Here is a 57,671-nt window from a genome sequence, read left to right on the forward strand (position 1 = left end):
AAGACGAGAAAAAACCAGCCGTTGGCGACAAGAAGGCAATCAAATCTGCCAATGTGTCTTCCACTTGGCAAGACGACGCAGCCAAGAAACGTGGCGGCGGTCTGAAAACGCGTGGTGATACTTCTGGTGGCCGTGATGGCTGGAAGGGTGGGCCTAAAGGTCGTCGCAACAGTCATCATGATGACCGCGAAAGCAATTTCCAGGCACCGGTTGAAGCCATCGTCAAAGATGTATTCGTGCCAGAAACCCTGACTGTTGCTGAGCTGGCGCATAAAATGTCCGTCAAGGCATCTGAAGTCATCAAGCATTTGATGAAGTTGGGGCAGATGTGCACGATTAACCAGGTACTTGATCAGGAAACAGCAATGATCCTGGTTGAAGAGATGGGGCATAAAGCCTTTGCAGCAAAACTGGATGATCCCGAGGCGATGCTGACGGATACCACAGAACACGGTGAATACGAGTCCTTCCCACGCGCACCTGTGGTCACTGTCATGGGTCACGTTGATCATGGTAAAACATCCTTGCTGGATTACATCCGCCGTGCCAAAGTCGCGTCTGGTGAAGCCGGTGGCATTACGCAGCATATCGGTGCTTATCACGTAGAAACACCACGTGGCATGATCACCTTCCTTGATACACCAGGCCATGAAGCGTTTACCGCTATGCGTGCCCGTGGCGCCAAGGCGACGGATATTGTTATTCTGGTTGTGGCAGCCGATGACGGCGTCATGCCGCAAACCAAAGAAGCGATTGCCCATGCGAAAGCAGCTGGAGTGCCTCTGGTCGTTGCTATCAATAAAATTGATAAGCCAGGTGCCAATGCAGACCGCGTGACACAAGAGTTGATCGCTGAAAGCGTCGTGCCTGAAGAATACGGTGGTGATTCACCATTCGTACAAGTATCCGCAAAAACTGGTCTGGGTATTGATTCCCTGCTGGAAAACGTTTTGCTGCAAGCTGAAGTGCTGGAATTGAAAGCACCGAAAGATGCACCTGCTAAAGGTCTGGTTGTTGAGGCGCGTCTGGATAAAGGTCGCGGTACTGTCGCCACTATTCTGGTGCAGTCCGGTACTTTGAAACGTGGCGATGTGGTCCTGGCTGGCTCAGCCTATGGCCGTGTCCGTGCGATGCTCGATGAAAATGGCGCGAATATCTCCGAGGCTGGCCCATCCATCCCGGTAGAGATTCAAGGTCTGACAGAAGTGCCGTCTGCTGGTGAAGAAGTCATGGTCATGGCTGATGAACGCAAGGCGCGTGAAATCGCCTTGTTCCGTCAAGGTAAATTCCGTGACGTCAAACTGGCGAAACAGCAAGCAGCCAAGCTCGAAAACATGTTCGAAAACATGGGCGAAGGCGAAGTCAAGAACTTGCCTATCATCGTCAAGACCGACGTACAAGGTTCGCAAGAAGCGCTGGTGCAATCCCTGGTCAAATTATCGACCAGCGAAGTGCGTGTACAAGTTGTGCATGCTGCAGTTGGTGGTATTTCCGAATCTGACGTCAATCTGGCTGTCGCTTCCAAAGCGGTCATCATCGGCTTTAACACCCGTGCTGACGCATCTGCCCGTAAATTGGCAGAGTCTAACGGTGTCGATATTCGCTACTACAACATCATTTACGATGCAGTAGATGAAGTTAAAGCAGCTTTGTCCGGCATGTTGGCTCCAGAGAAGCGCGAACAGATCATTGGTATGGTCGAGATTCGCCAGGTCTTCGTGGTCAGCAAAGTTGGCGCGATTGCCGGCTGTCTGGTTACCGACGGTGTGGTCAAGCGTACATCCTCTGTCCGTTTGCTGCGTAACAACGTGGTTACCTGGACAGGCGAGCTGGATTCGCTCAAGCGTTACAAAGACGATGCCAAAGAAGTCAAAGCCGGTCTGGAATGCGGTCTTTCACTGAAAGGCTACAACGAGATTCAGGTTGGCGATCAGCTTGAAATATTTGAAGTACAAGAGATAGCACGTACTCTGTAACTCAAGATAACCCCGGACTAGTTCCGGGGTTGTGGTTTATGGAGATGTAAGAAAATTATGGCAAAACATAGCAAAAATATTCCTGGTCGTGGCCTGCGTGTCGCAGACCAGATTCAAAAAGACCTGGCAGAAATTATCTGGTCCGAATTAAAAGACCCGCGTGTAGGCATGATCACGCTGACTGAGGTGCAGTTGACTCCCGATTACGCACATGCAAAAGTGTATTTCACTACTCTGGTAGATGATCCTGCTGCCGTCAAGAATACTGTTGAGGCCTTGGTCAAGGCATCTGGCTTCCTGCGCAATCAACTGGGTTTGCGTCTGCGTATCCATACGTTGCCGCAACTGCATTTTGTGCATGACACATCCACCATTCGCGGCATGGCCATGTCGAAACTGATCGATGAAGCCAATGCCACCCGCGCCAAAGACGACGGCGAAGAGTAAATTCTGAACGATACATTGCGCAGCCTGGCAACAGGCTGCTGACAACATGACGACTCCGCAGATGAAAAGAAAACGCGTGCCTGTGCACGGCGTATTACTATTGGATAAACCAGTTGGTTTTTCCAGTAATGACGCCCTGATCAAAGCCAAGCGCTTTCTGAATGCCGCCAAAGCTGGGCATACCGGTACGCTTGATCCATTCGCCACTGGCTTGCTGCCTCTGTGCTTTGGTGAAGCTACCAAGTTTTCCCAGGATTTGCTGGAGGCTGATAAAACCTATACTACAGTGGTACATCTGGGCGTCACGACGACAACCGGAGATACCGAAGGTGAAGTGCTGGAAGAAAAACCAGTAGCGGTCAGCATTGAGCAAATCCAGCATGCTTTACAGCAATTCACCGGTCCCATACAGCAAGTGCCTCCCATGTATTCTGCACTTAAGCGCGACGGCAAACCCTTGTATGAATATGCACGTGCCGGTATCACGCTGGAGCGCGAAGCGCGCAGTGTCATCATTCATGAGCTGGAATTGCTGGCTTATGAAGCACCTTTCCTGAGCCTCAAGGTCAAATGCAGTAAGGGCACCTATGTACGTGTGCTGGGTGAAGATATAGGAGCATTGCTGGGTTGTGGTGCCCATTTGAAAGAATTGCGCCGTATTGGTGTGGGTCATCTGGTACTGGAGAAATCCATTACCCTGGAGTATCTCGAAAGTTTGCCAGAGCCAGAACGTCTGGCATTGCTGGACCCGGTTGATGCCTTATTGTCCAGCTTTGCCCCGGTTTATCTCACAGATGAGCTTTCTCGCCGCTTTCTGCATGGACAGCGTCTGCCATTAAATAAAGAAGAAGTCGTTTTACCCATTGAAACTGGCCGCGTTCGCGTCTATCGTGAATCGGACGGACAGTTGCTGGGTTCTGCCCAGTTACAGGAATACGGCATACTCGCGCCCGAGCGCCTGATTGCCACTGAACATTAATTGTGTCATCGCGCGGTAGCAACTCCTTGAAATAATAGGAGTTTTTCTACTTTTGCGCTGCAACATGTTATAATCGCAGGTTATCCGATTTACCTCATAGAATTACCCAATAAGAACGCTATCATGTCTACTTCAAAACGCGCTATTCGTAACATCGCCATTATCGCTCACGTCGATCACGGCAAAACCACTCTGGTTGACCAGTTATTGCGTCAGTCCGGTACTTTCCGCGACAACCAGCAGGTTGATGCCCGTGTTATGGATTCGAATGATATCGAAAAAGAGCGCGGTATCACTATTTTGTCCAAGAACTGTGCTGTTGAATACAAAGGCACACACATCAACATCGTTGATACACCAGGCCATGCTGACTTTGGCGGTGAAGTAGAACGTGTTCTGTCCATGGTAGATAGCGTTTTGTTGCTGGTAGATGCACAAGAAGGCCCAATGCCACAAACGCGTTTCGTTACGCGTAAAGCGCTGGCTCTGGGTTTGAAACCTATCGTTGTCGTCAACAAGATCGACCGCGAAAACGCTGATCCACAAAAAGCCGTCAACGCGACTTTTGAATTGTTCGACAAACTCGGCGCAACTGACGAGCAACTTGATTTCCCTATCGTTTATGCATCCGGTTTCAAAGGCTATGCAGGTCTGGAAGACTCCGTGCGCGAAGGCAATATGGAGCCATTGTTCGACGCTATCCTGGAACACGTTCCTGCGCGTGAAGATGATCCAGATGGTCCTCTGCAATTGCAAATCACTTCCCTGGAATACTCTTCCTACGTTGGTAAAATCGGCGTTGGCCGTATCCTGCGTGGCCGCGTCAAGGCATTGCAAGACGTCGTCTGGATGAATGGTCCTGACGACAAGCCAACCAAGGCACGTATCAACCAGGTATTGACATTCAAAGGCCTGGACCGCGTTCTGGTTGATGAAGCATTGGCAGGTGACATCGTCCTGATCAATGGTATCGAAGAAATCGGTATCGGCTCCACCATCTGCGCACCTGATACGCCTGAAGGCTTGCCGATGTTGAAGATTGATGAACCTACACTGACCATGAACTTCATGGTTAACAGCTCTCCACTGGCTGGCCGCGAAGGCAAATTCGTGACGACACGTCAAATCCGTGACCGTCTGGAACGTGAATTGAAATCCAACATGGCTTTGCGCGTTGTGCAGGCTGAAGGTGATGATTCTACGTATGAAGTTTCTGGCCGTGGTGAGTTGCATCTGACTATCCTGATCGAAAACATGCGTCGTGAAGGCTTTGAGCTGGCTGTATCCCGTCCACGCGTAGTCTTCAAAATGGTCGGTGATGTACGTCATGAGCCATATGAAAACCTGACAGTCGATGTCGAAGAAGCCAACCAGGGTGGTGTCATGGAAGAGTTGGGTCGTCGTCGCGGTGACCTGCAAAACATGGAACCGGACGGCAAAGGTCGTGTACGTCTGGAATACCGTATTCCTGCACGTGGCCTGATCGGCTTCCAGGGCGAATTCATGACATTGACACGCGGTACAGGTTTGATGAGCCACGTGTTTGATGAATATGCACCAGTTGATAATTCCAAAGGCGAACTCGGTGGCCGTCGTAATGGCGTACTGATCTCGCAAGATGATGGCGCAGCAGTTGCCTACGCTATCTGGAAATTGCAAGACCGTGGCCGCATGTTCGTCAGCCACAATGACCCAGTGTATGAAGGCATGATCATCGGTATCCATTCCCGCGACAATGACCTGGTTGTGAACCCGATCAAGGGCAAGCAATTGACCAACGTTCGTTCTTCCGGTACGGATGAAGCGGTACGTCTGGTGCCACCTATCCAGTTGAACTTGGAATACGCGGTCGAATTTATTGACGATGATGAACTGGTCGAAGTTACACCTAAGAGCATCCGTCTGCGCAAGCGCTATCTGAAAGAGCACGAACGTAAAAAAGCATCACGCGACTAAGCGGATCTGTTCTTAATCTGGTCTTACGAATGTGGCTGTTAATTCAGTCGCATAAAAATTAACCCGTTTTGCTCTAGCCAGATTGGCCAGGGTCAAACGGGTTTTTTGTTTGGAGCTTTATGCAAAATAAAATGTCTCACCGCAAAGCGGTGATGCTGATGATTTGCGCTGCGACCTTGTGGAGTATTGCCGGTGTATTTACCCGTCACCTCGAAGTTGCGCGTAATTTTGAAGTTACTTTCTGGCGCAGTTTTTTTGCCGCAGTCTTTATTGCTGGTGTCATGCTCAGACAATACAAGTGGGCCTTCATACCGCGCCTTAAATTATTGGGCAAGATAGGCTTTTTGTCTGGTTGCATGTGGGCCACCATGTATAGCTGCTTCATGATCGCACTGACCATGACCACTGTCGCCAATACCTCCATTATGGAAAGCCTGACGCCCTTGTTCACGGCCTTCCTGGCATGGATGATATTACGCCAGCATATACCTGCACGTACCTGGTGGGCAATTGCTGCCGCTGGCGTGGGCATGTGCTGGATGTTTGCCGGCAGTTTGACCGGGGTCGATAGCCGTGGCCTGACAGGCATGCTGATTGCGCTGGGTATCCCGTTTGCATCTTCAATCAACGTCATCATCCTGAAAAAAGGGGGGCATGCAGTGGATCTGGTGCCTGCGGTGTTTGTTGGTGGCAGTTTGTCGGCATTGATCATGCTGCCATTGGCCTGGCCATTTCAGACTTCATTGCACGACATTGCCATTCTGGCGATTTTGGGATTTTTTCAATTGGGCCTGCCTTGTATGTTGATGGTCAAGGCATCCAATAGCCTGTCTGCACCGGAGATATCCTTACTGTCTTTGCTGGAAGTCTTGCTTGCACCGATCTGGGCATGGTTGGGAGCCGGTGAGGTGCCTGCGCAATCCAGCATAATAGGTGGAGCTATCGTGCTGACAGCACTGGTCTTCAATGAATTGACCGACATGCGGCGTGATTGATCCACATCAAATTTTGTAAGGGTAAATTTTGAAATGGCAGGGCAGGGATTTATGATCGCGAACATTTTTCTTTTCGGATTATCCTGCCATGACTGTTGCCTCGGTAAAAAACGCAATAAAATCCCCAGAACTCCTCCTGCCCGCCGGTTCACTGGAAAAAATGCATGCCGCTTTCGACTTCGGTGCCGATGCGGTATATGCAGGCCAGCCACGCTATAGCCTGCGTGCCCGCAATAATGAATTCTCTACTCTCGATGTATTGCAGCAAGGCATAGACGGCGCCCATGCGCGCGGCAAATTGTTTTTCGTCGCCAGCAATATCTTTCCACACAATAGCAAACTCAAAACTTATCTGCGCGACATGGAGCCGGTCGTCAATATGAGGCCGGATGCCCTCATCATGGCTGACCCTGGCCTCATCATGATGGTGCGTGAAAAATGGCCAGAAGTGCCCGTACATCTGTCTGTGCAAGCCAATGCCGTGAATTGGGCGGACGTCAAATTCTGGAAAAAAATGGGCCTGACCCGCGTGATCCTGTCACGCGAATTATCACTCGATGAAATAGAGGAAATCCGCCAGCAATGCCCTGATATGGAGCTGGAAGTGTTCGTGCATGGTGCCTTGTGTATCGCCTATTCTGGTCGTTGCCTGTTGTCTGGGTATTTCAACCATCGTGACCCGAACCAAGGGACATGCACCAATTCCTGCCGCTGGGATTACAAGGTCGAAAATGCGACAGAAAATGAAACCGGTGACCTCGCGCGCGTCCCGGTTGAAAGTATCAAATTCAATTACCAGCAGGCGCTGGAAGAAGCCAATCAATCTTTTTCTGCCATGGGTGATATGCCGCGTCATCCCCTCGCTGACCGCCCGTACCTGATAGAAGAGGGTGGTAAGCCTGGTCAGTTCATGCCCATACTCGAAGATGAGCATGGTACCTACATCATGAATTCCAAAGACTTGCGCGCTGTTGAACACGTAGAGCGATTGGCACAAATCGGTATTGATTCGCTAAAGGTCGAAGGCCGTACCAAGTCCTTGTACTATGTCGCTCGCACGGCCCAAACCTACAGGCGCGCGATAGATGATGCAGTTGCTGGCCGCCCGTTTAACACTGACTTGCTGGGCCAGTTGAATGGTCTCGCCAATCGCGGTTATACCGATGGTTTTTATCAGCGTCACCATACGCAAGAACACCAAAATTACATGGAAGGTGTATCGAAGGCGCACCGCAGCCAGTATGTGGGGCAAGTCTTGCAAGTGACAAATGGCTGGGCAGAAGTCGAAGTCAAAAACCGCTTTGCTGTTGGCGATGAGATAGAAATCATTTCACCGAATGGCAATGAAATAATACGACTGGCCGAGATGCGTAATGCTGATAATCAGCCTCTGAGCATCATAGGTGGAGCAGGGCATAAGGTGCATATTCCGCTGGATGTCAGACATGAAAAAGCCCTGATTGCCAGGATGTTGTAATCAGGGAGTTGACGCTTCCTTCATAGCGTGTATTCTTGATTCAAAAGAGGTATCAAATTTGGCAAAGGGGGTATGGCTATGAAAAGACAACTACAGAGTTTCTTATTGACTTGCTCCCTGGTCATAATGTCGGCTATTGCATCAGCAGCTGAGCCTTTGCCCATATTCGATGCTCACATGCATTACAACATCGAAGCGCGCAGCACCTGGTCGCCACAGCGTATCATCACCTTATGGCGTCAGCTTGGCATACGCGCCGTGTTGGCGACCAGTCGTCCCAATGATGGCACGCTGGATTTGATTGCGCAAAATGCGCCTGATATCAAGATCGTCCCTTTCCTGCGTCCCTACAAAGTGCAGCCTGACAGGCATGACTGGTTTGTCAATCCGGAGATAGAGCGCTTTGTAGAAAAAGAACTGCAGCGCGGCATCTATCGCGGCATAGGTGAATTCCATATCTTTGGCAAGGATGCTGATGCACCTTATATGGCGAAAATTGCCAGGCTGGCCAAGGCGCGTGATTTGTGGCTGCATGCCCATTCTGATGAAGATGCGATAGAACGTATTTTGCATCACGCACCCGGTGTCAAGCTGATCTGGGCGCATACTGGCATGGGCACCTCGCTGGATAAAGTTGAGGCCATGTTTGCGCAATATCCCAACCTGGTTGGTGAGCTGTCTTTCCGCTCTGATCTTGAGCAAAACGGCAGCCTGAATCCGCAATGGAAGCGCCTGTTTTTGCGTTTCCCCGACAGGTTCGTGCTTGGCACCGATACCTGGGTCACATCACGCTGGGATGAAGTGCCGCAGTTGATGGCTTTTTATCGCCGCATGCTGAGCGAGTTGCCAGCAGATATTGCAGAGCGCATTGCGTATAAGAATGGACTGGCAATGTTTGGTCTGCAATAATCCGGGCTCTTTGACACCCACCGAGTTGGCATGGATTTATTTGATCAAATTGCAGAAGTCTTATCCTCAGTGCGCGCCGAGCTGAAACTGCAATTGCTAGGCTTTGCCGTTATCTATGTCACCATGAGCATCATCACCCTGATGATGTATGGTCTGGATAAGGCTGCAGCAAAAAGGCGTGATTCAAGAATTTCTGAACGCGCTTTATTACTGTGTGGCCTGGCCTGCGGCTGGCCAGGTGCCATGCTCGCGCAAAGGTGGTTCCGTCACAAAACCATCAAAACTTCTTTCCGGCTGGCATTTGCTGCCACAGTCATCGTCAATTGTCTGGCACTTGGCGTGCTTATCTGTTGGTCATTGAACTTATTGAATTAGCATTGTCCAATTGGTAATATGGGGTTTCCATTCATACAGGCAGTCTTTTGCAGATGATCCGTATTCCCAGGGAGATCAGGCATGAAAATAGAAGCTCAAAAAACCTATGTGGCGCTGGCGGCTGACGGCATGGCGACTGTGCTGGAGCAATGCCCCGCATTCTGGAGTTTGCCCGAAGCAGAAATCGAGGCTTACGGCAAACACTGGCTGATCAGTGAATTCACATGCGAATCAGACTGGCCCAGCTGGGAAATGCATCCAGGGGCAGATGAATTCGTGTATTTGCTATCTGGCCGCGCTGATTTCCTCATCGAGCTGGAAGGTGCCGTTGAGCATATTTACATGAAAGCAGGTGAGGCAGTATTGGTGCCCAAGGGGCGCTGGCATACGGCTAAAGTGTTTGCAGAAAGTCGTATGTTGTTCATGACACGAGGCGAAGGCACGCAGCATAAGCCTGTGATCAAGGGTTAATTGTGAGTTGTGAAGGGCATTTGTAGAGTCCAGGATTGTGTTTCCTGTTGTCGTTGCTTTGCCAGTAAATGCGCCTTTCAAAGGCGATTTCCCAATGACAAGGTACAATACTGTATCGTAAATTGCCGTCTTGTTTTATTGTGAATACAAAAGTACTACCCCCGCGCCGCGTCTCTGTAGCCCCGATGCTCGATTGGACTGACAGACATTGCCGCCAGTTTCACCGCCATATCACCCGCAACTCCTGGCTTTACACCGAGATGGTGACCACAGGCTCACTCTTGCATGGTGACGTGCAACGTCATCTTGAGTTTAATCCTGGTGAACATCCGGTTGCACTGCAACTGGGTGGTAGTGAACTGGCTGATCTGGCGCATGCTGCCAAGCTCGGTGAGCAGTGGGGCTATGATGAAATCAACCTTAATTGCGGTTGCCCGTCTGAGCGTGTACAAAAAGGCGCATTTGGTGCCTGCCTGATGGCAGAGCCGCAACTGGTCGCTGACAGTGTCAAGGCAATGAAAGACGTGGTCTCGATTGATGTCACGGTCAAGCATCGTATAGGCATCAATGAAGTCGATTCGTATGAGTTCATGCGTGACTTTGTGGGCACAGTTGCTGATGCCGGTTGCAAGACCTTTATCGTGCATGCGCGCAATGCGATACTCAAAGGTCTCTCGCCAAGAGAAAACCGTGAAATCCCGCCGCTTAAATATGACTATGCGTATCGCCTGAAAAAAGAATTTCCTGATCTGGAAATCATTCTCAACGGTGGCATCAAAACCCTGCAAGACATGGATTTGCATCTGCAGCATGTCGATGGCGTCATGATAGGGCGCGAGGCTTATCATAACCCTTACTTCATGGCGAGTTTTGATGAGCGTTATTATGGCGATGCTACGCCGGTGAAAAGCAGGGAAGAAATTCTGCAGCACATGATTCCCTACATCTATCGACAACTGGAATTGTATGGCAATGGCGGCAAAGGCCTGCGCCTGAATACGGTGATCCGGCACATGCTGGGGTTGATGATGGGTCTGGTCGGTGCGCGTGTTTTTCGCCAGATACTGTCAGACAGTAAAAGACTCGCATCTGGTCAGCCAGAGTTGCTGCTGGAGGCTGCATTGGCCATGAAAAATGTGACTACCTTCGACCGCGGGCAAGAAGTACAAGCCTCTGCTGCATGATCATGATTGAATATGTTTGAGAGTCAAAATTCAAGGCTGATACATGAGCTAATTTGTAAATGAAACCCGAGTATTCGTAAGAATTTGTAATACATGGTGGAGTTGGGTTCTTGTCGGAATATATTGATTATGTTTCATTGCACGCTCCTTCAACTCACTACCTCAGTGAGATTTCGCCTACGCATTTATTTGCGTGGGCTTTTTTATGCCCGCTACTTTTATTGGCAGGAATGATATGCATACTATCAACTTACGCAAAATAGCTTTATTCGCTTGTTTCACCCTGTTTGCCTCCTTCGCAAATGCAACGCCAGTCATGGAAGTGCGTCTGGATAGTTTACTCGCCAAAGCGGGGGAAATGAAGAAGGAACTGAACTTGAATGCCAATCAGCAATTGCTATGGCAGCAGACGGAAAGCAAGCTGACGTCCATGCAGCATCAGCGCGATGTCCGTCGTAATCGCCTGCAATCCGAGATGGAGTTGCGGCTGGAGCAAAGCAATATCGAATTGCGTGAGCTGAACCCGCAGATAGAGCAGGAAGAGCAAACTACATTGCAAGAAAACAAGCAAATGCGCGAGTTGGTACTGACCCTGAACGATGCGCTGGATGACAAGCAGCGTCAGACCCTGCAATTGTTTATCAATGCTTCCATGCGCGCCACCGCAGACGCGCCCAAGGCCAAGCGCCCGGATAGCGGCGAGGCCCCGCAGCGCAAAGGCGGTATGGGGCGCCAGCGCGAGGGTAGTGGCGGCGGAGGTAAATTCTGACAAATTTTCTACGCACCCAGCCTGGCAGAGCGGAAGTAGCAGGCATGTAAGTCTGTTTGCCGAGAATGCTATTGCCAGCAAGCCAAATTCCTCGTATAATGCGTAGCTCTCTTGCACTGCAATATTAGTGCGCGATACAGTGGTGGCCGTAGCTCAGTTGGTAGAGTCCAGGATTGTGATTCCTGTTGTCGTGGGTTCGAACCCCATCGGTCACCCCAGAATTTCGCTAAGTCAATCACACTTAGCTTCAAAAAGCCCGGTTAAATGCCGGGCTTTTTGTTTTGGCGCTGCGTATTGAATATTTGTGCTTTCTTATATCTTCATTATCGCCCCGCCGTTAATTCTTCAGTTAATACGGGCAGATTTCTGCTTGCCATAAGATGCAATGTCTCCGGATCTACGTCCGGTTTTCCTTGTCGCCAACATCTACAATCTTCCAGGCATATTTTGATGCATTGGCGCTTGTGGCGATGATTTAGCTAATATTTCGCTAAATCACTTATTCCAGACGGCATGTGTGCGCAAGCGCGCACAGAATTTTTACATGACGTGATAGGCTTGCGCTCCGCTATCCTGCTTTGTCTATGTGACAAAAGCTCTGATGGAATTTTAAGGCCAAAAACATTAATGCACACATCTCCCAGTCCTATGCAAAACCATCTGCTCGCGGCCTTGCCTGCTGCGGAGTTTGCGTCACTGTCTGCCGGACTTGAACTCATTTCTATGGCGGTTGGTGATGTCTTATATGAGTCTGGTGTGCGTCAACAGTTTGTGTATTTTCCTACCTCTGCCATTGTTTCATTGCTGTATGTATTAGAGGACGGCGTCTCAGCCGAGATTGCTGCTGTTGGCCATGAGGGTGTGGTCGGCATATCTCTCTTTATGGGGGGAGATACCACGCCAAACCGGGCGGTAGTGCAAAGCGCTGGTTTTGCTTATCGCCTCAAGGGGCAATTGCTAAAACAAGAGTTTGACCGCGCCGGCCCTTTGTTGAGAGTGCTGTTGCGCTATACGCAGGCTTTGATTACTCAAATGACGCAGACGGCCATTTGCAATCTGCATCACACGGTAGAGCAGCAATTATGCCGCTGGCTGTTGTTGAGTCTGGACAGGCTATCTTCAGAGTCGGTGAATATCACCCAGCAAAGAATTGCCAATGTACTGGGTGTGCGTCGTGAACGAGTGACAGAGGCCGCAGGCAATTTGCAGCGCGCAGGTTTGATTTGCTATAGCCGCGGTGAGATTATCGTACTGAACAGGCCAGGCTTGGAAAAAGTGGTTTGCGAATGTTATTTCGTCGTGCAAAAAGAATTTACACGACTCCTCACTTCCATTCCCTTTCAATAAACTTGATTTAGTCTACGTGTGATGTAATCTACTTGTTGAGGGCAGCCATATAGTCTGCAAAAGGGAGACTATTCTCTTGTTTGAACAATAAGTTGCTATTAATCGAACTTATATGCGCGATGGCGCACATACACCAGCCTCATACCTGCTACTCTGTGTATAGATAATCCAGTCTATACAATCCAAGCCGCTCCATCGAGTTGGCAGTTCAGAGCCCCACCCATGACCATTCCGCATAACCCTCTGCAAAATCACTTGCTCGCCTCTTTGCCGCAAGCAGAGTTTGATCGCATTGCCCAGCACCTCGAATTGGTGGAAATGCCACTCGGGCAGGCCTTGTATGAGGCTGGTGGTACCTTGAATTACGTCTATTTCCCAACTACCTCCATTGTTTCCTTGTTGTATGTGCTGGAAGGCGGTGCCTCCGCTGAAATAGCCATCGTCGGCCATGAGGGCATACTTGGTATTTCACTGTTCATGGGAGGTGAAACCACGCCCAGCCGCGCTGTGGTGCAATGTGCAGGTCATGGTTATCGCCTGCGAGCACAATTTTTGAAGGAGGAGTTTAATCGCGCTGGCCCCTTTTTGCGCCTCTTGCTGCGTTATACCCAGGCGCTGATTACGCAAATGACGCAGACCGCTGTCTGCAATCGCCATCACACCATAGAGCAGCAATTGTGCCGCTGGCTATTATTGAGTTTGGACCGCTTGCCTTCGGATTCTGTTTCCATGACCCAGGAGTTGATTGCCAATATGCTGGGCGTACGGCGCGAGGGCGTCACTGCAGCCGCTGGCAATATACAAAGACTAGGTCTGATACGGTACAGCCGTGGACGCATTGATGTAGTAGATCGCCCTGGGTTGGAAAAAGTAGTGTGCGAATGCTATGCGGTCGTGAAACTTGAATTTGATCGCCTGCTGGCAGACATACCACACGGCGATCCCTTGCATATTTTGGGGCAATCAGACCGACGCTCAATGCCGGCCCGTCCTGTTTCGTGGCAAGTTGGTCAGGAAAAAAAAGAAAATTAAATCCTTGATTGGATATGGATGCGCCAAATTGCGTTCTTATTCCAACAATTAGATATTTGAACAAAATGATCTCTGCATGACGTAATTTATATTGATTATTTTATGTACGCTAGCGCACGTAATTGCCGTCTAATACATGTCATACTCCGGCCTGATTTTCAAAAGTTGGAGTTGAATTCTTGCGCAAGTTAAATAAGCTGAGCATGCAGAAAGCTGCTGAGTTTTTTTTCGTCCTTTTTTCTATATGTGCGAAATCGAACAGACAGATTGGTGAGCAATTCTATAGGGTGAAAGTGGGAGCGCGCTGCGCAGATTTTTCTGGGGAGGCTTTGCGCTTAGCTTTTTATTCTACATTATCCGGGAATTTGATATGAACAGTCCGATAGACCCGAACCAGAATCATTTGCTTGGGGCATTGCTGGATACAGAATTTGATCGGCTTGCTCCTCATTTGGAGCTGGTGTCAATGTTGCTTGGTGACGTACTGTACGAGTCGGGTGGTAAGTTGCAGTATGTCTATTTCCCTGTTACGGCGATCGTTTCTCTCCATTATTTGTTAGAAAACGGTGGATCTTCAGAAATTGCCGGTGTTGGTAATGAGGGATTGGTAGGCGTTTCATTGTTCATGGGTGGCGATACTACGCCTAGTCGTGCGATAGTGCAGACTGGCGGGCTCGGCTATCGCTTGAAAGCCCATATTTTGATGGAAGAGTTTAATCGTGCCGGTCCTTTGCTGCGCTTATTGCTGCGCTATACCCAGGCACTGCTTACACAAATGTCGCAGACTGCAGTATGTAATCGTCACCACTCTGTCGAACAGCAATTATGCCGCTGGCTGTTGTTAACGCTGGATCGTATGTCAGGTAACGACCTTACCATCACGCAAGAGCTTATTGCCAATATGCTGGGTGTGCGGCGTGAGGGCGTTACTGAAGCAGCAGGTAAATTACAAAACTATGGTTTTATCAGTTATCGCCGCGGACATATAACCGTCATTGACAGACTCGGACTGGAAGATCATGTCTGTGAGTGTTATGGCGTAGTAAAAAAAGAATTTGCCCGACTCTTGTCTGATGCTCCGCAGAGACAGGGTAAAGACCTATCTGTTGCGCCAGTCGCCGTTGTGAGGAAAACCGGTTATATCCATGGAAGCATTCAGGGCAGCTTGTAAAGCAGTGTAAGTTGGCAAATGTTGGCTTGAATTTCAAAATTTATTGAAGGGTTGCTGTGAATAAGAAAAAATACATGAAGGCAATCTCAGTAGAGCGTCTCACCTTGATAGGCTTTGGTATTGCCTTGCTCGCGTTGTTGATGATAGGCGGCATAGCATGGAATATTGCAGTGCCGTTTGACGCATTAAAGTCTATAGACCATACCCGCAAAGTAATTGACGACCTTAGTGAATTGGGTGTCAAACTGTCAGAAGCGGAAAATGGACAAAAAGCCTATTTTTTGACCAGGGAAGAAAGTTTCCTCAGTCAGCGGAATCAAAGGCTCAATGACATGCAGGTTGCCATCCAGCATTTACGTGCATTGACACTGGATAACGCCCAGCAACTGACGCGTATTCAGCAATTGCAAAAGGCAGTTGATGAGAGAGCGTCCCACATGCAAGAAAGCCAGAAACAATTTGAGGCACTCGGCTTTCCGGGGACTCGGGTTTTGTTTAATACTGGCTTGCTCGCTTCAGCAAAAATACAAAATATTCTCGCTGATGCGATTTTGGATGAGCAGGTTTTGCTTGAAGACCGCAAATTGAATGCAGCATTTCGCATCAAATTGGTCGTTGGCACAGTCGGCTTCTTACTGGTGTTCTTATTATTGTGGGCGTTGCAGATACGACGTGCCAATTTAGGACGGTTGGCTGGAGAGCAAACCTCGGTCAAAGTACGTGAAGTACTGCTTAAGATGGGGGCATTGCAGGATGCAATTTTTAATAGCCCGAATTTTTCCATTATTGCGACCGATGCACAGGGTTTGATACAGATTTTTAATGTCGGTGCTGAACGTATGCTGGGCTATGACGCTGCCGATGTCGTCAACCTGATCAGCCCTGCTGATATTTCTGATTCTGAAGAGCTCGCCGCGAAAGCGGCTGCGCTGAGTGCAGAATTCAATACTCCTGTTGCCCCGGGTTTTGATGCCTTGATCTTCAAGGCTATGCGTAATCTGGAAGACATTTATGAGCTAACCTATATCCGTCGGGACGGTAGCCGTTTGCAGGCTATCGTTTCGGTTGCTGTGTTACGGGATGCGCATGGAGTAGTCATAGGCTGTCTTTTGATAGGTACAGATAATACTGCACGCAAGCAAGTAGAAGCCGAGCAGGCTTTGCTGGGTCAGCGCTTACGTGACCAACAGTTTTATACGAGATCGTTAATTGAAGCAAACATCGACGCTCTCATTACCACGGACTTGAATGGCATCATCAGTGACGTCAATCACCAGATGGAAGAGATCACAGGATGCACTCGTGATGAATTGATCGGTGCGCCATTTAAAAATTATTTTACCGAACCGGCAGCAGCAGAACTGGCGATGAAGCGGGCGCTTCAAACTGGCAAAGTAAGTAATTTTGAACTGACCGCCATAGCAAAAGACGGCAAGGAAACGGAAGTTTCCTACAATGCCAGCACTATTTATGACCGTGAGCGCAGGTTGCAGGGTGTATTTGCATCAGCCCGTGATGTTACTGAATATAAATTATTCGAGCAAAGACTGCAGAATAATAATATAGAGCTGGAATTGGCCAAGGCGATTGCTGAAAAAGCGAATCTGGCCAAGTCAGAATTCTTATCCAGCATGAGTCATGAGCTGCGTACGCCATTGAATGCCGTGCTGGGTTTTGCGCAATTGATGGCATCAGATACGCCGCCACCATCGGAAAATCAAAAATTATCGATAGACCAGATATTGCAAGCCGGTTGGTATTTGCTGCGATTGATCAATGAAATTCTTGATCTGGCAATGATAGAGTCAGGCAAGGTGAGTATTTCAAAAGAATCCATCTTGCTTTCCGATGTTTTATTGGATTGTCAGGCGATGATAGAACCGCAAGCGCAGACTCGCGGTATAAAGATGATTTTTCCTGCCATGGATATACCGTTGTATGTGTTCGCTGACCGCACCAGGCTTAAGCAAGTAATGGTAAATTTGCTGTCTAATGCGATTAAGTATAACCAGCAAGAAGGATCAGTAACTGTCGAATATGTTGTTCGTGCCGAGAGCCGTATCCGTATCAGTGTCAGGGACGTAGGCAAGGGCTTGTCACCTGAACAGGTTGGGCAATTATTTCAGCCTTTTAATCGCCTCGGGCAGGACGCCGGTAATGAAGAGGGTACTGGTATCGGTTTGGTGGTGACCAAGCAGTTGGTCGAACTCATGGGGGGAGTAATTGGTGTTGAAAGCAATGTTGGTGTCGGCAGTGTATTTTGGGTAGATCTTTCCTTGGCCTCGGCACCAGCTTTGCACGAGGACGGATTGGCAGATATTCCAAATGTTCAGTTGATTGCTCAACCATCTGAAGGCGCATTGCCCAAACGTAGTCTTTTGTATGTGGAAGATAATCCAGCCAACCTGGCACTGGTTGAGCAATTGATTGCCCGTCGTAGCGATCTCAGGCTTTTGACTGCTGTAGATGCGCATCTTGGGATAGCCACAGCTCAGTCATGCAAACCAGATGTGATTTTGATGGATATTAATTTACCTGGCCTCAGCGGTTTTGGTGCGCTCAAAATTTTGGCTAATGATCCATTGACAGCGCATATACCTGTCATGGCGTTGTCCGCCAATGCCATGCCTCGTGATATAGAAAAAGGTTTGGATGCAGGATTTTTCAGATATCTTACCAAGCCTATCAAGGTGAACGAATTTATGGATGCGCTTGATCTGGCATTGCATCACGCTAAAGAGCATGGCCTGAGTGGCAAGAAGGTCGAACTTGAGTCTAGTCGCAAAAGAAACGAAGTTGAGCTGAACTAAAAATTTAATGAAACCTGGTATTACAGCACGAACGATTTTGAAAGAATGAAATGCTTGAAGCAGTCGAAATTCTCAAGGCCAGCATCCTGATCGTCGATGATCAAAAGGCTAATGTGATGTTACTGGAGCAAATGCTGCGTAACATAGGCTACACCAATATCACCACGACCATGGATGCGCGTACTGTTTGCGCCCTGCATATAGAACACAACTATGACCTGATATTGCTGGACTTGCAGATGCCCGGCATGGATGGTTTTGAAGTCATGGAAGAATTAAAAAATATCGCCGCAGATGCCTATTTACCGGTACTGGTGATTACTGCCCAGCCAGGACATAAGCTGCGTGCCCTGAAGGCAGGCGCCAAGGATTTTGTCAGCAAGCCTTTTGACCTGCAGGAAGTGCAAACGCGCATACACAATATGCTGGAAGTGCGCTTGTTGTATCAGCAACTGGATAATTACAATAAGCGGCTGGAGCAAACTGTGCTGGAGCGAACTGCGGAGTTACGCGCCAGCGAAGCACGCTTTAAAAGTTTTACCCAACTCTCATCTGACTGGTATTGGGAGCAAGATCAGTTTGGCAATTTCACCAGTGTATCCGGGCCGGTATTTGAAATGCTGGGCATACAGGCAGAAGACTTGCTGGGCAACGCGCCCAGTATTGGCATGGAGGGCTGGGACGTGGATGAGCGCGAACAGCTTGAAGACAATATCGCGAATCGTCGCCCATTCCTGGATTTTATTTATCGGCGCCGCAAACAGGATGGCACGATACAATACCTGCAGGTCAGTGGCGAACCCTTCTTCGACTCGGCTAGCCGTTTCGCCGGATACCGGGGTGTGGGTATGGATGTGACCCACCGAAGATCGTAAGGCAAAGCTTCATCACTCTCATTTGAAAAGACCAGTATTGGAATATGAATAAACTGACTTCAGATGCGTCAATAAATTCCAAAGAATCTTCCTTGTTGCAAAAACTGGGACCTGGCCTGATCACTGGTGCAGCTGACGATGACCCTAGCGGTATCGCCACTTATTCGCAGGCGGGTGCGCAATTCGGCTTTAATATGTTGTGGACGGTCTTGTTTACCTATCCCTTGATGGTAGGGATACAGGTAGTCAGTGCCCTCATAGGCAGGGTCAGTGGACATGGGCTTGCCACCAATATTCGCCGTCATTACCCTACATGGTTATTGTATGCCGTGGTCGGCCTTTTGCTTGTTGCCAATACTATCAATATTGCTGCCGATATTTCTGCCATGGGTGAGGCATTGAAGTTGCTCATAGGCGGCAAAGCGCACCTGTATGCCATAGGCTTTGGCGTATTGTCTTTGCTGCTGCAGGTGTTTATTTCTTATCAGCGTTATGTGCGGTTTTTAAAGTGGCTGACAATGGCTTTGCTGGCGTATGTTGCCACTGTCTTTGTCGTGCATACGCCTTGGGCAGATGTTGCTATCAGTGCCATCATGCCGCAGTTATCGCTGAAAAAAGAATACATCACAACGGTAGTCGCCTTGTTTGGCACTACTATCAGCCCCTATCTGTTTTTCTGGCAAGCCTCACAAGAAGTAGAGGAAATGCGCGCTGATCCTCAGGCGCGCCCATTGATCCACGCACCTGAACAGGCAGCAGCCAATCTGAAGCGCATCAAGCTCGATACTTATATAGGGATGGCATTTTCCAACCTGGTGGCGTTCTTCATTATTCTGACGACAGCTGTTACCCTGAATTTGCATGGTGTCACCGATATCCAGACGTCTGCGCAGGCCGCTTTGGCCTTGCGGCCCATTGTTGGTGACTTCGCCTTCATGTTGTTTAGCGCGGGCATCATCGGTACGGGTTTGCTGGCAATACCTGTGTTGGCTGGTTCGTCTGCCTATGCGATGGCAGGTGCTTTCAAGTGGAAAAACAGCCTGGAAAATACAGCCACGCAAGCCTGGCAGTTTTACGCCATCATTGCCTTGTCGACTGTCATTGGCATCGGCTTGGGTTTCACTGCGATTGACCCTATCAAGGCCTTGTACTGGAGTGCCGTCATCAACGGTGTGATTTCCGTCCCCATTATGGTAGTCATGATGTTGATGGCGGCAAGAAGCGACATCATGGGTAAATTTGTGATTACCCGCAGGCTGAAGATATTAGGCTGGCTGGCCACTGGCATGATGGCGCTTGCAGTTGTGTCCATGCTGGCGACGTTTTTTTATTGATATCTGTTCCAGCGCATGAGGCGTTCATCCGAGGCTTCCTTGATCAGGTGCCTGGCTTTTAACGGATCTTTTTCCACATGCTTGCTGCCGCTTTCCAGTTCCATGGCCAGGGCCTGGATGGCGACGGGGTATTCAAGCTCCGCAGATTCTTCCAGCCATTTTCTGGCCAATGGCTGATCCTGCTTGACGCCTTCACCGGCTGCATAGGCGTTCGATAGCAAGAACATGGCCTGTGCATTGCCTTGCTCACTCCCTTTTTTCAGCCATTTGACAGATAAGGCGAGATCTTGCGGTATGCCCTGGCCATATTTGGCCATGCGTGCCAGCATGAAGCTGGCCTTGCCATAAGCATTATTGGCTGCAAGCTCATACCATTTCCAGGCTTGCGACTCATTTTTTGTCAATCCCAGGCGGCCTTTGTAATTGGCTTCTGCCAGTTGAAACTGTGCTTCAGCGTCACCATGCTGATTTTTTGCGGCGCGTTCCAGCCACAGCAAAGCCTGGGCTTGTTGCTCAGGATGTATTGCATATGCCAGACCCAGTTCGCGCTGGGCTACTGCATTGCCAGCATTTGCCCATTTTTGCAGAGCAGCGATGGCGGAGGGCAGTTGTGCGTGCAAAGCCTGTATGCCGGCAGATTCAATTTCTGCCGTAGTTGGTACTGGTGCGCAGGCACATAGACTGCATATCAATGCCAGGCTTGCACTGATTCTTAATTTGTGGAGCATATCGTTATCATGGGTAGGCACGCACTTCAGTTTGAAGTGCGTGCTTATTTTTTGCTAAACTTTTTGCCAAATTTCAGCGTGTTTACTTGCTTAAATCTATCGCATATTTGGCAAAGCCGCTGGCATCCAGGGCACCCTCAGATTTGACGCGGCTCAGGCCCAGGGCTTGTGCAACCGAAATCTTGCCTGGCGCAGAGCGCAAAATCACCGGTCCCTTGGTCGTTACTTTGACAAAACTCCAGCTTTGGCCTGTGCCATTGGCGGCGCTGGTGATCTTGCCTTGTTTTTTGACGAAATTGCTCACCACAGCCTGATTGGCGTCTGGCGATTTGATAATGGTCTTGCTGCCATCAATACCAGGGAAATTACCGCCGCCACCTGCACGGTAGTCATTCGTCGCAACGATAAAGTCATCATTGTCGCCTATGGCCTTGCCAGCATACGTCAAGTTGACAATGCGCTTGCCTGCTGGCTGGGTAACATCTATCTGGTAGATCAGTGCATTATTGTCTGCATAAAACACATCATAGTTATAGATGGTTGAATAAGACGGTACCAGGTCTTGCTCTGTCGTCAGGGCAGGGTCGATCTGGCCGAATTGTTTTGCCGCAGTTTCCAGCCAGTTCTTCAAGTCAGAGCCCTTGATTTTAACGGCTTGCAGATTGTTATTGCCATACAGGTAAAGATCACCTGGGTTGCGTACTTGCAAACCAAATGGTGATGCTGGGCTGGCGCCTGGTGCAACGTCCGTAAAGTCTGTTGGTCCGTTGCGGCCTGCCTTGAATGGCGCGCTGCATGAAATGACGGGGATGGATTTGTAGCTGGCTATCGTCGCATCATTTGAAGTGGCGATGAAGTTTTTTACGTAATCGATTTGCGCCTGATTGACGATTTGTATGGCAGAAACATCGCCGACCAGAGAAAAGTAGGCGGACATTTCAAAGTCTGTGGTCGTGCCCAGTGCTTGTGTTGCGTAGTTGATGGTGGCTTTGTGTTCAGTATCAACCAGGGAGGCGATGGAAGCATCTGCATCAACGATATTGGTGCCATCTTTATATTTGAAGCCGCGCGCTTCTACATTGGTCAGGTCTTTTTGCACTACCCATTTGCCACTCTGGTATTTGAGTGTCATTTGTATGATGCCCAGACGACGGCCCCAGCTTTGCGCCATGACGGCTGGCACGCCATTCACCAAACCTTTTTTTGTATCGACAATCGCAGAGGGCAGGGCAGCCAGCGAAGCATCTATGGCAGGTGCGCCAGTCTCTTTTGGTGCCGGGAAAATCAAGTGGGCGTGACCCAGCATCAGCGCATCAATGCCGGTTGTGCTCAGGTGCAGGCTACCGTTTTCCATTTTTGGACTATATGGCGACGCATCCAGACCGCCGTGGGACAGGGCAACGACCAGGTCTGCGCCTTTTGCACGCAGCTCAGGTACATATTTGTTGGCAGATTCTTGTACGCCATTGACGACGACTTTACCAGCAAGGGATTTTTGATCCCAGTCCATGATTTGTGGTGGCACAAAACCCATGATGCCAACATTGAGTTTGACATTCATGCTGCTGCCATCTGGCTTGGTAGCAGTAAATTGTTTGTTGATGATGGATGTGGGATTGAAGATAGGTTTCTGGCTGGTGGCACCGACAACATTCGATAAAACCAGTGGGAAGTTGGGGGCGCCACAAGTGCCAGCTTTGCTGACATCAGGCAAACCAAAATCGGTATTGGTGATCTGGCTCAAAAAGCCCAGGCCATAATTGAACTCATGATTACCCAAGCCGGCACCATCATATTTCAAGGCATTCATGACCTTATAGATGGCCAGTGTGCCGCTGCAGGTGACGGGGGCAGCCAGCGCCTGGTAATCGCCGAGCAAAGTTCCTTGTATGACATCGCCGTCGTCGAGCAAAATGTTATTGGGGTTTTCTGCGCGCGCTTCATTGATCAGCGTTGCCGTTCTTTCCAGACCCAGGCTGGTGTCGGCTTTCAGGCCGTAGTAATCGTAGCTGAGTATGTTTTGATGAATATCCGTGGTTTCCAGCAAGGCCAGTTTGACGATGGTTCCCTCAGGGATGCTGTTGGGATCGACAACAGGAGTCACATTGGTTGTGGTGGCAGGATTGCTGCTGCCGCAGCCTGCCAGGGCAATAGCTACCAGTGCCGCGATAGGAGTGAGTGGCGGTAACCAGGAAATTTTTTTCATAAAATCTTTCAAGAGTAGCTTCAAACATCAAATGTTTAACGAATTGCGTCTCCGCAAGCTGCGGGACTTTCCGGATAATTGGGTCGGTAATTAAGCGACAAGTGCTGGATTATCAATACTAATTATTTCTATGGCATGACATATGGATATGCAAATGCTGTGTATCATGATTATGTGATGTTGGATTTGTTGAGTGATTAACTAAATCGTTGGCATGTGGAGAGTGAGGTGCTTGATTCAGCAGTTTTTTTCGGCATGCCCGGTGCTATGGCTCTTTTAGAAATATAATCACGCACCCGCAAAAAAAACCCGCTCGCCGGAACTTGCACCTTATTTACTGTTGGAACCTAGAAATCACATGTCGCGTATATTTTTCCGTCCATCAGCTTTGGCTGCTGGTAAAAACTCTGTTCTTGCCCGTCTCGCCTTGCCAGTCATGCTGGCATTTGGCTTGTCTGCCTGCAATACTTCACCACAACAGGCGACACCTGCCGTGACCCCCGCCATTCCTGTAGCCAAGACACTCAAGCCCATACGCATAGGCCTGGCGCTTGGCGGTGGTGCTGCACGTGGGTTTGCCCATATAGGCGTCATCAAGGCGCTGGAATCGCAAGGCATTAATCCTGACGTTGTGGTCGGCACCAGTGCTGGCAGCGTGGTCGGGGCCATGTATGCTGCTGGGAATAATGGCTTTGCCCTGCAAAAAATGGCTTTGGATATGGATGAAGTGACCATCTCTGACTGGTCCCTGCCTTTGTTTTCCAAGTCCAGTGGTGTATTGAAGGGGGATGCCCTGCAAGCCTATGTGAATCGTCTGGTGGTGCAGGCTCCGATAGAAAAACTGCGTAAGCCATTTGGTGCTGTGGCGACCGACCTGGCAACTGGCCATGCGGTGCTTTTCCAGCGCGGTAATACTGGTGCCGCAGTGCGTGCTTCATCGGCTGTGCCTGGTGTGTTTCAACCGGTGAAAATCAATGATCGCCTGTACGTCGATGGTGGTCTGGTATCACCGGTGCCAGTGCGTTTTGCCCGCGAAATGGGGGCTGACCTGGTAATTGCAGTGAATATTTCTTCCCCGCCTGAGCCGCTGGTTTCCAATGCGACCCTCGATGTGTTACTGCAAACCGTAGCCATCATGGGGCAGAGCATCAATCAGTTTGAATTGAAGCAAGCTGAGATAGTGATACGTCCGGAATTGCCGGGTATGAAGGGTAACGATTTTAATGGCCGCAATCTGGCTATCCTGGCAGGTGAGAAAGCTGCAATGGCGATGATGCCGGAGATTAAGCAAAAAATTAAAGCAATGCAGGAGCGCTGATCTTACTGATGGCTAGTAATCTAAGGCAGGGCATTATTGCTCTGCCTTTGTTTTTTTGAGGGTGGGGAAGTGTGCGGTAAGTGCGGGTTTAGGTTGTCTTTGAGCTAAATAATTTATTTACAGCTTATTTCGCGTCATCATCGTTGATGCGACGGGCACCATTGAAGCGTTTTTTCCAGTAAGCGATGTCCATGCTTTCTACTCTGACCTGGCCACCTGCTGAAGGGGAATGGATGAATTTGTTGTCACCCAGATAAATGCCCACATGAGAAAAGCCGCGTTTAAGCGTGTTATAAAAAACCAGATCGCCGGGTTGCAAGTCTTTTTGCTCTACGTGTTCGCCTACTTTACTGATTTCTGCTGAGGTGCGCGGCAAATTGGCAGCGACCACATCCTTGAATACATACCTGACAAAACCACTGCAATCGAGACCATTTTCCGGGGAATTGCCACCGCGCTTGTAACGTATGCCCATCAAATCCATGGCCTTGACTGTCAGGTCAGATGCGCGTTGCTTGATTTCCTGCAGTTTGGTGTAAGCGGTCGATGATTCGGGGAAGGGATTGTCTGCACTCCAGGCTGGGTTGGCCGCTGCGGCAAGCAGCATAGTCGAGATAAGCACTAACTTGGCTTTCCTTGAAAGTCTGGAAACGGTTATTAGCATCTTTGCACCTGGTTGGAAAAACGGCTCAACTGTAAGCGAACTCTGAAAAAATGTAAACTATTTGGGATACCTTTCTGAGTAACAATAAGTTTCAGCCATTCAATTGAAATAAAGACAATGCAGGTGAGCGTAGGCATGGGTTTGTGTAAATTTTAATTTCCGGGTGTGGTTGAGCGGGCTGAATGAGTAGATCAAATGAGTGGGGCGAATGAGTTGCCTGATCAGACTCAATAGTCAAACTTGTTAGAACTTGTTAATCGAGCCCGCTAAATTGGTAAAAACTGTTTGTATACCTAAGCGCAATTGCTTGGCGTACAATCCGCTGACTTTAATGGAGAGGTATTTATGCAAACAAAACCTGTGATGACATTGGATGATGTCAAAAAAATTGCTGCTGCTGCCGAGGCAGAAGCCAAAGCCAATAACTGGCCTGTCGTGATCGCTATTGTGGATGACGGCGGCCATTTGATGTGGTTGCAGCGTCTGGATGGTGTTGCCCCAATTTCTGCGCAAATTGCCCCTGCAAAAGCGACTACTGCTGCGCTGGGCAAGCGTGAATCAAAAATCTATGAAGATATTATCAATAATGGTCGTTATTCTTTCCTGAGTGCGCCTCTGGAAGGTATGCTCGAGGGCGGTGTGCCAATTATTGTTGATGGTCAATGCGTTGGTGCGGTCGGTGTTTCTGGTGTTAAATCGGCAGAAGACGCGCAAATCGCCAAAGCGGGCATTGCTGCGCTGGGCCTTTAATTCAAATACGATTCAAATACGATTCAGCTGTGATTCAAAATATTCAAATTGAATAACACATTCTTTTTTATGGGATTGCGCGCAAGATAGTTTTCAGAAATTCATTGCTGAATAATTAGCGAACGCTCGTACACTATTGAGTTTGCAAGCAATTTCACGGCCTGTCAGGCATTTCGTATTTGCCTGATGGGCCGTTTCGCGCTATAATTCGAGGGTTTAACTAATCCGAAATCTCGCCGTAGCGCCTACCCAAATTCACATCGCTCCATCATCTTTCCAGGTCACGCGGCAATTCTTGCGCGGCCAGGGAAACGACAGCTTGGGGCGTCGCAGCGGCGGTAACAATACAGGAGTTGCCCTTGCTGCCCATTCCGCAGTCCCTTCTTCGTTCCGGCCAGGACACCGCGATACTTGCCCTCGCCGATGGAAGCATTTTCACTGGATATTCGATTGGCGCTGCCGGTCAAACCATAGGTGAAGTTGTCTTCAATACCTCAATGACTGGTTATCAGGAAATTCTGACTGACCCCAGTTATAGTTCCCAAATAGTTACCCTGACATATCCGCATATTGGTAATACTGGCGTCAATGCCGAAGACGTAGAGTCTGACAAAATCCATGCAGCTGGTTTGATTATTAAAGACCTGCCTTTGCTGGTATCGAATTTCCGCTCTGAACAAACCCTCTCTGATTACCTCAAATCCCAAAACATCGTTGCTATTGCCGGTATTGATACCCGCAAGCTGACACGTATTTTGCGTGAAAAAGGTGCGCAGGGCGGTGCTATCCTGGTAGGTGCTGATGCTGAAAAAGCCATCGCACTGGCCAAGTCTTTCCCTGGTCTGTCTGGCATGGATCTGGCAAAGGTCGTATCCGTCAAGCAGGCTTATGAATGGACTGAGGCCGAATGGGTGCTGGGCCAGGGTTATGGTCAGTTGCAAAATCCGAAATTCCATGTCGTCGCTTTCGACTTTGGCGTCAAGCGTAATATCCTGCGCATGCTGGCCGAGCGTGGTTGCAAGGTTACGGTATTGCCTGCGCAATCCAGCGCTGCCGATGTGCTGGCACTGAACCCGGATGGCGTGTTTTTGTCGAATGGTCCTGGCGACCCTGAGCCTTGCGATTACGCGATTGCTGCCGCGAAGGAATTGATAGAGAAGGGCATTCCTACCTTTGGTATCTGCCTCGGTCATCAAATCATGGCGCTGGCATCCGGTGCTAAAACCCTCAAGATGAAATTTGGCCACCACGGCGCCAACCATCCTGTGCAGGATCTCGATACCAAGCAGGTATTGATCACTTCCCAAAACCACGGTTTCGCAGTTGATGCTGCAACTTTGCCAGCCAATTGCCGCGTCACCCACGTGTCTTTGTTTGATGGCTCGCTGCAAGGTTTTGCGCGTACTGATAAACCAGCTTTCTGCTTCCAGGGTCACCCTGAAGCCTCACCAGGTCCGCATGATATTGCCTACCTGTTTGACCGCTTCACCGCGATGATGGCCAAGGCAAAGACAGGAGAATAAGAGAATGCCAAAACGTAACGACATAAAAAGTATTTTGATTATCGGCGCTGGCCCCATCATCATTGGCCAGGCTTGTGAATTCGATTATTCTGGCGCGCAGGCTTGCAAGGCTTTGCGTGAAGAAGGTTACCGCGTGATTCTGGTCAACAGCAATCCGGCAACCATCATGACTGACCCGGAAATGGCAGATGTGACTTACATCGAGCCTATCACCTGGCAAGTTGTTGAGCGCATCATCGATAAAGAAAAGCCGGATGCGATTCTGCCTACCATGGGTGGCCAGACTGCACTGAATTGCGCATTGGACCTGCATCGTCATGGTGTGCTGACCAAATACAATTGCGAACTGATCGGTGCTTCACCAGAAGCCATCGACAAGGCTGAAGACCGCCTGAAATTCAAGAACGCCATGACCAAGATTGGTTTGGGTTCTGCACGTTCCGGCGTTGCCCATTCCATGGATGAAGCATGGGTAGTGCAAAAGGATGTGGGCTTCCCTGTCATCATTCGTCCATCTTTCACCATGGGTGGTACAGGTGGCGGTATCGCCTACAACCCGGAAGAATTCGAGACGATTTGCAAGCGCGGTCTGGAGGCATCACCTACCAATGAATTGCTGATCGAAGAATCGCTGATAGGCTGGAAAGAATATGAGATGGAAGTCGTGCGCGATAAGGCGGACAACTGCATCATCGTCTGCTCTATCGAAAATCTGGACCCTATGGGCGTGCATACCGGTGACTCTATTACGGTTGCACCGGCGCAGACACTGACCGATAAAGAATACCAGATCATGCGTAATGCCTCTTTGGCAGTGCTGCGTGAAATTGGTGTGGACACAGGCGGTTCCAACGTCCAGTTTTCCATCAACCCTGCCGATGGCCGCATGATCGTCATTGAGATGAATCCGCGTGTATCGCGTTCATCTGCGCTGGCATCCAAGGCAACTGGTTTCCCTATCGCGAAAATCGCTGCCAAGCTGGCGGTTGGTTTCACGCTCGATGAATTGCGTAATGAAATTACGGGTGGTGCTACGCCAGCTTCTTTCGAACCTTCCATCGATTACGTCGTCACCAAGATTCCACGTTTCGCATTTGAAAAATTCCCGCAGGCAGATAACCGCCTGACGACACAGATGAAATCTGTCGGTGAAGTGATGGCGATAGGCCGCACCTTCCAGGAATCTTTCCAGAAAGCCCTGCGCGGCCTGGAAGTCGGCGTCGATGGCATGAATGAAAAAACCCAGGACCGTGAGACCCTGGAAAAAGAACTGGGTGAGCCTGGCCCGGACCGTATCTGGTATGTTGGCGATGCTTTCGCTCAAGGTTTTACGCTGGAAGAAGTACATCAACTGACGCATATCGACCCGTGGTTCCTGGTGCAGATCAAGGACATCGTCGATATCGAATTGTGGCTGGATGAACAGTCGCTCGACAGCGTCGATAAAGCCCTGATGCTGCAACTCAAGCAAAAAGGTTTCTCTGATTGTCGTCTGGCAAAATTGCTGAAAACGACTGATACAGCGATTCGTGAAAAGCGTAAAGCTTTGAATGTGCGCCCGGTCTATAAACGCGTGGATACTTGCGCTGGTGAATTCGCCACGAATACAGCTTACATGTATTCAACGTACGAAGAAGAATGCGAATCGAACCCGACCGACAAGAAAAAAATCATGGTATTGGGCGGTGGCCCTAACCGTATCGGCCAGGGTATTGAGTTTGATTATTGCTGCGTACATGCGGCTTTCGCGATGCGCGAAGATGGTTATGAAACCATCATGGTCAATTGTAATCCTGAAACCGTTTCTACCGACTACGATACATCCGACCGTCTGTATTTTGAACCGCTGACGCTGGAAGATGTACTGGAAATCGTCGATAAAGAAAAACCAGTTGGCGTCATCGTGCAATACGGTGGTCAGACACCTTTGAAACTGGCACTGGATCTCGAAGCCAATGGCGTGCCTATCGTTGGTACTTCACCAGACATGATCGATGCTGCTGAAGATCGCGAACGCTTCCAGAAAATGCTGCAAGACCTGGGCTTGCGTCAGCCGCCTAACCGCACTGCACGTACTGAAAGTGATGCGCTGGCACTGGCACAAGAGATTGGTTATCCGCTGGTGGTACGTCCATCTTATGTTCTGGGTGGCCGCGCGATGGAAATCGTGCATGAGCAACGTGATCTTGAGCGTTACATGCGTGAAGCCGTCAAGGTCTCCCATGATTCGCCAGTTTTGCTTGACCGCTTCCTCAATGATGCGATTGAGGTTGATGTTGATTGTCTGTCTGATGGCGAGCGCACCTTCATCGGTGGCGTCATGGAGCATATCGAACAGGCTGGCGTCCACTCCGGTGACTCTGCATGTTCTCTGCCACCATATTCTTTGTCGCAGGAAACCATTGCTGAACTCAAGCGCCAGACTGCGCTGATGGCAAAAGGTTTGAATGTCGTTGGCCTGATGAACGTGCAGTTTGCGATTCAGCAGCAAGATGGCAAAGATGTCGTGTTCGTGCTGGAAGTGAACCCACGTGCATCACGTACCGTCCCTTATGTGTCCAAGGCCACAGGCTTGCAATTGGCGAAGATTGCTGCCCGTTGCATGGTCGGTCAGTCTCTCGATTCACAAGGCATAGGTGCAGAGGTCGTGCCGCCTTACTTCAGCGTCAAGGAAGCGGTATTCCCGTTCGTTAAATTCCCTGGTGTCGATACCATCCTCGGCCCTGAGATGAAATCGACCGGTGAAGTCATGGGTGTGGGTAAAACCTTTGGTGAAGCTTTCGTGAAATCGCAGTTGGGCGCAGGCGTGAAATTGCCAACATCTGGCAAGGTATTCCTGAGTATCAAGAACAGCGATAAACCACGTGGCGTCAAAGTGGCACGTGATCTGGTGGAGATGGGTTTCTCCATCGTTGCTACGCGTGGTACTGCAACCGCGATTGCGGCCGAAGGCATCCCGGTTTCTATCGTGAACAAGGTTGTCGAAGGCAGGCCACACGTTGTTGATATGATCAAGAACAATGATATCGCCATGGTCATCAATACAGTAGAAGAAAAGCGTAACGCCATTACTGATTCTCGCGCTATCCGTACCTCTGCATTGATTGCCCGTGCAACAACGTTCACTACCATCGCTGGTGCTGAGGCTGCGGTAGAAGGCATGCGTCATCTCAATGAATTGCACGTTTATGATTTACAAGGTCTGCATAAAACCTTAAACTGATAGAAATAACAGTGTCCCTGAGTACTGATTGCAAGCCCAGGGAAGCTTGAACTTCGATACAGAGGTCACAAAAGGCATCGGTAATGCTGGTGTCTGACGTGGCCTCTGTATTTTTACTTTTATGAGTGTGAATGATATGAGTACAGTACCTGTCACCAAGTTCGGCGCAGAATTGCTTAAAAAAGAATTGCATCTTTTGAAGACCAAAGAACGCCCGGATGTTATCAATGCGATTGCAGAAGCACGCGCACAAGGCGATTTGTCTGAAAATGCAGAATACGATGCCGCCAAAGAACGCCAGGCATTTATCGAAGGCCGCATTGCTGAGCTGGAAGGCAAGCTGGGTTCCGCGCAAATCATTGATCCAACTACACTGGATGCAGAAGGCCGTGTCGTATTTGGCTCGACCGTACATCTGGAAGACCTGGAAACTTCACAAAAAGTCAGCTACCAGATCGTTGGCGAAGATGAGGCAGACTTGAAATTGAGCAAAGTCTCCATCACTTCTCCTATCGCACGTGCCTTGATTGGCAAGTACGCTGGTGACGTGGTTGGCGTGCAAGCACCCGCAGGCGTGCGTGAATATGAAGTGCTGGATGTGTTGTACGTTTGATATGGCGCTTTAAATTCATATTCAGTCAATGAATATGAATAGCTATAAAACGATGTAGAGTGACTGGAAGGACGTATTTTCTGGCAAAAATATTACCCGGCCTGGTTTGGCCGGGTTGAGTACTGATCAGATATCAGAAGTATTCAGCAGAAGTATTCAGTCTTAGCTGTTGGCCAGAGATGATTTTTTTGCACTGCTTTGACGTGGTTTGGCGCGTTTGATGTTGCCACCTTGGGTAACGCGTTCATTGCCTTTAACCATGACTTTGGATACAGTCGGTTTTTTGGTTCCACTTGGGCTAGGCTTGACGATAGTGACTTCGCGCATACCTTTACCTTTTTTAACCAGTTTGGTTTCTTTCGTGCCTTCCAGTTTTGGACGGTAAACTACCAAAAGTTTTCCAATATGTTGTACTGGGGCTGCATTCAGCTCGGCGCAGATGGTATCGTACATACCGATACGTGCTTCTCTATCATCGCCAAATACGCGTACCTTGATCAGGCCATGGGCATTCAGGCCAGCATCAATTTCTTTGATCACAGCAGGAGTCAATCCAGCTTCGCCGATTAATACGATAGGTTTCAGTGCATGTGCTTCAGAGCGGAGTTCGCTTCTTTCAGCGGGCGTAAGTTTTAACATAGTAATTCCTTTAAAAGCAGTATTTTACGCGAATGGCAAAGAATAAATTCAATCAAAATTGGGTTCACGACCATATTAATGATCCTTATGTGAAACTTGCACAAAAGGAAGGCTATCGTGCGCGCGCCGTTTACAAGCTAAAAGAAATAGATGAATCAGAAAAACTGATACGACCAGGACAGATTATTGTTGATTTGGGTGCAACACCTGGTAGCTGGTCTCAGTATGTAAGGAATAAGCTCGCAGGTAAAGAGGGTGGTGGTATCACGGGCGAAATTTTTGCCCTCGACCTGTTACCTATGGACCCTATTGCCGATGTACAGTTCATACAAGGCGATTTCCGCGAAGATGAAGTGCTGGATCAATTGGAATCCAAATTGTTGGGGCGCAAAGTTGACTTGGTTTTATCGGATATGGCCCCAAATCTGTCAGGTAACTCAACCGTAGATTCTGCCCGTGTCGAATATATTATCGAATTGGCAGTTACTTTTTCCAAGGCACATCTGAAGCCAGGTGGTGCTTTGCTGGTGAAATGCTTCCACGGGCCTAGCTATAATAATATTTTCACACTATTTAAAGATGAATTCAAAACAGTGATCAACAAGAAGCCAAAAGCCAGCAAAGACAAGTCTTCCGAGATATTTTTGCTTGGAAAAGGCTTGAAAAACCCCGAATAATTGAATTTACCTCTTGATAATCATCAATATTGCCAACATATGCTGGCTAGCAAGCTCTACCCAATGGGGGTAGAATGAACGTTTACAGTATCAAATGGCGCATCCTGCCTCCAAGGAGTTCTCGTGAATAATATGTTTTCAAAAGCTGCCGTCTGGGTAGTTGTTGCCCTGGTGCTCTTTATGCTGTTTAAAGAGTTTGGCACGAAAGGTGTTGGCGCCAGTGCTGCACCAATTCCGTATTCTGAATTCCTCGATGAGGTCAGGTCCAAGCACATCAAGGAAGCGACCATTGATGAAGCCAACCGTACCATTGTGGCGACCAATTCTGAAGGTAAAAAAGTCAAGTCCCAGATCACTGTGCTGGACAAGGGCCTGATACGCGATCTGGTGGATAGTGGCGTCAAGTTTGATGTCAAACAGCCTGAAGAGCAGTCTTTCCTGTCGCAAGTCTTCATTTCCTGGTTCCCGATGCTGTTGCTGATCGGCGTATGGGTATTCTTCATGCGCCAGATGCAGGGCGGTGGCAAGGGTGGGGCATTCTCTTTTGGCAAGTCCAAGGCCAGAATGCTGGACGACACCAACAATAATGTGACCTTTGCTGATGTCGCCGGTTGCGATGAAGCGAAAGAAGAAGTCAGCGAAATCGTTGATTTCCTGCGTGATCCTACCAAATTCCAGAAACTTGGTGGCCGTATCCCGCGCGGCGTGTTGATGGTTGGCCCTCCAGGTACTGGTAAAACTTTGCTGGCACGCGCTATTGCTGGTGAGGCAAAGGTACCTTTCTTTACGATTTCCGGTTCTGATTTCGTTGAAATGTTCGTTGGTGTGGGTGCTTCCCGTGTCCGCGACATGTTTGAGAATGCCAAAAAACATTCACCTTGTATCATCTTTATCGATGAGATTGATGCTGTCGGCCGCCATCGCGGTGCCGGTATGGGCGGTGGCAATGATGAACGTGAACAGACACTGAACCAGATGCTGGTTGAGATGGATGGTTTTGAAGCCAATTCCGGTGTCATCGTTATCGCTGCAACCAACCGTGCTGATGTACTGGATAAAGCTTTGCTGCGCCCAGGCCGTTTTGACCGTCAGGTTTCCGTTAGTTTGCCGGATGTACGTGGTCGTGAGCAAATCCTCAACGTCCATATGCGCAAGGTGCCTATTTCTGCCGACGTAAAAGCGGACATTCTGGCGCGTGGTACACCTGGCTTCTCTGGTGCTGACTTGGCCAATCTGGTGAATGAATCAGCTTTGTTTGCTGCGAGACGCAATAAACGTTTGGTCGAAATGATCGATTTTGAAGATGCCAAAGACAAAATCTACATGGGCCCTGAGCGCCGCTCCATGGTCATGCGTGAAGAAGAACGCAGGGCTACTGCTTACCATGAGTCTGGTCATGCCGTAGTGGCAAAATTGCTGCCTACGTCTGATCCTGTTCATAAAGTGACGATCATGCCACGTGGCTCTGCCTTGGGTGTGACCCTGTCTTTGCCTGAGCATGATGCTGTTAGCTTGTACAAAGATAAAATGCTCGACAAAATTTCAATGTTGTTTGGTGGCCGTATCGCTGAAGAAATTTTCGTTGGTCAAATGTCATCTGGTGCGGAAAGTGATTTTTCTCATGCGACCAAACTCGCCAGGGCGATGGTTACACGTTGGGGTATGTCTGACAGCATGGGCGTGATGGTCTATGAAGACAATCAGAATGATGGCTATTTTGGTGGTTCATCCAAAACGATTTCCGAAGTGACGCAGCAAAAAGTGGATGCTGAGATCCGTAATATTCTGGATGCGCAATATGCTTTGGCACGCAAACTTTTGGAAGAGAATCGTGACAAAGTTGAAATCATGACCAAGGCCTTGCTGGATTGGGAAACAATCGATGCAGATCAGGTCAGTGACATCATGAACGGTGTGGATCCACGTCCGCCAAAACAAAGTCAGGCGATTAACCGCTCTCCATCTGACAAGTCTTCTGGTGGCGTATCTCCTAGTGCGACAGCACCAGCCTGAGCTGACGTACAAAAAACACACAATTAATTTTTGAATTTCTTGTACAAGGGTGGGGGTTATTCCTCACCCTTAGTCTTTTTAAAAAATGAAATATTTCCAATGTGGCCGTTTCCGCTATCCCTTAAGTGGAACCCAGTCCAGAACCCTGGTCATGGGTGTGCTCAACATCACGCCTGACTCTTTTTCTGATGGCGGCAAATACCTGAATCTGGAAAGCGCCATCGCCCGTGCTGAACAGATGATAGAAGACGGTGTCGATATCATCGACATCGGCGGTGAGTCAAGCCGCCCTGGCTCTGCTCCTTTACCGCTGGATGAAGAGTTGAGCCGCGTCATGCCTGTCATCTATGCTTTGCGGGACTGCGGCAAGCCCCTTTCCATAGACACTTACAAGCCCCAGGTCATGCGTGAAGCGCTGATTGCAGGTGTCGATATGATCAATGATATCCAGGGCTTCCGCTCACCTGAATCCATCGCTGCCGTGCAAAATGCAGAAGCTGCCCTATGTGTCATGCATATGCAAAACACGCCAGAAGACATGCAAGTCAGTCCCGAATATATAGACGTCAATCAGGACGTGAAGACATTTTTGCGCGAAAGGCTGACAGCGTTGACAGATGCTGGCATAGAAGCCAATCGCATCTGTCTTGATCCTGGTTTTGGCTTTGGCAAAACTCTGGAACATAATACAGCCATGTTCAAGCACTTGCCGCAATTCCAGCAAGAGCTGGGCTTGCCTGTGCTGGTCGGGGTATCCCGCAAATCCATGATCGGCGGCTTGACTGGCAGAGCAGCACCAGAACGCATGGCAGGCAGTATCGCAGCAGCCCTGCTGGCAAAGCAGATGGGCGCAAACATTATCCGTGTGCATGACGTGGCAGAAACTGTCGATGCATACAAAATCTGGGATGCATTATCCCCTTGATGAGCAGGAAGAATATGAGCAGAAAATATTTTGGTACAGATGGCATACGTGGCAAAGTGGGTGTCGCACCGATCACGCCTGATTTTGTCATGCGCCTCGGCTACGCTGCAGGCAAGGTGCTGGCGCAAGCCAATGTCACTGGCGATGCCCGCCCCACAGTCCTGATCGGCAAAGACACGCGTATCTCCGGTTATTTGCTGGAAGCCTCGCTTGAGGCCGGCTTTGCCGCCGCAGGTGTCGATGTCATGCTGTCTGGCCCGGCACCGACACCCGCAGTGGCTTACCTGACGCGGGCATTGCGTTTGTCGGCAGGTGTCGTTATCTCGGCTTCACATAATCCGTTTGATGACAATGGCATCAAATTTTTCTCGGCCAACGGCAACAAACTGGCAGATGAGGTGGAGCTGGCTATCGAGGCTGAGCTTGAGCAACCCATGCAATGTGTCAGCTCCGAAAAACTGGGCAAAGCCCGTCGTCTGAGTGATGCGAATGGCCGCTATATAGAATTTTGTAAAAGCACTTTCCCGGCAGAGTTGGATTTACGCGGCCTGAAGATCGTTATCGATTGCGCCCATGGTGCAGCTTATGACATCGCCCCGCATGTTTTCCATGAACTGGGGGCAGACGTTATCGCCATAGGTAATCAACCGAATGGCCTGAATATCAATGACAAGGTCGGTGCAACTGCACCAGATGCCTTGTCACTGGCGGTGCGCGCCAATCATGCCGATCTGGGTATTGCTCTCGATGGCGATGCTGACCGCCTCTTGATGGTGGATAAGCACGGCAAGATTTATAACGGTGACCAGCTCCTTTATTTGATGGTGCTTGACCGCATGGCTATCGGCAAGATTGAGGGTGTGGTTGGTACCTTGATGACGAATATGGCGGTTGAAGTTGCGTTCAAAAAACTCGGAGTCGGCTTCGCCCGCGCCAAAGTCGGCGACCGTTACGTGTTGGAGCAAATGCAGGAACGTGGCTGGCTGCTCGGCGGTGAAGGTTCTGGTCATCTCCTGTGCCTGGATAAACATACTACCGGCGACGGCATCGTCTCGGCCCTGCAGGTATTGTCGGCTCTGAGGCGCAACGGCAAGAGCCTCGATGCCTGCTTCGATGATCTGCAACTGTTCCCGCAAACCTTATTGAACATCAAAGTGCCAGCCGGTTTCGACTGGCAAAAAAATGAAAAGCTGGTTGCAGAAAAGCAAAAGGTCGAGGCTGAACTCGCAGACCGGGGTAGGGTGTTGATACGCGCATCCGGCACTGAGCCTTTGGTGCGCGTGATGGTAGAAGCAGAAGACGCCGAACTCGCCTCCACCAGCGCCCGCCGCCTGGCAGATTGCATTCCGCCTGCAATCTAAGTAAATTAGCTGTTAGCAGTGGTTTCATTCTTGAAAGTGAGAGCGATACCATGTACTATTCAGCCTTCAGTTTTTGGGCTCGCAAACATCTGTTTTGCTAGCCATCAACAAGACTGTCCATAGCTCAGTTGGATAGAGCACGAGCCTTCTAAGCTCGGGGTCGTAGGTTCGATTCCTACTGGGCAGGCCAAAAAAATAATGAAAACCCTTGCTTACGCCGCAGGGGTTTTTTTATGTGTGTGTCTGTTAAATAGTTGCTATTCGTGAATTAATTTGCGATTATTTGCATATACTTAAACTTTGGTCTGCCGATAATGCATTTAAAAAAACTTGGCCTGGGCCTGGGCCTGATCCTGATCCTGTCTTTGATGACATTGACGACGCAATTTTCTTATGCAGACGAAGCTGAAAATAGAGAAAAAATTGAGAATGAAGTAAAACAATTGTCGATTGACGGAAAATTTGCCGAGCTCGAACAAATGGCAACCGCTTTTCGTGATCCTCAAGCGCGTACGTCGAGTGGCTTATGGAAGTTGACACTCTTTTATGTGGGGCTATCAAAATCACTCAGGCATAACACTAATGATGACGAGGTATGGTCTGGAATAGAAGGGCGCATAAAAAAATGGCAAAGAGCGTACCCTAATTCTGCTGCTGCTCAATTAGCTTATAGTGAAATGTTGATCAATCGCGCCTGGACTGTCAGGGGTAGTGGCTTCGCTGGTGATGTGCAAGAAAAAAACTGGAAGCCATTCTATTCGTACGTAGAACAAGCCAGAGCATATCTTGAGGCACATAAAAAGATAACCTCTAAAGATCCATACTGGTACCAGCAAATGGAGGGAATCGCCAAATACCAGAGTTGGTCAGAAAACAAGATGGAGGCCGTGATAGATGAGGGTCTCAGTAAAATGCCTCAGTTCTATCCTCTGTATTTTGATGCCATTGATTATTACGCACCCAAATGGGGTGGTAATGCTCATGCGATAGAGAAATTTGCACGCAAGGCGCTGGAGCGTACCGAGGCTGTTGAGGGGTATGGTATGTATGCGCGCATCTATTGGTACGCCGCGCAGACGCAATATCGTAACAGGCTGTTTACTGAATCACAGGTAGATTGGACGACTATGAAAAAAGGGATTGACGATGTATTGAAAAAATATCCCGATGCATGGAACATCAATCACTTCGCCAAGTTTGCCTGTGATGCGAAAGACAAGGGTAAAACCGCCGAACTCATAGGCATGATCAAATCGGATGTGCTGCCAGGAGTCTGGGGTTCACAATTTGCCTTTGAGCATTGCCGGCGCTGGTCTGCTATTCCCTGAGATAATGGTCAAACCTTGCTAAAAAGGAGTGGCGCAATTACTTCATTTTGCCTTGCTCCTGGTGTCGCGCAGTGCCTCTGTAGTGCCTGTTTAAATCAACTCAAAAATCTTTTTTTCAGCAAGTGCAAGAGGCAAAGTGCATTGTTGGCTGCGACGGTTTTGCATCCGGCTCCCATTTGATTTGCTTCATTTTACCTACTTGTCAACTTGTGTAAATATTGCAATTCGCCATCATTGCTTGCTTCAGGGGTTTTTTGCTTTTGCCTGAATTCTAAAATTGAATGGTAGTGATGAAATCGCAGAAGGGTTGGGATCGCATATCTTCTAGATATCCCTTTTCTGATACCCCGGTGCCAGTACCGCATTACTTACCTCTTCAAGCACGCTCAGATCAGCCAGCCTCAATCTGGAGTTGCTGCCCTCAAGTTTGCCATCTGGTGAGCAATCGACTTGCCACTGACGCAGGACGTAGCCAGCGATAGCAGCCCGTAATTTGACTTCGAGCTTGCCATTTTTCATCCCATAGTCGCGCATGATGGATCCTGGATATGGGTGCGAGGGATGGGGCTGTAATTCGATATGTACTATGCGTTGCCATTGTTCATCGGCAGCGAGTTGTTCATGTGCTTGCAGCACGTGACTTTTATCGCATGGCTTAATATCTGAGATGTCATCCATGCGCGTCAGTACCAGGTCGCGGAATTCTTGTTTGCTTCTGTCATAGGCCCGTACATGCCAGCGCAGGCCAGAATCCACCAGTGCCAATGGGACAATTTCCCGCTTGGATGGGCCGATTTTCATGGAGTGATAGGTCAGCCTTAGTGGATGTTCGCCACGAATGGCGCGGGTTACTCTGGCCAGGTCCAGCAATGCCGGTTGATTCAGGCGGTTGGGGATGTCGTGTGTCAACAAAGATGCGCCAATGCCGCGCTCACCATCTCCAAATCCTGAGCACAGTGCTGACAATACCCTGTCTGGCTGATGTTGAAACAGCGGCTGGAAGCTCTCCTGATAGTGATACATTTTTCCTTCATACAGCACATTGCCAGGTGCTAGTTCACGGTACAAAACCAGGTCGCGTGTGCCAGCCGCAGAGGCTATATCAAAGCGGTCCATAACTTCTTTTCGTGTGACGGTACCAAGAAACCACAAGCGAAACTCTATAAATGCGAGACGTTCGCGCTGGGCGGCGGGCAGAGTGTGCAGATGCATGATGCTGATCGGTTGGTCAATTTTATGGAATATTTTAACATCGAATCAATTTGATGTTATTATTCAATTGAAGTTAATATGAGATCAAATTGATTTGTTGTTTGTCGTTGCTGGTGCTGCAACTTGATGCTGTTCGTAAGATATGTAGCCACTTTGATGGCATCTGGAAAGCTGTAGCGTGGTCTCAGAATAAAAGGAAAATGATGAATCTGATTCAACAACTGCCGTCTGGCCCGCTTGATATTATTGGCGATATCCATGGCGAACATGAAGCCCTTTGCAACTTGATGCATCATCTTGGTTATGATGCCGATGGCAAACATTTGGATGGGCGAAGCTTGGTATTTGTCGGTGACTTTTGCGATCGCGGACCAGACAGCCCGGCTGTGCTGGCATTGCTTGAGCGCCTGATCAAGGCGGGCAGGGCAGTAGCAGTATTGGGCAATCATGAAATGAATCTTTTGCGCGGTAGTGCCAAAGATGGTGCTGGCTGGTTTTTTGAGGAGCGAGCAGTCAGGGATGAGCCCAAGTACGCGTCTTTCAAAAGGCTGGATGCCGCAAAGAAAGCAGATACCCTTCATTTTTTAGCGTCTCTGCCTGTCGCGCTCGAACGCGAAGATCTGCGGGTAGTGCACGCCGCATGGATCGCTGAACATATAGAAGAAATACGTCATCTTGCTCTGGGTAGCGTGATGGAGAATGACCGCCGCCTGGACGCCGACACGCGGCAGTTGGCGCAGGAATTTGCTGCGCAAATGCAGGCCGAACTGGCTGCCCACAGTCCTGGCCTCGACAATCCGGATCATCTGCCACCCTTCATGCATGCTCATGCCGCATACGATGTACTTATGCAAATGCATAATCCTTTGAGGGTGTTGACATCGGGAGTAGAGAGTATATGGCATGAGCCTTTTTATTCTGGCGGCAAATGGCGTTTTGTGGGGCGTGAGCAATGGTGGAATGAATACACAGAGCCGTTGCCCGTGGTGGTTGGTCATTATTGGCGTCGCTTCAATGCGTTTGACCGCGCCCATGTTGGCAAGGGTGGCGAAGACATGTTTGAGAATACGTCGCCGCTTGCATGGCATGGTAGAGCTGGCAATGTGTTTTGCGTCGATTTTTCTGTGGGTGGGCGCTGGTCTGCGAGAAAAAATAAAGATTTTCCTGAGTCGGATTGCAAGCTGGCGGCATTGCAATGGCCAGAACGCAGCTTGTGTTTTGATGATGGTCAGGTCATGCAGACGGTGTCATTCAAAGCACCTACACCTGCTCCATAGAAAATAAATTTTCATCTGAAGCTGTGAATTGTTTTTACCGAATGCATAAATACCTGAGTGAGCAATGAGTATTCAAAAAGGCGTTGTGATTTTGAGTCGATGTTGCAATTCGTCATCATTGACGCATGTGTGCCGCCTTTTTTTCAGGCTATACTCTAAGCAAGTAGTACCACTTGTTGCTCAGGGAATTTGATCTTAATTCTTACTGGCAAGCCTATTCAAATTGCTATTACGAGTGCATGTTGAAGCAGGTTTTCTCTGAAGTTTTGCGTGTTGAAAATATAAAAATCAGAGTGCATGGAAAAATTGGGAAGTACTCTCAGCTCTTCTCTTGTTAATCTGATATTCACCCTCCTTCTTTTGCGGATACTCGGGAAAATGTATGAATCAATTGTCACGTTTGAAGATTAGCGGTCGCCTGGCTCTGGGTTTTGGACTGGTCATCTTGCTGTCTTGCGGCTTGCTCGTCCTTGGTTTGTTCCGCCTGAGTCAGTTGCAGGCTTCCACGGATTATATTTTTAATACCAAGGTCGCCAGTCTTGATGCTGCGACTGATATGCGTGAGCAGGGGCGTGCTCTGGCGCTGGTGCTGCGCAAAATGACGGCACCCAGTGACATGGCAGAGGCTGAGCGCGAAACCAAAAGACTGGCCAAGATACTGGAAGGCTATGATGCCTCTGAAACTGCAGCAAAAAAATTGATAGACGATAAGGAGGGTAAAGATACCCTGCAAAACTCTCTTGATCAAAAACGTCAAGTGTTGGCGATTGCCAACAAGATCAAAAGCCTGGTCGCTGAAGGAAATTATTTCGACGCAGCATCTGTATTGCAGACGGAATTTAATGCGCCAAACGAAAAATGGATGCAGGCTCTGACAGAGCTGGCGAGCCAGCAGCACAAAGCGATGAAGTCTGCTTATGATGAATCGCTGAGCAACTACAAAAATGCCCGGCTGGGTATGCTGGTCATTGGTGTTTTGACGATAGTCATAGGCTCTGTTGCAGCATGGCTGATAGCGAGAACCATTGCTGGCCCGATCAAACGGTCTGCCATTATCGCTGACCAGATTGCCAATGGCGATTTGACTCAACATGTAGAAGCAAGTGGTACGGATGAAATAGGTGACCTGCTGCATTCCCTGCAGATGATGCAGGAAAATCTTTTGACTACGATTTCCAAAATCAAGACGGGTACAGAAACAATTACCGTAGCTTCGCAAGAAATAGCCTCAGGTAATGCCGATCTCTCAAGCCGCACAGAATCACAGGCCAGCTCGCTGGAAGAAACCGCTAGCTCGATGGAAGAATTGACCAGCACGGTCAGGCAAAATGCCGACAATGCCCGTCAGGCCAATCAACTTGTGGTTTCTGCTTCCAGCGTCGCGGTCAAAGGTGGTGAAGTCGTAGGGCAAGTGGTCAATACCATGGGCTCGATTAAAGAGAGTTCGCGCAAGATCGTCGATATCATTGGTGTCATTGATGGCATCGCCTTCCAGACCAATATCCTGGCCTTGAATGCAGCGGTAGAAGCTGCGAGGGCAGGTGAACAGGGCCGTGGTTTTGCCGTGGTTGCGGCAGAAGTGCGTAATCTTGCACAACGCAGTGCCAGTGCAGCGAAAGAAATTAAATCCCTCATCAGTGACTCAGTCGATAAAGTCGATCAGGGTAGCAAGCTTGTCGATGAAGCAGGCAAGACCATGGATGAGATTGTCACCAGCGTCCAGCATGTGGCCGACATCATGAGCGAGATCACGGCGGCCAGCCAGGAGCAAAGTTCAGGCATAGAACAGGTAAATCTGGCGATTACGCAAATGGATGAAATGACGCAACAGAATGCTGCTCTGGTTGAGCAGGCAGCAGCGGCGGCAGAAAGCATGGAAGAGCAGGCCGTAGAATTGACGCGCGCAGTCAGCGTGTTCCAGTTGCCATCCAATATGCAGGCAACTGAAGTGGCTGGCCCACAAGCACGCCGCTATACGCCAAGACAATTAACGAACTGAAGGCGAACTGAAATTTACCCCAGCCTCAACGCAGTTGGTACAGCAAATGCATTGAGGCGGTTTACAAGACCTTGCCTGGATTCATAATATTCTGTGGGTCCAGCGCCATTTTGATGGCGCGCATCATGCTTAATTCCAAGCGGGATTTATACAGCCTGATCTCATCGCGTTTCAACATTCCCAGTCCGTGCTCGGCAGAAATCGATCCTTTGAACTGATGCACCTGGTCATGGACTATGCGATTGATCTCGGCCTGTTGCAGGATGAATGTCGCATCGCTGCTGCCAGCAGGCGCTGAGACATTGTAGTGCAGGTTACCATCCCCCATATGACCAAAGCAGACGATCTGGCAACCCGGAAATGCAGCTGTTAATTCTGCATCCGTGATGCGTATGAAGCGGGGAATATGTGACACCGGGATGGAAATATCGTGCTTGATATTCTTGCCCTCCCTGGCCTGAGCTTCAGAAATATGCTCGCGCAACTTCCATAAGGTTTTTGATTGGTTGACAGAGCTTGCACAGACCGCATCGGCGGTGTTGCCATCATTGATCGCTTGCTCCAGCACTTGCTCGATGAGGGTAATTGCATGGCTTTCTGATTCGTGGTCAGACATTTCCAACAATGCATAATAAGGATAACTGCGAGGATGGCTGCGCTTGAATGGATGCTGAAGTTGCGGGAAGTGTTTGAGTACCAGTTGTAGGCTGAAGTCAGAGATCAATTCAAATGCAGTCAGGGTTGGCCCCAATGCATGTTGACATTGCTTGAGCAGGTCCAGGGCAGCATCCGCACTATCAAGCGCTGCGAATGCGGTAATCTGCGCGCGTGGTTGCGGGAATAATTTCAACACGGCAGCCGTGATAATGCCCAGCGTACCTTCAGCACCTATAAACAAGTCGCGTAAATCGTAACCCGTATTATCCTTGCGCAGGCCACGCAAGCCATCCCAGATATCGCCCTGAGCAGTGACAACTTCCAGCCCCAGGCATAATTCCCTGGTATTGCCGTAACGCAGTACTGCGGTGCCACCAGCATTGGTCGAGAGATTACCACCTATGGTACAACTGCCTTCTGATGCCAATGACAGCGGGAATAATCTTTGCTCTTCGCTCGCTGCAGCCTGTACCTGCGCCAGCAGACAACCAGCCTCGACTGTGATGGTGTTGTTGGCGACATCCACCGCCAAAACACGATTCATGCGTTTCAAGGAGATAACTACAGCCTGGCCTGTCTGGTCAGGTATGCTGCCCAATACCAGGCTAGTATTGCCACCCTGTGGTACGCAGGCGATTTTATGTGTTGCACACAGCCGCACCAGGCTTGCCACTTCATCGGCAGACTTTGGTAGCAGCACTGCCAGGGCATTGCCGAGATAGCGCTGGCGCCAGTCCATCAAATACGGGTATTGGTCTGATGCATTCGTGATGACGAAATCATGACCCAGAATCTTGATGCAGTCTGCAAGAAATTCTGCGTGCATGATATCGCCTTCGCTTGCCGGGTTCACTGTTCTGCTGCCTTTGCTACATTTGCTGCATTCACTTTTGCCAGCGCTTTCGCAGCTTTTTTCAATGGGCGTAAATACAGGATGACCGCAATAAAGAACAAAATGGACAAGCCAACTTCAGCCAAAGCCAGGGCTACAGACAGGGAACTGCGGTCACTGTAGGCCCTGACTATGCCCTCGGTGAAGTACAGCCAGATCAGCATCGAAGACCACTGCATGGTGTAGTTATCGCGCTTGAGTACGCCGCGCAACGGTATCAGCAAGGGCAGGGTTTTAAGCACCATCCATGATCCACCCGGGCGCAGCGGAGCAAGAAACCATTCCCAACTGATGCAAAGCAGCAGCAAGGCAATCAGGCTGGCAGAAGCGAGCAGGTAATATTTTTTCTCTGGTGTTGCCGTGCTCATGCTGCAGCCTGTAATTTTTTACTGACTTCTGCCAGGCGTTTGCCCAGAGCGATGGCCAGTTTGCGGCTGTCTTCTGAAATAGCTTGTGCACCATCCTGGCCTGCCCAATGGGTTGCGCCATATGGGCTGCCGCCGGTTGAAGTAGTCATCAATTCAGCATGGCTATAGGGCAAGCCCAGCATCAACATACCGTGATGCATCAGTGGCAGCATCATGCTGAGCAGGGTTGATTCCTGGCCGCCGTGCATGCTGCCGGTAGAGGTGAATACGCAGGCCGGTTTGCCAGTCAGCGTACCAGATAGCCAGTCGGCAGCGGTGCCATCCAGAAAATACTTCAGGGCTGCCGCCATATTGCCAAAGCGGGTGGGTGAACCCATGGCAAGCCCGGCGCATTCCTTAAGGTCGGACAATTCTACATAGGGCGCGCCATCTGACGGTACATCAGAGGCTGTTGCTTCTGCCACCGTGGAAACGGCTGGCACGGTACGCAGGCGGGCATTGCAGCCTGGCACGCTTTCTATACCCTGGGCAATAAATTCTGCCATTTTTCTGGTATTGCCATGCCGTGAGTAAAATAAAACTAAAATCGTGAGTTCTTGTGTAGTCATGCTTGTATTATAGAAGTCTTTTTTCCTGGTCTCTCGTTAAAATCGAGGCATTTATATCTCTAGCTGCAAAAACTATGCGTGGTCTGTCGTGGAAACAAATACTCAATCTCTTCAAATTTGCCCTGCAGCGCCTGCAGGAAGGTCGTTTGCCACAGGTTGCCGGTAGCCTGACTTTTACTACGGTACTGGCCCTGGTACCTATCCTAACTGTAGCATTTGCCATTTTTACAGCTTTCCCGCTATTTAATACCTTCCGCACTTCGCTGGAGGCGTATTTTATTCAAAGTCTGATGCCCAAGGGGATTTCCAATACGATTTTGGGTTATCTGACGCAGTTTGCCACCAAGGCGACCCGCGTTTCTGCCATCAGTGGTGTGGCCCTGATGGTGACCGCCATTACCACCATGGCAATGATAGACAAGTCATTCAACCAGATCTGGCAAGTCAAGCGCCCGCGCCCGGCATTGCAAAGGCTACTGGTATATTGGGCGATTGTTACTCTGGGACCTTTGCTGGTGGGTGTTTCCATCTCCAGTACCTCTTACCTGTTTACTGCCACCAGTGGGGTAGTGGGGGCAGTGCCGTTTTTGGGTGCGGTATTTTATACTCTGACTTCAATTGCATTCACGACAGGCGCATTTACCTTGCTGTATCTGATCGTCCCTAACCGTGCGGTTGAGTGGCGCGATGCAGTCTGGGGTGGCCTGTTTGCAGCGCTGGCATTTGAAATAGCCAAGCGCATATTCGCCAGCTTTGTGATTCAGTTTCCTACCTATACCATCGTGTATGGTGCCTTGGCAGCCGTGCCCCTGTTTCTGGTCTGGATTTATGTGTCCTGGCTGATCATCCTGATTGGCGCGGTTATCGCTGCTGCTTTGCCTGTCGTCAAATTCGAGCGCTGGTGGCATGTGCCCACACCAGGCAGTGCTTTTGAAGACGCGGTCAGTATCTTGCAAGTGCTGGTTGATGCCCGTCTGGCAGACGCTACTGCGGCTGTCAGCGTCAATACCATACGTACCGAGACCAGATTGGGTATAGATGAAATTGAGGGCTTGCTGGAACGTATGGCAGAAGCTGGCTGGGTGGCCAGGGTAAAAGTAGAAACCACGGCTTCACGCAGCCGCTTTTGGTTACGCAAAAACGAAGCAGGGGCCGAATTGTGGATCATGTTGGTCAACCCTGCCAGCTTGCGCCTGTCAGATATTTATCGCCTGTTTGTATTTGATTCAACACGCGAGAGCCAATTATCCAGCCTGGTTGATCAAAGTATAGAAAATGGTTTACAACAGAGCCTGCAGACTTATTTTTATCCGGTGGGGCAAGGCTAAATGAAATTTCGTTTGATCAGTGCAAAAGAACTCGACGCGCCTATAGTGGGGCGCTGGGCGGAGTTGCGCAGTCAAAACGCTCGTAGTCAAAACTCTATTTACGATAGTCCATATTACTCTTCAGCCTTTACCTCCATCATCGCCAATGCCAGGGACGATACCAGCATTCTGGTAGTCGAAGATGCTGGCCGTATCGTTGCCATATGGCCTTTTCATGCCTTGAGCAGCTTCAGCGCTGTCTCTATAGGTGATTTTCTGGCAGATTATCAGGGGCCGGTGTGTGAGGTATCTCTGGATTTACGTATTGCTGATGCCTTGCGTGCCATGCAGTGCCGCTATTTTTCCTTTAACCATATGCCATCTGCGTTGGGCAAGTTCAGCCAGTATGCGTGGATACATAGTCATTCGCATATCCTGGATTTGACGGGTGGCTTTGATGTGTATGCGCAGCGCCTGACAGAAATGCGCGACGCATCTCTTTTGAAAAAAGTGGCCACCAATGAGCGCAAGCTCAGCAAGAAGTTTGGTGAGCTGCGTTTTGAGTTGCAGAGTAGCAGCGACACTGATTTTGCTGCATTGATCGCAGGTAAGCGCGATCAGTTCCAGCGCACAGTCGGGGCTGAACATGATATTTTCAGACTTGATTGGGTCAGGCAGGTCATGGATGAAATCAGGGCGGCAAATGCACCTGATTTTGCGGGACTGCTATCAACACTGTATGCGGGCGATACTTTGATCGCGGCGCATTTTGGTATGCGTTCTGGCAAGGTAATGCATTACTGGTTCCCCTGGTATCACACAGACTTTGCCGAGCATTCACCAGGTTTGATCTTGCTGACGCAATGTGCCAGACATGCCGCACAAACAGGTATCACTACGATAGATTTGGGCCGGGGCGACCAGCCATACAAACTGCGTTTTGCTACGGGCGCAAATCAATTGTGTGAAGGGGCTGTCAGCTCGCCGGCTATTTTGAGCAGCTTACAGGCAGGGTTGTATCACGCTAAGCAAAAATTGAAAGCTTCCAGTTTAGGGCAACACTTACGTAAATTGCGCCAGACTGCCAGGTAAGTCTGTATCAGTAAATCTGTATTAATAAGCGTTTTTATCGCCAAGCACAACCTTGATGGTGCGCCAGATAATCACGATATCCAGCCAGACTGACCAGTGCTGGATATAGTAAAGATCATATTCAATACGTTCTTCCATTTTTTCCAGGGTCTCGGTCTCGCCACGCAAACCGTTGACCTGCGCCCAGCCAGTAATGCCTGGTTTGATCTTGTGGCGGAACATATAGCCGCTGACCAGCTTGCGGTACAACTCATTATGTTCAACCGCATGAGGACGGGGGCCAACCAGGCTCATTTCGCCTTTGAGTACATTGAAAAGTTGCGGCAACTCATCCAGTGAAGAGCGGCGCAGGAAGCCGCCAAACTTGGTAACGCGAGGATCACCAACCGTCGCCTGGACCACGCGCTCATTGGGGTTGCTCTGCCGCATACTGCGGAATTTATAGACGTTAATAGGCCTGCCAGCGATGCCATACCTGACCTGTTTGAAAAGTACAGCACCAGGTGAGCTGAGCTTCACGCCTATCGCTATCAGCAGCAATATAGGCGACAAGGCAATTAGGCCAAAGAAAGAGCCGAACAAGTCCAGCATGCGTTTGGGCAGGGCGGCCAGGCCAATGAAGGGTGTTTCCGTCGATGCCAGCACGGGGCGGCCTGCCAGTTCGCGTAATTGTATGCCCGGCATACCAAAGATCAGCGATTCAGGCACAAAGTAAGTGGATGCCGTGCTGTCTTCCAGAATCGCAATGATTTCTGCCAGTTCTGGTGGTTCCTTGGTGTTCAGTCCTATGAAAACCACATCGACATTCACATGGCCGGTTTCGGCATCGACGATCCAATTGGCTGCGTCAGTCAGGTCGCCCAGTCTTTCCAGGTTGCTGGGCGGGCGCGATTCATTCCTGTTGTCGAAAAAGCCGACAAAATCAATCGCAGCCAGAGGGGTGTTGCGCAGTGACTCCACCAGGTCGGCGCAGGCTGTATTAGACCAGATTAGTACGGCCTTGCGTCGTCTTGAAGGATTTGAGTAATAGAACACTGCCAGCTTGCGCATGATGAGTGCCGTCAGCAAAAGCGTGAATGGTGTGGTAAACAGCCAGATCAGCATGATGGCGCGTGATAGTCTTTCTGCTGACTTATCGACGTAGGCGCTCATCAGCACGATCATGAACACCACAAACCAGCGAGCGGTAATGCTGGGGAAGGCGGCCAGTACATGCTTTTCTTGCAGTGTGCCCAATAGTTGCTGGCTGGAGAAAACGATGATGCTGGAGAGGCCTGCAATCAGCATGCGCACACCAAAAATTTCGATATCGCTATGGTCTGAATACAGGATGATCCCAAGTAGCGTCATGTAAGTCGTTATGCCAAACGCGACGCCAGTAAACGCAGCCAGAATTTGCGCTGATTGTGAGGTGTTGGAGGCGGGTGAAGCATTGAGCATGGTGGTAAAGTTTTTCGCTGATATTCCTGGGGATGCTGCAGTGGTTTTCAAAACAAATTACCCGGCCTGCATATTTAGTTTTTTTGCCCTGAAAAGAGTTTCTTGATCTGGCCAAGCTGCCAGCGATGCAGATGTTCCCTGAATTCAGGATTTTCATATCTGGGCGCGCGTTTAATTGCAGCACCGAGATAACCGGCAATAATCAACAAGCCACCAATAACAAATGGTTTTTCGCGCATGCGGAAAATACCTGAGGCCATTGCGTACAGAGGGTGATATCCCATGAACCAGATGCCGCGCCCCCAACGCAGGCGGCCACGATAGACATTTTTGTCGGACGAACCCATGAGGCGGTGATGCATGAGAATGGCTTCAGGATGCAAGAAGCTTTTGGTTGTCCAGCCCTTCATGCGGGCAGTGTGGACGTCAATACCGTCCCACAAGACTTCTTCGACAAAACCACCAATTTCTTCAAATGCCGTTCTGCGGTAGAGCTTGAATTGACCAGCGACATGTTCATCAATGATGATTTCTTCTATCCTCTTGCCTTCTTCTTCGCGATAAACCTTGCCGGATACGGCGGCCAGCTTTGGTTCCTGGGCAAATTGCTCAAACATGCATTCCAGATAGCGCGGCCCAAACGACATATCACCGTCTAGCTTGGCGATATATTCATATTCCTGATGCTCAATCTGGGTAATGCCAAATTTGAAGGCTGCCACCACGCCACCACCCACTTTGCGAAAACCTCGGTCGGGACGTTGTACCAGCCTGATGAATGGATATTGGGCAGAATATTCGCGTACGATGTCAGCTGTACCATCTTGTGAACCATCATCGACAATGATCCACTCTACCGGTTTGACTGTTTGCGCTACCATGGAGTCCAGCGTCAGCCTGATCAAGTCGGCCTCGTCACGCACCGGCGCAATGATGACCAGAGGTACCACTCTGGCAGGACTTGCTGATGGCTGTGTGCTCGGGCTTTGCATAATTAGTCTTTCTTACTTTTATTTGCATGTTAACTGAGCTTTGAGTTGCCCACAATTCAATAAAGGTTAATTTTTGTAATTAAATAGCAATGCCAATCAAGCTGCCGCCTTATTGCGACAGGGTTTTGTTGTCCTGACAAAAATTTGCATCTATTCTTACTATTGCAATATAAAATGAAGTTCTTTATAAGAAATGCCTGATTCAGATGACAATTTGGTCCAAATTTTCTGCTTTTACTGAGATAACTGCCCGCAAACTGCTGCCTGCAGTGCTGGCGTTTGCATTTATCGGACAGACGCAGGCGCAAGAGATCAAGACTATCACTGCAAATGGCATGAAACTGGAAAGTCAGTTGTTGCAAATACCTCAGGCAGACAAAGCGCCAGCAACAGCATCTGTGCCAGTACCAAACACGGTAAAGAATGCCACACATGACATGCCTGGCGATGCTGCATCCGATGTCATAGGCGAGGGCGATCAGTTGCTGATCACTGTATTCGGACAGCCCGACCTGACCGCCGATGTCACCATAGGTGAGAGTGGCGTCATCACCCTGCCGCTGGTGGGTACGGTAGAAGTCAAAGGCCGCACAGCAACAGAAATTGCCGCCACCTTTGCAAAGAAGCTGGAGCAGGGGCAATACATAAAAAATCCCCGGGTTTCAATCAAGGTTATACAACAGCTGAGCAGGACTTTTTCAGTCCTGGGCGAAGTATTACGGCCGGGGCGCTATCCCCTGACAGGGCAAATCAGCATTCTGGAAGCCTTGAGCCTGGCCGGTGGTGTTTCACAGAAAGCCGAGAAAAGCCTGCGTATCTTGCGCCGTGAACCCGGCAAACCTGCTTCGGAATTGCAAGAATATGCATCCGTCAAGCTGGAGCTGGACGCAACAAAGCTGGCACCAGAGCTGGCACAAAAAATCCAGCCGAATGATGTCTTGTTCGTGCCCCAATTGAAGAACTTTTATGTTTACGGTGAGGTGCGCCGTCCTGGTATGTACCCCATGGAAGATGATATGAATGTCATGCGGGTCTTGTCCATAGGCGGCGGGGTGACTGAACGGGGTTCGGTGCGACGCATCATCATCCATCGCAAGACAGATAGTGGCGAATTGCGCGAAATTTCGGCAGGTATAGCCGACCGGGTATTGCCTGGTGATGTGGTATTTATCAACGAAAGAATATTCTGACGCGTATGATAAAAACCTCTCCAAGTGAATTGGTCTTGTCCTTTGCCCAGATAGGGGCAATGTTGCGGGCGCGCCAGCTGTTAATCGCCTTTGTCATGATAGTCGCTGTTGTTGGAGCAGTCGTGGCCAGCCTGGTCTTGCCCAAGACCTATGTGGCAGTGGCTGATATTTTTATCGATTACCGCGTCAATGACCCTATCGGTGGCCGCCAATTTCACCCCATGCAGGATGAAAGCTATCTGCAGACCCAGTTTGACGTTATCAAGAGTGTGCAGGTTGCTGAGCGAGTGATACAGGCATTGGGCTTGCAGACCACGCCTGAGGCCAAACGCTTTGTACAAAGATATGGGGAGCAGCGTGGCTTGCGCGCACTGGCTGAATCCATCGTCAGGAATACTGATGTGTCGCCACACAAGAATAGCCGCGTCATAGAAATCCAGTATTCATCAAGTGACCCCAAGCATGCCAAAGAAGTTGCCAATGCTGTCGTCAAGGCCTATATAGATTTGTCGCTGGAGATGATGAACGCACCAGCCAGGGCCAGGCGTGATCAATACAACGCCCAGCTTGAGTCCATGAGTCGGCAGATTGATGAGTTGCAAAAAAAACTGACGGCTTACCAGCAGGAATATCAGATTGTTGATGTCGATGAGCGAGCTGACATCGAATCCAAACAAATGAATGCCTTGAGTGTGCGCCTGATTGATGTGCAACTGCAAAAAGTGGAAGCCCAGGCCAAGCGCCAGTCGCTGGAAAAACTCGTGCGTGAAGGCAATCCAGAGTCAGATATTCCTGAGATTGCTGGCATAGGCCATATCTCAGGCCTGAAAGCTGCCCTGATTTCGCTTGATACTCAGTTGGCCAATGCCAAGATTACTCTGGGATTGCGTCACCCCAAATACATGGCGATCAATGACGAGCGCCAGGCTCTGCTGGACAAGCTTAAAAGAGAGTCTGCTACTGCATTTGAAATGCTTGGTGCTTCTGAAGTGCGTCTGAGCCAGCAGGAAAAGGTCATAGAAACAGAGATCGCCAGCTATCAGAAAAAGACGTTTGAAAACAAGAAACACAGGGACGTCATCAGCTCTTACCAGCGTCAGCTTGATAGCGTGCAAAAGATTTACAACGCCGCCATACAAAAATTTGATGAGTTGCTGATGACCAGTAATGTGGCCATCTCAAATGCCTCAGTCATGCAATGGGCAGAGCTGCCGGAGAAGCATGCCAAGCCACTGCTGCGCAATAACCTTGTGTTTGGCTTGTTGGCTGGCATCGTGTTTGGTTTTGGCCTGGCCTTCCTGCTCGAATTAATGAACCGCCGTGTACGTTGCCTCGAAGATCTGGAGCGTGAATTTGATGAACCTGTGATGGCAAAAATTGGATTTGATGAGAAACTGAGCGGCAATGGACAGGGTGAGGGTGGTTTGCATGCAAACAGCTGAAACCATGAATGTACCAGCTTCTAAAATAGGCCGGCTCGGCGAGTTATTCCTGCAAAAAGGTTTACTCACGCCTGAGCAGATAGACCAGATCGCCCAACTGCAAAAAGAAAAAAAACTCAGGTTTGGTGATGCAGCACTGGCGCTGGGTTACCTGAGCCAGACGCAGCTTGATCAGGCTTTGGGCGAGCAGTTCGGGTATTCAACCAAGGACCTGATTAACGGCAGTGCCGACAAGTCTCTCAAATTCTTTTACTTCCCTTTCAGTAAGGAGGCAGAAGAAATCCGCCGCCTGCGTAGTGAATTGCTGTTGAAATTCAGCGGCCAGGAGAAAATCAAGATCACCCTGGTCAGCCCGGCACGCCGCGATGGCAAATCCTATATGGCAGCCAGCCTGGCTATCGCCTTGTCGCAAGTTGGCAAACGTACTTTGTTGATAGATGCAGACCTGCGTAGCGGCAAGCTACATGAATATTTCTCACTCGGCAAGCCAGATGGTTTGTCTTCTGTATTGGCCGGGCGTATTAAAGCATCCGATGCCCTGATACAGCTGATGCCGAATTTACATTTCATGCCAGCCGGGCCGCAACCGCCTAACCCGCTGGAGATTTTGCGTGCTCCGCGCATGCGTGAATTGCTTGATTCCTGTTCTGATCAGTTCGATGCTTTCGTAGTTGATACCCATACAGCGACCCTGGCATCGGATGCCCAGATGGTTGCTCATCAGACCGGGAGTGTCTTGCTGGTAGCCAGAAAAGACCATACCTATGTCGATGAGTTGCGCCAGGCCAAGGCAGACATGCAGGCAGCTGGTGTCGAGGTGCTGGGAACGATCTTTAATCAATATGAGCCTGCAGGAGCAGTGCGTTTTGCGCCATTCAGCTGGGCAATGCGTTTGCTGTCCAGATTATTCCGGCGGAAAAGCTGAGTTCATATGCCTGAACTGAGTATCTGCATTTGCACTTATAAAAGGCCGGAATTGTTGCGGCGTTTGTTGCAAGCTATTTTGACGCAAACTTTACGGGATGTGGCCATAGAAGTAGTGGTTGTTGATAATGACGTCAATCAGTCTGCTGCTGGCGTGCTGGCTGAAATGGCGGCTCGCTTCGCCGGAAGCCTCAAGGCGCTGAATCTGGCAAATTCAAATATTTCACTGGCCAGAAATGCAGCTATTGCCGCCGCCAGCGGACAATGGATAGTCATGATTGATGATGACGAAGTGCCAGTGCCAGACTGGCTGGAGCAATTGCTGAAAGTGCAAAAGGCTGAGCAGGCTGATGTAGTATTTGCACCGGTGCTGCCTGAGTACTCAGAAAGTACACCAGCCTGGATACGCGAGGGTGGCTACTTTGACCGCCGCCGCATGCCTACCGGCACAAAAATAGATCACAAGGACGCCCGTAGTGGTAATGTGCTTGTCAGTCGTTCAATATTGCAGGATATAGCTGCATCCCAAAAAGATGGCATAGGCCCGTTCGACCCTGCCTTTGGTACGACGGGTGGGGAAGACACCATGTTGTTTCGCCGTCTGGATAAACTGGGGGCCGTCATGGTCTGGTGTGATGAAGCTCTTGCTGACGAATTTATTCCGGCAGACAGGGCTACCGCAAAATGGCTATTGCAAAGGTCCTACCGCACCGGGCAATTATTCATCCGCACCGAACTGGCGATGCTCGAAGGTGGCAAAAAAATCAGTTCTGCACTGATGCTCAGCGCCCGGGCCTGCGTGCAGTTTGTGCTGGCCTTGTTATTCGCCTTGCTGTTATTGCCTTTTAAATTCCTGCGCAGCTTCACCTGGCTCAGGGTAGCTGCTTCGCAACTGGGCAAACTCAGTTATTTCTGGGGTAGCGCCAGCCATGCTTATGGCAGCCAGCCAGCAAAGAAATAATTCATGACGGCTCATCAATCCCAACGCTTACAGGCACTGGATGGCTTGCGCGCCTTATCCATTGCACTGGTTTTTATGTCGCACATAGGATTTGGTCATCTCTTCCCTGGCGGCCTGGGCGTGACGATATTCTTTTTTATCAGCGGTTTCATCATCACCAAACTGATGCTGGCAGAATGGGACGCCAGTGGCCGTGTGAGCATACGAAATTTTTATGTGCGCAGACTATTCAGGCTGACACCGGCCTTGCTGTTTTTTGTGCTGATATCGCTGACATTGATGGCTGTTGTCGGAGAGTTGCCACCGAAAAAAGAAATTGCCTCGGTATTTTTTTATTTTGCGAATTACTATGGCATATATTCCAGCTTCAGCGGTGAGTTGATCAAGCAGCCTTTGGCGATAACCTGGTCATTGGCAGTGGAAGAGCATTTCTATTTTGTTTTCCCTTTTTTGTTTATCGGTTTCATCAGCCTGCCAAAACGCTTCTTGAGCCTGATCGCGGTAATCCTGTTGGCGATGCTGGCCTGGCGTGTGTATCTGGTGCTGGCCATAGGTCTGGATCATTTGCCGCATTACAGAATTTATACGGCGACCGATACCCGCGCTGATTCCATTTTGTATGGAGTGGTCCTGGCTATCATACAGGTGTACTACCCACTTTTTTTTGCCAAGCTATCACGCCAGCAGACCTTTCTGTGTGGTGCCTTTTTAATGTTGATGACACTAGCTATCCGTAACGAAGAGTTTCGTGAATCCTTGCGTTACTCTTTGCAGGGAGTGGCTTTGCTCTATATGTTCCCGATGCTGGTATTTGAAAAAAATGCCTTGAACAATTTCCTGCAACTGCCACCTGTCGTCTATCTGGGGCGTATCAGTTATTCCCTTTACCTGTATCACTGGCTGGTAACACATAGCGCCGCACATTTTTTGCCAGAGCTGACTACTCTGCCGAGAGTCGTGCTCATCACTGCGCTTTCGCTGCTGTTATCCCACTTGTCATACCGTTACATAGAACAGACTTTCCAGAACCTTGGACGCAAATTAATGGTCTGAGTTTGCTGAATTTGCTGGGTTTGATTTTGCGAGTTTGAATCTCCGGCTTGATGAGCTGACCGCAATCAGGCTGAAGATAAAGAATACATTCTGGAATACAAAGCCACGAAACAAGCTGCTTTCGGTGAAATTGGTAATGACGACAACAACCAGCATGGCGGACCAGAAGGCGGCTTGCTGCCTGTCCTGATGAGAAAGCGTAATCAACATTTTTGCCTGCATCAACAAGGTGAGTATCACCAGTATCAAACCAATCAGTCCTTGTTCGTTGAGAATATCCAGATAGCCATTGTGAGACTGCAAAGGTATCCAGTGCAGGGCATCGATCACGAATTGCGAGAGGCTGTCTGGCCCCAGCCAGAATGCGCCATAGCCCAGACCAAACAGATAGTGTTTGTTAATCTCCATCTCTACCAGTTGCCAGACATCAGTGCGGCCAGTCAGGTCTGTGCCTTTGCCAAACAGGCCAGCAATCGGTGATGCCGCTTCTTGCCAGGTAGGCAGACGCGATTCCTGCATAAAAAAGACATACACAGCGATCGTCAGCAGGCAAATCATTACGAGGCTGGCCCGCGTCAAAGAATAAGAAGATGAAATGTGCCGCTTGCGCAGCAAATGGAAAACGCCCGAAGTCAGCAGGGTGATGATCATGCTGGTCGAGCTTTTACTCATGACCAGCATGAAAAAAGAAAACAGTATGCCCAGCGCCAGGCTCCTGATACCCACGGCCTCTCTGCATGCCTTGATTTGCCATAATAAAATGCTGAGGGCCGCAACCTGGCCCAGCTCATTTTTTTGCGACAGGGCACCGCGCCAGGCGCCTCCCAGATCATAGTCTATGCCTATGCTGGGAACAGCAACAGCCATAAAGAAGGACAGTATCAGCATACCCGTCAAGGTATACAAGACATAGTTCACCATTATTTTTAAAGGTTGTTCAGCGAGTTGTATGCTGAAACCTATCATCACCAGACCATAGAGTTGTATCGCACGTTTGAAAGTCGTCGCTGGCAAGGGCGACCAGATGCTTGATGCCAGACACCATATCAACACGAAGGCCAGAAAGGGATTCATCGCCCGCACATCTTGCAAGGCCTCAGGCAAGTGACGATACAGGATGAATGTTGCCAGCAAAAACAGGCCTCCCCATTGCAGTTTTGTGGTCAGAGAACCTTCCATGGTCAATGCAGACGAGCCGGTGTAATCCCAGGAAATGCCATAAGGTAACAGGGAAAAAACCACGAACAGAATGATCATCAGTTTGACGATTCTGGTTTCCAGCAGGTTCAGGCTGGTATTGCCGGGCAGTACGGACAAATTTTGCATTTCTCAATACTAATGTCATGTGTTTGTGCGATATTCTAATGGCTACCTTGTCTGTTGCGACCCAAACTATGAAGTATTTTCGATTGCAGGCCTTTTTCGTCTTCAGATTGACGCTGCTGAGCCTTGTTTGTTTTCATTCATCTTTAGTGCTTGCCGGTGATATTGCCTGGTACCGCTTTGAGATTAATGAAGATGCATTGTCGCCAATGGTGGATTTTGGTGGTATGAATCACCCTTTGGATGCGGGTGACCGTGTATTCGTTAAGCAGGGACATTTTTACCGGGTGGGCCCAGATGGCAGGGCAGGTACAAAAGACGATGCACGCGTACGTTTTTTTGGCATCAGCCTGTCCAGTGCGGCAAACTTTCCTGAAGAAAAAGACGCACAAAAAATCGCCCGCCGTTTGCGCAAGCTGGGTTTTAATGCAGTGCGCCTGCACCATTTGGATAGTATACTCAGCGATAGCCTGGATCAGCCGCGTGGTATTTTGACTACAGCAGCATATCCCAGCTTCAATGAAGCTGCCTTGCGACGTTTGCGTGTGTTTATTAATGCGCTCAAGGCAGAAGGCCTGTACGTCAATTTGAACCTGCATGTGGGTTATCAATTTCGCCCGGCGGTTGATCAGGTCACGCCTTTGATGGCCGGTGAGCAAATGCCTTTTGCCAGCCATCCCCTGCATTTGTTTGAGCCACGCATGATCAGTCTGCAGGCAGAGTATGTGCAGCAACTATTGCGCAGGCTGGAGCTCAGGGATGATCCCGCCCTGGCGATGGTTGAAATCAATAATGAATCTTCATTGCTGGGTGCCTGGCAAAGAAAGCAGCTCGATGGCCTGACAGGTGAATATGAAAG

General features: G+C 49.5%; 48 protein-coding genes and 2 tRNA genes (2 of these 50 running past the window's edge). 39 read left to right on the forward strand and 11 right to left on the reverse strand.

The window, feature by feature from the left end; all coding sequences use genetic code 11:
- The 18 genes from infB to ACO0LN_RS00920 form a co-directional block, all read left to right on the forward strand.
- A protein-coding gene (infB, locus tag ACO0LN_RS00835; protein WP_422970514.1) for a translation initiation factor IF-2 crosses the window boundary here: on the forward strand, positions 1-1,976 show its 3' portion. It extends 931 nt beyond the left edge of the window; the window shows 1,976 of its 2,907 coding nt (coding positions 932-2,907); its start codon lies off the left edge, out of view; it ends in the stop codon at positions 1,974-1,976.
- A 57-nt stretch (positions 1,977-2,033) separates the two neighbouring features.
- A complete protein-coding gene (gene rbfA, locus ACO0LN_RS00840; RefSeq protein ID WP_422970515.1) occupies positions 2,034-2,423 on the forward strand; it encodes a 30S ribosome-binding factor RbfA in 390 nt (129 codons plus the stop codon).
- Positions 2,424-2,469: 46 nt separating this feature from the next.
- Positions 2,470-3,402 (forward strand): tRNA pseudouridine(55) synthase TruB, encoded by a 933-nt coding sequence (truB, locus tag ACO0LN_RS00845; protein ID WP_422970516.1) that lies wholly within the window; start codon positions 2,470-2,472, stop codon positions 3,400-3,402.
- Between the two features lie 123 nt (positions 3,403-3,525).
- The gene (typA, locus tag ACO0LN_RS00850) at positions 3,526-5,358 is read left to right on the forward strand and encodes a translational GTPase TypA (RefSeq protein ID WP_422970517.1); all 1,833 of its coding nucleotides are present in this window, start codon (positions 3,526-3,528) and stop codon (positions 5,356-5,358) included.
- 131 nt (positions 5,359-5,489) lie between these two features.
- A complete protein-coding gene (locus ACO0LN_RS00855) occupies positions 5,490-6,353 on the forward strand; it encodes a DMT family transporter (RefSeq protein ID WP_422970518.1) in 864 nt (287 codons plus the stop codon).
- Positions 6,354-6,441: 88 nt separating this feature from the next.
- Positions 6,442-7,830: a tRNA 5-hydroxyuridine modification protein YegQ gene (gene yegQ / locus ACO0LN_RS00860; RefSeq protein ID WP_422970519.1), complete on the forward strand. Its 1,389-nt coding sequence runs from the start codon at positions 6,442-6,444 to the stop codon at positions 7,828-7,830.
- 126 nt (positions 7,831-7,956) lie between these two features.
- Entirely contained in the window at positions 7,957-8,739 is a 783-nt protein-coding gene (locus ACO0LN_RS00865; protein WP_422970520.1) for an amidohydrolase family protein, read from the forward strand.
- 30 nt (positions 8,740-8,769) lie between these two features.
- Complete coding sequence (locus tag ACO0LN_RS00870) at positions 8,770-9,114, forward strand: DUF1294 domain-containing protein (protein ID WP_422970521.1); 345 nt, start codon at positions 8,770-8,772, stop codon at positions 9,112-9,114.
- A gap of 81 nt (positions 9,115-9,195) precedes the next feature.
- The gene (locus tag ACO0LN_RS00875) at positions 9,196-9,585 is read left to right on the forward strand and encodes a cupin domain-containing protein (protein WP_422970522.1); all 390 of its coding nucleotides are present in this window, start codon (positions 9,196-9,198) and stop codon (positions 9,583-9,585) included.
- 140 nt (positions 9,586-9,725) lie between these two features.
- Positions 9,726-10,769 carry a tRNA dihydrouridine(20/20a) synthase DusA gene (gene dusA, locus ACO0LN_RS00880; protein WP_422970523.1) on the forward strand — a complete coding sequence of 348 codons (1,044 nt, stop codon included), beginning with the start codon at positions 9,726-9,728 and terminating at the stop codon, positions 10,767-10,769.
- Between the two features lie 235 nt (positions 10,770-11,004).
- On the forward strand, positions 11,005-11,538 hold the full coding sequence (locus ACO0LN_RS00885) for a hypothetical protein (RefSeq protein WP_422970524.1): 534 nt from the start codon (positions 11,005-11,007) through the stop codon (positions 11,536-11,538).
- A 142-nt stretch (positions 11,539-11,680) separates the two neighbouring features.
- A tRNA-His gene (locus ACO0LN_RS00890) sits at positions 11,681-11,756 on the forward strand.
- A 409-nt stretch (positions 11,757-12,165) separates the two neighbouring features.
- Entirely contained in the window at positions 12,166-12,885 is a 720-nt protein-coding gene (locus tag ACO0LN_RS00895) for a Crp/Fnr family transcriptional regulator (RefSeq protein WP_422970525.1), read from the forward strand.
- A gap of 222 nt (positions 12,886-13,107) precedes the next feature.
- Complete coding sequence (locus ACO0LN_RS00900; protein WP_422970526.1) at positions 13,108-13,917, forward strand: Crp/Fnr family transcriptional regulator; 810 nt, start codon at positions 13,108-13,110, stop codon at positions 13,915-13,917.
- A gap of 370 nt (positions 13,918-14,287) precedes the next feature.
- On the forward strand, positions 14,288-15,088 hold the full coding sequence (locus ACO0LN_RS00905) for a Crp/Fnr family transcriptional regulator (RefSeq protein ID WP_422970527.1): 801 nt from the start codon (positions 14,288-14,290) through the stop codon (positions 15,086-15,088).
- 74 nt (positions 15,089-15,162) lie between these two features.
- Entirely contained in the window at positions 15,163-17,898 is a 2,736-nt protein-coding gene (locus ACO0LN_RS00910; protein ID WP_422970528.1) for a PAS domain S-box protein, read from the forward strand.
- A gap of 50 nt (positions 17,899-17,948) precedes the next feature.
- Entirely contained in the window at positions 17,949-18,773 is an 825-nt protein-coding gene (locus ACO0LN_RS00915) for a response regulator (RefSeq protein WP_422970529.1), read from the forward strand.
- A gap of 44 nt (positions 18,774-18,817) precedes the next feature.
- A complete protein-coding gene (locus ACO0LN_RS00920; RefSeq protein WP_422970530.1) occupies positions 18,818-20,107 on the forward strand; it encodes an NRAMP family divalent metal transporter in 1,290 nt (429 codons plus the stop codon).
- Here ACO0LN_RS00920 and ACO0LN_RS00925 read toward each other — a convergent pair.
- Complete coding sequence (locus ACO0LN_RS00925; protein WP_422970531.1) at positions 20,101-20,835, reverse strand: tetratricopeptide repeat protein; 735 nt, start codon at positions 20,833-20,835, stop codon at positions 20,101-20,103. The genes ACO0LN_RS00920 and ACO0LN_RS00925 overlap by 7 nt on opposite strands.
- An 82-nt stretch (positions 20,836-20,917) precedes the next feature.
- Entirely contained in the window at positions 20,918-23,041 is a 2,124-nt protein-coding gene (locus ACO0LN_RS00930) for a bifunctional 2',3'-cyclic-nucleotide 2'-phosphodiesterase/3'-nucleotidase (RefSeq protein ID WP_422970532.1), read from the reverse strand.
- A gap of 358 nt (positions 23,042-23,399) precedes the next feature.
- Between ACO0LN_RS00930 and ACO0LN_RS00935 the strand changes: the two genes are divergently transcribed.
- Entirely contained in the window at positions 23,400-24,359 is a 960-nt protein-coding gene (locus tag ACO0LN_RS00935; protein ID WP_422970533.1) for a patatin-like phospholipase family protein, read from the forward strand.
- 124 nt (positions 24,360-24,483) lie between these two features.
- Here the strand turns inward: ACO0LN_RS00935 and ACO0LN_RS00940 are convergent, their stop codons facing one another.
- Positions 24,484-24,966 (reverse strand): C40 family peptidase, encoded by a 483-nt coding sequence (locus ACO0LN_RS00940; RefSeq protein WP_422970768.1) that lies wholly within the window; start codon positions 24,964-24,966, stop codon positions 24,484-24,486.
- A 402-nt stretch (positions 24,967-25,368) separates the two neighbouring features.
- On the opposite strand from ACO0LN_RS00940, the gene ACO0LN_RS00945 reads away from it, so the two are divergent.
- From ACO0LN_RS00945 to greA, 4 genes are all read left to right on the forward strand, one after another.
- Positions 25,369-25,773: a GlcG/HbpS family heme-binding protein gene (locus ACO0LN_RS00945; protein WP_422970534.1), complete on the forward strand. Its 405-nt coding sequence runs from the start codon at positions 25,369-25,371 to the stop codon at positions 25,771-25,773.
- Between the two features lie 368 nt (positions 25,774-26,141).
- On the forward strand, positions 26,142-27,296 hold the full coding sequence (carA, locus tag ACO0LN_RS00950; protein ID WP_422970769.1) for a glutamine-hydrolyzing carbamoyl-phosphate synthase small subunit: 1,155 nt from the start codon (positions 26,142-26,144) through the stop codon (positions 27,294-27,296).
- Positions 27,297-27,300: 4 nt separating this feature from the next.
- Positions 27,301-30,519, forward strand: coding sequence for a carbamoyl-phosphate synthase large subunit (carB, locus tag ACO0LN_RS00955; protein ID WP_422970535.1), 3,219 nt, complete (start codon positions 27,301-27,303; stop codon positions 30,517-30,519).
- Positions 30,520-30,655: 136 nt separating this feature from the next.
- On the forward strand, positions 30,656-31,132 hold the full coding sequence (greA, locus tag ACO0LN_RS00960) for a transcription elongation factor GreA (RefSeq protein WP_110254249.1): 477 nt from the start codon (positions 30,656-30,658) through the stop codon (positions 31,130-31,132).
- A 162-nt stretch (positions 31,133-31,294) separates the two neighbouring features.
- Here greA and ACO0LN_RS00965 read toward each other — a convergent pair whose 3' ends face one another.
- The gene (locus tag ACO0LN_RS00965; RefSeq protein WP_110253841.1) at positions 31,295-31,771 is read right to left on the reverse strand and encodes a YhbY family RNA-binding protein; all 477 of its coding nucleotides are present in this window, start codon (positions 31,769-31,771) and stop codon (positions 31,295-31,297) included.
- 32 nt (positions 31,772-31,803) lie between these two features.
- Between ACO0LN_RS00965 and ACO0LN_RS00970 the strand changes: the two genes are divergently transcribed.
- From ACO0LN_RS00970 to ACO0LN_RS00995, 6 genes are all read left to right on the forward strand, one after another.
- Positions 31,804-32,448 (forward strand): RlmE family RNA methyltransferase, encoded by a 645-nt coding sequence (locus tag ACO0LN_RS00970; RefSeq protein ID WP_422950955.1) that lies wholly within the window; start codon positions 31,804-31,806, stop codon positions 32,446-32,448.
- A 123-nt stretch (positions 32,449-32,571) separates the two neighbouring features.
- On the forward strand, positions 32,572-34,461 hold the full coding sequence (gene ftsH / locus ACO0LN_RS00975) for an ATP-dependent zinc metalloprotease FtsH (protein WP_422970536.1): 1,890 nt from the start codon (positions 32,572-32,574) through the stop codon (positions 34,459-34,461).
- An 85-nt stretch (positions 34,462-34,546) separates the two neighbouring features.
- A complete protein-coding gene (gene folP, locus ACO0LN_RS00980; RefSeq protein ID WP_422970537.1) occupies positions 34,547-35,386 on the forward strand; it encodes a dihydropteroate synthase in 840 nt (279 codons plus the stop codon).
- Between the two features lie 14 nt (positions 35,387-35,400).
- Positions 35,401-36,747 (forward strand): phosphoglucosamine mutase, encoded by a 1,347-nt coding sequence (gene glmM, locus ACO0LN_RS00985; protein ID WP_422970538.1) that lies wholly within the window; start codon positions 35,401-35,403, stop codon positions 36,745-36,747.
- A gap of 113 nt (positions 36,748-36,860) precedes the next feature.
- Positions 36,861-36,937: transfer RNA gene (locus ACO0LN_RS00990), tRNA-Arg, on the forward strand.
- Between the two features lie 124 nt (positions 36,938-37,061).
- Entirely contained in the window at positions 37,062-38,075 is a 1,014-nt protein-coding gene (locus tag ACO0LN_RS00995) for a hypothetical protein (RefSeq protein ID WP_422970539.1), read from the forward strand.
- A gap of 324 nt (positions 38,076-38,399) precedes the next feature.
- On the opposite strand, the gene ACO0LN_RS01000 is transcribed toward ACO0LN_RS00995, so the two are convergent.
- A complete protein-coding gene (locus ACO0LN_RS01000) occupies positions 38,400-39,287 on the reverse strand; it encodes a WYL domain-containing protein (RefSeq protein WP_422970540.1) in 888 nt (295 codons plus the stop codon).
- A 203-nt stretch (positions 39,288-39,490) separates the two neighbouring features.
- On the opposite strand from ACO0LN_RS01000, the gene ACO0LN_RS01005 reads away from it, so the two are divergent.
- Together ACO0LN_RS01005 and ACO0LN_RS01010 are read left to right on the forward strand one after the other, a co-directional pair.
- Positions 39,491-40,564, forward strand: coding sequence for a metallophosphoesterase (locus tag ACO0LN_RS01005; protein ID WP_422970541.1), 1,074 nt, complete (start codon positions 39,491-39,493; stop codon positions 40,562-40,564).
- A 382-nt stretch (positions 40,565-40,946) separates the two neighbouring features.
- Positions 40,947-42,563 (forward strand): methyl-accepting chemotaxis protein, encoded by a 1,617-nt coding sequence (locus tag ACO0LN_RS01010; protein ID WP_422970542.1) that lies wholly within the window; start codon positions 40,947-40,949, stop codon positions 42,561-42,563.
- A 61-nt stretch (positions 42,564-42,624) separates the two neighbouring features.
- Here ACO0LN_RS01010 and ACO0LN_RS01015 read toward each other — a convergent pair whose 3' ends face one another.
- The 3 genes from ACO0LN_RS01015 to wrbA are packed head-to-tail and all read right to left on the reverse strand — an operon-like array spanning position 42,625 to position 45,088.
- On the reverse strand, positions 42,625-44,046 hold the full coding sequence (locus ACO0LN_RS01015; protein WP_422970543.1) for an FAD-binding oxidoreductase: 1,422 nt from the start codon (positions 44,044-44,046) through the stop codon (positions 42,625-42,627).
- 23 nt (positions 44,047-44,069) lie between these two features.
- Positions 44,070-44,480: a DUF2069 domain-containing protein gene (locus ACO0LN_RS01020; RefSeq protein ID WP_422970544.1), complete on the reverse strand. Its 411-nt coding sequence runs from the start codon at positions 44,478-44,480 to the stop codon at positions 44,070-44,072.
- Positions 44,477-45,088, reverse strand: a complete 612-nt coding sequence (gene wrbA, locus ACO0LN_RS01025; RefSeq protein WP_422970545.1) for an NAD(P)H:quinone oxidoreductase — start codon at positions 45,086-45,088, stop codon at positions 44,477-44,479. Before wrbA ends, ACO0LN_RS01020 begins: the two co-directional genes overlap by 4 nt.
- Positions 45,089-45,162: 74 nt before the next feature.
- Between wrbA and ACO0LN_RS01030 the strand changes: the two genes are divergently transcribed.
- Both ACO0LN_RS01030 and ACO0LN_RS01035 read left to right on the forward strand, forming a co-directional pair.
- Entirely contained in the window at positions 45,163-46,416 is a 1,254-nt protein-coding gene (locus ACO0LN_RS01030) for a YihY family inner membrane protein (protein ID WP_162059246.1), read from the forward strand.
- Positions 46,417-47,487: a GNAT family N-acetyltransferase gene (locus ACO0LN_RS01035; RefSeq protein ID WP_422970546.1), complete on the forward strand. Its 1,071-nt coding sequence runs from the start codon at positions 46,417-46,419 to the stop codon at positions 47,485-47,487.
- 21 nt (positions 47,488-47,508) lie between these two features.
- Here the strand turns inward: ACO0LN_RS01035 and ACO0LN_RS01040 are convergent, their stop codons facing one another.
- Both ACO0LN_RS01040 and ACO0LN_RS01045 read right to left on the reverse strand, forming a co-directional pair.
- Positions 47,509-48,978, reverse strand: a complete 1,470-nt coding sequence (locus ACO0LN_RS01040) for an undecaprenyl-phosphate glucose phosphotransferase (RefSeq protein WP_422970547.1) — start codon at positions 48,976-48,978, stop codon at positions 47,509-47,511.
- Positions 48,979-49,001: 23 nt separating this feature from the next.
- A complete protein-coding gene (locus tag ACO0LN_RS01045) occupies positions 49,002-49,919 on the reverse strand; it encodes a glycosyltransferase (RefSeq protein ID WP_422970548.1) in 918 nt (305 codons plus the stop codon).
- Positions 49,920-50,125: 206 nt separating this feature from the next.
- Here ACO0LN_RS01045 and ACO0LN_RS01050 point away from each other — a divergent pair, with 206 nt between their 5' ends.
- Genes ACO0LN_RS01050 through ACO0LN_RS01070 form a run of 5 tightly spaced genes read left to right on the forward strand, consistent with a single transcriptional unit; the run spans position 50,126 to position 55,489 of the window.
- Complete coding sequence (locus ACO0LN_RS01050; protein WP_422970549.1) at positions 50,126-51,109, forward strand: polysaccharide biosynthesis/export family protein; 984 nt, start codon at positions 50,126-50,128, stop codon at positions 51,107-51,109.
- 5 nt (positions 51,110-51,114) lie between these two features.
- A complete protein-coding gene (locus ACO0LN_RS01055) occupies positions 51,115-52,551 on the forward strand; it encodes a Wzz/FepE/Etk N-terminal domain-containing protein (RefSeq protein ID WP_422970550.1) in 1,437 nt (478 codons plus the stop codon).
- Positions 52,538-53,476, forward strand: a complete 939-nt coding sequence (locus ACO0LN_RS01060; RefSeq protein WP_422970551.1) for a polysaccharide biosynthesis tyrosine autokinase — start codon at positions 52,538-52,540, stop codon at positions 53,474-53,476. Before ACO0LN_RS01055 ends, ACO0LN_RS01060 begins: the two co-directional genes overlap by 14 nt.
- Before the next feature lie 6 nt (positions 53,477-53,482).
- The gene (locus ACO0LN_RS01065) at positions 53,483-54,436 is read left to right on the forward strand and encodes a glycosyltransferase family 2 protein (protein ID WP_422970552.1); all 954 of its coding nucleotides are present in this window, start codon (positions 53,483-53,485) and stop codon (positions 54,434-54,436) included.
- Between the two features lie 3 nt (positions 54,437-54,439).
- Complete coding sequence (locus ACO0LN_RS01070; protein ID WP_422970553.1) at positions 54,440-55,489, forward strand: acyltransferase family protein; 1,050 nt, start codon at positions 54,440-54,442, stop codon at positions 55,487-55,489.
- Here the strand turns inward: ACO0LN_RS01070 and ACO0LN_RS01075 are convergent.
- Positions 55,478-56,815, reverse strand: a complete 1,338-nt coding sequence (locus tag ACO0LN_RS01075; RefSeq protein ID WP_422970554.1) for an O-antigen ligase family protein — start codon at positions 56,813-56,815, stop codon at positions 55,478-55,480. The two genes, ACO0LN_RS01070 and ACO0LN_RS01075, sit on opposite strands and share 12 nt — an antisense overlap.
- A 146-nt stretch (positions 56,816-56,961) precedes the next feature.
- Between ACO0LN_RS01075 and ACO0LN_RS01080 the strand changes: the two genes are divergently transcribed.
- Positions 56,962-57,671: the start of a capsular biosynthesis protein gene (locus ACO0LN_RS01080; protein WP_422970555.1), read on the forward strand. Its footprint extends 1,606 nt past the window's final position; the window shows 710 of its 2,316 coding nt (coding positions 1-710); the start codon lies at positions 56,962-56,964; its stop codon lies off the right edge, out of view.

The organism is Undibacterium sp. TC9W (assembly GCF_049339865.1).
Lineage (GTDB): Bacteria > Pseudomonadota > Gammaproteobacteria > Burkholderiales > Burkholderiaceae_D > Undibacterium.

Excerpts from the sequence above, each read along its gene's own strand:
- rbfA (WP_422970515.1), top strand. The coding sequence starts at position 2,034 with ATGGCAAAACATAGCAAAAATATTCCTGGTCGTGGCCTGCGTGTCGCA.
- truB (WP_422970516.1), top strand. The coding sequence starts at position 2,470 with ATGACGACTCCGCAGATGAAAAGAAAACGCGTGCCTGTGCACGGCGTA.
- typA (WP_422970517.1), top strand. The coding sequence starts at position 3,526 with ATGTCTACTTCAAAACGCGCTATTCGTAACATCGCCATTATCGCTCAC.
- ACO0LN_RS00855 (WP_422970518.1), top strand. The coding sequence starts at position 5,490 with ATGTCTCACCGCAAAGCGGTGATGCTGATGATTTGCGCTGCGACCTTG.
- yegQ (WP_422970519.1), top strand. The coding sequence starts at position 6,442 with ATGACTGTTGCCTCGGTAAAAAACGCAATAAAATCCCCAGAACTCCTC.
- ACO0LN_RS00865 (WP_422970520.1), top strand. The coding sequence starts at position 7,957 with ATGTCGGCTATTGCATCAGCAGCTGAGCCTTTGCCCATATTCGATGCT.
- ACO0LN_RS00870 (WP_422970521.1), top strand. The coding sequence starts at position 8,770 with ATGGATTTATTTGATCAAATTGCAGAAGTCTTATCCTCAGTGCGCGCC.
- ACO0LN_RS00875 (WP_422970522.1), top strand. The coding sequence starts at position 9,196 with ATGAAAATAGAAGCTCAAAAAACCTATGTGGCGCTGGCGGCTGACGGC.
- ACO0LN_RS00885 (WP_422970524.1), top strand. The coding sequence starts at position 11,005 with ATGCATACTATCAACTTACGCAAAATAGCTTTATTCGCTTGTTTCACC.
- ACO0LN_RS00895 (WP_422970525.1), top strand. The coding sequence starts at position 12,166 with ATGCACACATCTCCCAGTCCTATGCAAAACCATCTGCTCGCGGCCTTG.
- ACO0LN_RS00900 (WP_422970526.1), top strand. The coding sequence starts at position 13,108 with ATGACCATTCCGCATAACCCTCTGCAAAATCACTTGCTCGCCTCTTTG.
- ACO0LN_RS00905 (WP_422970527.1), top strand. The coding sequence starts at position 14,288 with ATGAACAGTCCGATAGACCCGAACCAGAATCATTTGCTTGGGGCATTG.
- ACO0LN_RS00910 (WP_422970528.1), top strand. The coding sequence starts at position 15,163 with ATGAAGGCAATCTCAGTAGAGCGTCTCACCTTGATAGGCTTTGGTATT.
- ACO0LN_RS00915 (WP_422970529.1), top strand. The coding sequence starts at position 17,949 with ATGCTTGAAGCAGTCGAAATTCTCAAGGCCAGCATCCTGATCGTCGAT.
- ACO0LN_RS00920 (WP_422970530.1), top strand. The coding sequence starts at position 18,818 with ATGAATAAACTGACTTCAGATGCGTCAATAAATTCCAAAGAATCTTCC.
- ACO0LN_RS00925 (WP_422970531.1), bottom strand. The coding sequence starts at position 20,835 with ATGCTCCACAAATTAAGAATCAGTGCAAGCCTGGCATTGATATGCAGT.
- ACO0LN_RS00930 (WP_422970532.1), bottom strand. The coding sequence starts at position 23,041 with ATGAAAAAAATTTCCTGGTTACCGCCACTCACTCCTATCGCGGCACTG.
- ACO0LN_RS00935 (WP_422970533.1), top strand. The coding sequence starts at position 23,400 with ATGTCGCGTATATTTTTCCGTCCATCAGCTTTGGCTGCTGGTAAAAAC.
- ACO0LN_RS00940 (WP_422970768.1), bottom strand. The coding sequence starts at position 24,966 with ATGCTGCTTGCCGCAGCGGCCAACCCAGCCTGGAGTGCAGACAATCCC.
- ACO0LN_RS00945 (WP_422970534.1), top strand. The coding sequence starts at position 25,369 with ATGCAAACAAAACCTGTGATGACATTGGATGATGTCAAAAAAATTGCT.
- carB (WP_422970535.1), top strand. The coding sequence starts at position 27,301 with ATGCCAAAACGTAACGACATAAAAAGTATTTTGATTATCGGCGCTGGC.
- greA (WP_110254249.1), top strand. The coding sequence starts at position 30,656 with ATGAGTACAGTACCTGTCACCAAGTTCGGCGCAGAATTGCTTAAAAAA.
- ACO0LN_RS00965 (WP_110253841.1), bottom strand. The coding sequence starts at position 31,771 with ATGTTAAAACTTACGCCCGCTGAAAGAAGCGAACTCCGCTCTGAAGCA.
- ACO0LN_RS00970 (WP_422950955.1), top strand. The coding sequence starts at position 31,804 with ATGGCAAAGAATAAATTCAATCAAAATTGGGTTCACGACCATATTAAT.
- folP (WP_422970537.1), top strand. The coding sequence starts at position 34,547 with ATGAAATATTTCCAATGTGGCCGTTTCCGCTATCCCTTAAGTGGAACC.
- glmM (WP_422970538.1), top strand. The coding sequence starts at position 35,401 with ATGAGCAGAAAATATTTTGGTACAGATGGCATACGTGGCAAAGTGGGT.
- ACO0LN_RS00995 (WP_422970539.1), top strand. The coding sequence starts at position 37,062 with ATGCATTTAAAAAAACTTGGCCTGGGCCTGGGCCTGATCCTGATCCTG.
- ACO0LN_RS01000 (WP_422970540.1), bottom strand. The coding sequence starts at position 39,287 with ATGCATCTGCACACTCTGCCCGCCGCCCAGCGCGAACGTCTCGCATTT.
- ACO0LN_RS01005 (WP_422970541.1), top strand. The coding sequence starts at position 39,491 with ATGAATCTGATTCAACAACTGCCGTCTGGCCCGCTTGATATTATTGGC.
- ACO0LN_RS01010 (WP_422970542.1), top strand. The coding sequence starts at position 40,947 with ATGAATCAATTGTCACGTTTGAAGATTAGCGGTCGCCTGGCTCTGGGT.
- ACO0LN_RS01015 (WP_422970543.1), bottom strand. The coding sequence starts at position 44,046 with ATGCACGCAGAATTTCTTGCAGACTGCATCAAGATTCTGGGTCATGAT.
- ACO0LN_RS01020 (WP_422970544.1), bottom strand. The coding sequence starts at position 44,480 with ATGAGCACGGCAACACCAGAGAAAAAATATTACCTGCTCGCTTCTGCC.
- wrbA (WP_422970545.1), bottom strand. The coding sequence starts at position 45,088 with ATGACTACACAAGAACTCACGATTTTAGTTTTATTTTACTCACGGCAT.
- ACO0LN_RS01030 (WP_162059246.1), top strand. The coding sequence starts at position 45,163 with ATGCGTGGTCTGTCGTGGAAACAAATACTCAATCTCTTCAAATTTGCC.
- ACO0LN_RS01035 (WP_422970546.1), top strand. The coding sequence starts at position 46,417 with ATGAAATTTCGTTTGATCAGTGCAAAAGAACTCGACGCGCCTATAGTG.
- ACO0LN_RS01045 (WP_422970548.1), bottom strand. The coding sequence starts at position 49,919 with ATGCAAAGCCCGAGCACACAGCCATCAGCAAGTCCTGCCAGAGTGGTA.
- ACO0LN_RS01050 (WP_422970549.1), top strand. The coding sequence starts at position 50,126 with ATGACAATTTGGTCCAAATTTTCTGCTTTTACTGAGATAACTGCCCGC.
- ACO0LN_RS01055 (WP_422970550.1), top strand. The coding sequence starts at position 51,115 with ATGATAAAAACCTCTCCAAGTGAATTGGTCTTGTCCTTTGCCCAGATA.
- ACO0LN_RS01060 (WP_422970551.1), top strand. The coding sequence starts at position 52,538 with ATGCAAACAGCTGAAACCATGAATGTACCAGCTTCTAAAATAGGCCGG.
- ACO0LN_RS01065 (WP_422970552.1), top strand. The coding sequence starts at position 53,483 with ATGCCTGAACTGAGTATCTGCATTTGCACTTATAAAAGGCCGGAATTG.
- ACO0LN_RS01070 (WP_422970553.1), top strand. The coding sequence starts at position 54,440 with ATGACGGCTCATCAATCCCAACGCTTACAGGCACTGGATGGCTTGCGC.
- ACO0LN_RS01075 (WP_422970554.1), bottom strand. The coding sequence starts at position 56,815 with ATGCAAAATTTGTCCGTACTGCCCGGCAATACCAGCCTGAACCTGCTG.